The sequence below is a fragment of the Micromonospora sp. II genome (assembly GCF_001709195.1).
Classification (GTDB): domain Bacteria; phylum Actinomycetota; class Actinomycetes; order Mycobacteriales; family Micromonosporaceae; genus Micromonospora; species Micromonospora chalcea.
On sequence record NZ_LYXF01000028.1, the window covers coordinates 1 to 51970 of the forward strand.

A 51970-nucleotide genomic window follows, 5' to 3' on the forward strand; every position below is an offset into this window, starting at 1 on the left:
TTCTGACCTTCGACAAGCCAGAACCTAGGCAGGACAACGGCGTGCGCCATCAACGACGCGCCCAACCACCCACAGACACGTCACAAGACCCATAATTATGACTCTCAGGTATATCGCTTTTGCGTACGTCTCTTGAGCCATGGCGTCACGCAGAGTGTCGGCACCTCCGTGGCCGTATCGGCCCAGGTGGCCGGGGACGGGGGCGTCACGGCAGTACGCAGGGGTCCCGCCAGGCGTCCAGTTGCCGGTCCTTGCGGATCGAGGCGAAGCCGTAGCCGACCGAGGTGACGCAGAAGTCCGCCGGCTCACCCGTGTACTCGACGTGGAAGACCGGCTTGCCGGCATCGACGAACGGCAGCAGCTTCGCGCACTCGCGGCGGCGTACGCACTCCTGGTTGACAGCGAAGTCGAAATCGGGCGCCAGCGCGGCCACCTGCGCCACGTCGTCGACCAGGCCGGGGGAGAGGTCGAGCTTGCGGGCCAGCCCGGCCAGCCGCCGGTTGAACAGCAACTGGTCGTCGAAGCCCAGCGGGAAACCGGAGCGGTACCGGTAGCCGTCCGCGTCGGCCAGCGCCACCGCGCCGAAGCCCTTGCCCCGGCACAGCCGGAGCCGGTCGGCCAGCACCGGTGACAGCGCGTCCCAGCGCCGTACGTCCAGGAAGTGGCTGCCCGGCCGCCCGGGCACGGCAGCGCCGCGTACGGCGGCGGGGAAGCGGGTGGCGTCCGGATCGTCGGCGGCGTACGTGCCGACCCGGACGTGGCAGACCAGCCTGCGGCCCCGCTCGCGCAGCGCGGCGGTCTCGGTCGAGGTGGTCGCCACCGGGTCGAGGAGGAAGACGTCGGCGTCGACGGTGACGTCCACCGGGGTGGTGAGCTGCCACTGCCACCGCCACCTGTCGGCCTGCGCGACCGGCCAGGGCGTGGGCGCGCCGGGCGGGGTGATCGGCCGCCGGCAGGCCGGCGCCGGGACGAGCAGCGCCGCGGTCAGCGCGAGCGCCACGCCCCGGCGCGGGCCACGTCGGCGGACGCGGGCCGGCCGGGCGCGCGGCACGGCCCACCCCGGCCGGATCCGCATCGACGACTCCCCGGACGCGGGCGGCCCGACGCCGCCCCCGACCGGTCAACGAGCGCCGGGCCGGTCACGACGCGCGGTCAGCGCGGCGTGCCGAAGACCTGCGTCCAGTACGGCCCGTTGCTGCGCGCCAGACCCATTCCGATCTGGGTGTACCCGCAGTTGAGGATGTTCTTCCGGTGCCCCTCGGATTTCATCCAGCCGTCCATCACCTCGGCCGCGCTCTGGTAGCCCCAGGCGACGTTCTCGCCCACCATGCTCCAGCTGTAGCCGGCGCGCTCCACCCGGTCCTTGGGCTCGCTGCCGTCGCTGCCGTTGTGGTCCATCTTCTTGTGGTCCGCCTGGTCCTGGCTGTGCCGCTGGGCGGCCAGGTTCAGCTTGGCGTTCACGGTCAGCGCCTTGCAGCCGGCCTTCGCCCGCTCCTGGTTCACCAGCGTGACGACCTTCTGGAGTTCCGCGCTCAGCGCGGTCGTGGCGGTGGCCTTGGTGGCCGCGGTGCCGCCGCCGCTCGGGGCGCTGCTGCGCTCCTGCTGCCGCGACGGCGCGGTGCTGCGGCTCGGCTTCGGGGTGGCCTTCTTGGACGGGCTCGGCGCGGCGGTGGTCGGTACGGCCGACGGGCTGGCCGACTCAGCAGCGAGCGTGTCCGCCGGGGTGTCCCCGGCGTCCTCTGGCGCCTGCGGCGCGGCGGCCACCGGAGCGTCGGCGGAGGTGCGCTTCGTGCCCTGCTCGTCGCCGGGCAGCAGGACGGCGCCCACGCCGAGACTCACCACGAGTGTCGCCGCGGCGGCGGCCCCGCCGATCACGAGCGGCCGGGACAGGCGCCGCTTGCGGCGTCGCGGCTCGTCGGCCGGGATGTCGTCCGCCGGCTGCCAGGTCGCCGCGGGCTGCTCCCAGCCACCGGCCGGCTGCTCCTGGCCGTGCCACGCCTGCTCCTGGCCGTGCCAGGCGGCGGTGGGCTGTTCCTCGCCGTTCCACCGGTCGCGGGGCGGCGGGTAGGAGCCGGCCGGCTCGGCGCCGTAACCGGCGGGGCCGTAACCGGCGGGGCCGTAGCCGGCGGGGCCGTAGCCGGCGGGGCCGTAGCCGGCGGGGCCGTAGCCGGCGGGGCCGTAGCCGGCGGGCTGCTGCTGCTGCCCTCCGTCGCCGAAGAGGTACGACGACCGCGGCTCGGGCCGGTCGCTGAGCCACGCCGGACCCTCGTCGGTCGACGGCTCGGGACGCCGGCGGGCGCCCTCCGGTTCGATCGGGTCGTTCCAGCGGTACACGCCTGTCCCCTCCACGGGTTGGTTACGGGCCGGGGTGACGCTACGGGCGCGCTCGGAGCTGCGGCAACGTGGCTAAGAAAGAGTTAAGGCGAAGCAGCCGCCGGGGGTGAGGCGTTCACACATTTCCGGCGTACAGTAAAGGCGTCCGGACAGAGCGTGTCCGCGCCTTGTGGCAGCCCCCCGGCGAGTGGCCCGGCCGACGTGGAGATGATCTACGGCCTTGGTCAACTTGACGAAGGAGGGGGTTTCGGCTCAATATAGTGGTGTCGCCAGTCGCGCCCAGCCATGCCCCGATACAGCGGGAATGGTAGCCGCGAACATCATGGGCGCGCGTTGGCCGGCCTTTCCGGCAGCGCACATCAAGGAGTTCAGCATGGCGAAGGCCCTCTACGGCCACGTAAGCGCAGCGCCCGACCGGCGCCTGCTCGACGAGGTCACCCGTCTGCGTGCCAGGGTTCAGGCACTGGAGTTCGAGATCACGCGTCTGCGTGCCGACAACGATCGGCTCGCGGCGGCAGCGGCGGAGGCCGACGACCTCCTCCGTCTGGCCGAGCCCGCGCTGACCTGATCTCCAGTCGCCGGAAAACTGAATCGCACCACACCGAAAAGCGCGCCGACACTCAAGTGCCGGCGCGCAGCCATGTGCGTACCCCTTTTCGCCGTTCCCGCCGTGATTCTCGATCTTGCGAAACCGCCCGGAATTGCGTCCGGTAATTGTGATCATGCATTTCCGTTCCCACCGCGACGGCCGGGCGGAAAGCGGACACCGCAGGTGCCGGGTGGGTCGCGTGGCGGCGACGTCGCGGTCCCGGGTTAGTCTGCGGGTTCACCAGGTCCGCGCAGCCGGCGACGGTACGGCGGCCACCGGACGAGGATCGAGAAGGTGCATCTCAAGAGCCTGACGGTGAAGGGGTTCAAGTCCTTCGCCTCCGCCACGACGTTGAAGCTGGAGCCCGGGATCACCTGCGTGGTGGGCCCGAACGGCTCCGGCAAGTCCAACGTCGTCGACGCCATCGCCTGGGTGCTCGGCGAGCAGGGCGCCAAGGCGCTGCGCGGCGGCAAGATGGAGGACGTCATCTTCGCCGGCACCGCCGGACGCGCGCCGCTGGGCCGGGCCGAGGTCACCCTCACCATCGACAACACCGACGGCGCGCTGCCGATCGAGTACACCGAGGTCTCCATCACCCGCCGGATGTTCCGCTCCGGCGAGAGCGAGTACGAGATCAACGGCGACTCCTGCCGCCTGCTCGACATCCAGGAGCTGCTCTCCGACTCGGGCATCGGCCGCGAGATGCACATCATCGTCGGGCAGGGCCGGCTCGACGGCATGCTGCACGCCAAGCCGGAGGACCGACGGGCGTTCATCGAGGAGGCGGCCGGCGTCCTCAAGCACCGCAAGCGCAAGGAGAAGGCGCTGCGGAAGCTCGACGCGATGCAGACCAACCTCAACCGCCTGACCGACCTCACCGCCGAGCTGCGCCGCCAGCTCAAGCCGCTGGGCCGGCAGGCCGAGGTGGCCCGCCGCGCCGCCGCGATCCAGGCCAACCTGCGCGACGCCCGGCTGCGGCTGCTCGCCGACGACCTGCACACGCTGCGGACCACACTGGACAAGGAGATCGCCGACGAGACCGCGCTGCGCGAGCGGCGCGAGCTGATCGAGGCAGAGCACGGCGAGGTGCAGGGCCGCCTCGGCGAGCTGGAGGCGGCGCTGGCCGAGGACGCCCCGCTGCTCGCGGCGGCGCAGGACACCTGGTACCGCCTCTCCGCGCTCCAGGAACGGTTCCGCTCGATCGAGCAACTGGCCCGGGAACGGCTGCGTCACCTCAGCGCCGCCGGTGACGACGAGCGCCCCGGCCGCGACCCGGAACAGCTGGAGGCGGAGTCGCGGCGCGTCCGCGAGCAGGAGGAGGAGCTGCGCGCCGCGCTCACCGAGGACCAGATCCGGCTGGCCGAGGCGGTCGAGCACCGCCAGGAGCTGGAACGCCAGCTCGCCGCCGCCGAGCGGGAACTGGTCGCCGCCGCCAAGGCGATCGCCGACCGGCGCGAGGGACTGGCCCGCCTCACCGGCCAGGTGAACTCCGCCCGGGCCCGGACCACGAGCGCCGGCGAGGAGATCGAACGGCTCGCCGCCGCGCACACCGACGCGATGGGCCGGGCCGAGAAGGCTCAGGCCGACCTGGACGCGGTCGCCGAGCAGTCGACCGAGGCGGACCGGGACAACGCCGACCTGGACGCCCGGCACGACGAGGCGGTGGCCGTACACGAGCGGGCCCAGGCGGCGGTGCGCAGCCTGACCGACGGGGAGCGCGCCGCGGAGAAGGACGCCGCCACCTGGAAGGCCCGCGAGGAGGCGCTCGCGATGGGCCTGCGCCGCAAGGACGGCGCCGGCGAGCTGCTGGCCCGCGCCGACCAGGTTCCCGGCCTGCTCGGCAGCCTCGCCGGGCTGCTCACCGTCGCGCCCGGTGACGAGGCGGCGCTCGCCGCCGCGCTGGGCGGGCTCGCCGACGCGGTGGCGGTCAGCGGCGTGGACGAAGCGGTCGAGGCGATGCGGCTGCTCAAGATCTCCGACGCCGGCCGGGCCGGGCTGCTCGTCGGCAGCCCCGCCGGGCCGGGCATGGACGGCTCCGCGGACGCGCTGCGCCCGAAGCTGCCCGAGGGCGCCCGCTGGGCGCCCGACCTGGTGGAGTGCTCGGCCGAGATCCGGCCGGCCGTGCACCGGGCGCTGCGCGACGTCGCGCTCGTCGACGACCTGGCCGCCGCGTCCGCGCTCGTCGTTGCGAACCCGGAGCTGCGCGCGGTCACCCCCGACGGCGACGTGGTCGGGGCGTACGCGGCGGCGGGCGGGTCGGCCAAGGCGCCCAGCTTCATCGAGGTGCAGGCCGCCGTCGAGGAGGCGCGGGCCAACCGCGCCACCGCCGAACGGACCGCCGCCGAGCTGCGTGAACAGCTCGCCGAGGCGCGCGCCGAGGTGGCCGCCGCCAAGGAGGCCGTGCAGCACGCCGCCGCCGCCAAGCGGGAGGCGGAGAGCCACCGCAACGCCGCCGCGCGCCGCCTCGCCGAACTGGGCGCGGCCGCCCGGTCGGCGAAGGCGGAGACCGACCGGCTCGGCGAGTCCCGGGCACGCGCCGAGGCGGCCCGGGAACGGGACCTCGCGGCGCTGTCTGAGCTGGAGGAACGGCTGCGGCTGGCCGAGGCGACCCCGATCGACGCCGAACCGTCCACCGAGGAACGCGACCAGCTCGCCGCCATGGTGCCGCAGGCACGGCAGAACGAGATGGAGGTCCGGCTCGCGGTGCGTACCGCCGAGGAGCGGGTGGCCTCGATCGCCGGGCGGGCCGACTCGCTGGCCCGGCAGGCCACCGCCGAACGCGCGGCGCGGGAGCGCGCCGCGGCCCGGCGCGCGGCCCGCGCCCGCGGCGCCCAGATCGCCCGGGCCGTGGTCGGCGGCGCCCGCGAGGCGCTCACCCGGCTCACCGTCTCGATCGCCCGGGCCGAGGAGCACCGCGACGCCGTCGCCCGCGAACGCGCCGCCCGCGAGGCCGAGCTGTCCGAGGTACGCGGCGCGGCCAAGCGCCTCGCCGCCGAGCTGGAACGGCTCACCAGCCAGGTGCACCGCGACGAGGTGGCCCGCGCCGAGCAGCGGATGCGCATCGAGCAGCTGGAGGCCAAGGCGGCCGAGGACTTCGGCCTGGACGTGGCCACGCTCGTCGCCGAGTACGGCCCGGACCGGCTCGTCCCGCCCACCGACGCGGACGTGGCGCTGGCCACCAACGACGGCCGGCCGGTGCCGGAGCCGGTCCGCTACGAGCGGCCGGTGCAGGAGAAGCGGGCCGCCAAGGCGGAACGGGAACTGGCCCTGCTGGGCAAGGTGAACCCGCTCGCGCTGGAGGAGTTCGCCGCGCTGGAGGAGCGCTTCAAGTTCCTCTCCGAGCAGCTGGAGGACCTCAAGGCCACCCGGCGCGACCTGCTCACCGTGGTCAAGGACGTGGACGACCGGATCCTGGAGGTCTTCGCCAGCGCGTTCGAAGACACCGCGCGGGAGTTCGAGCAGGTCTTCACGGTGCTGTTCCCCGGCGGCGAGGGCCGGCTCGTACTCACCGACCCGGAGGACCTGCTCACCACAGGCGTCGAGGTCGAGGCCCGGCCGCCGGGCAAGAAGATCAAGCGGCTGTCGCTGCTCTCCGGCGGGGAGCGGTCGCTGACCGCCGTGGCGATGCTCGTGGCGATCTTCCGCGCCCGGCCCAGCCCGTTCTACATCATGGACGAGGTGGAGGCGGCGCTCGACGACGTGAACCTGGGCCGCCTGATCACGCTGCTGGCACAGTTGCGGGAGAAGAGCCAGCTGATCGTGATCACGCACCAGAAGCGGACCATGGAGATCGCCGACGCGCTGTACGGCGTGACCATGCGCGCCGGTGTGACCCAGGTGATCAGCCAGCGGCTCAACCGGGCCGACGACGAGGAACAGGTGACGAGCGAGTGAGTCGGGAACGCGCCACGGCGCTCCTGGTGGACTTCGACGGCGTACTGCGCCGCTGGGATCCGGCGGTGGCCGCCGGCGTCGAGCGGGAGTACGGGCTGACCGAGGGCGTCCTCGGTGAGATCGCGATGTCCTGGGGTCTGCTCCAGCCGGTGCTGACCGGCCAGGTCAGCCACGCCCAGTGGATGGTGAGCGTGGCCGACGCGCTGACCCCCGCGGTCGGCGCGGACCGGGCCCGCGCGGCGGTCCAGGAGTGGCAGAGCTACCGCGGCGAGGTGGACCCGGAGGTGCTGGCGTTCGTCCGCGAGGTGCGGGCCGCGGGCATCCGGGTGGGTCTGGGCACGAACGCCACCGACCTGCTCGACGCCGACCTGGCCGCGCTCGACCTGACCGACGAGCTGGACGTGATCGTCAACTCCTCTGTCGTCGGCGTGCACAAGCCGGCGAAGGAGTACTTCCAGGCCGCCTGCGAGGCGCTGGAGACGCCACCGGGGCGGGTGCTGTTCGTCGACGACGAGGACCGCTCGGTGGCCGGCGCCCGGGTGGCCGGGCTGTCCGCCCACCGCTGGAGCGGCCCGGCCGACCTGCGCTACCTGCGGGCGGCGCTGGCGTACTGACCCGGCTCAGGCGCCGGTGACGCCGTCGATGCGTTCCCGGATCAGGTCGGCGTGGCCGTTGTGCCGGGCGTACTCCTCGATCATGTGGACGTACACCCAGCGGAGGCTGACGTCGTTGACGGTGTCGCCCCGGCGATGGCGGAAGGTGTGTTCCAGCGGCAGGCCGGCGACCGCCTCCCGGGCCGCCTCGATCTCCGCGCGCAGCGTGGCGAACGCCTCGGCCGGGTCGGCGTCGGCGACGTCGTTGTGGTCGGCGTCCGGGTCCACGCTGTAGTCGTAGAGCGTCGGCACGTCCTGGCCGGCGGCGCGGATGCGGAACCACCACCGCTCCACGTCGGCCATGTGCCGGACCAGGCCGAGCAGCGTCAGCCCGGAGGGCTCGACACTGCGGGTACGCAGTTGCTCGGCGGTGAGTCCGGCGCACTTGTGCACCAGGGTGTCGCGATGGTGGTCGAGCCAGCCTTCGAGCATGGTGCGCTCGTCGGCGACGTAGGGCTCGTGGCGGCGGTCGATCTCAGGCACGGTCCAGGTCATGGGCGCAGATGTTAAGAGGGGCCCCCTGCACAACGCGAGGCGTTAACAGGGGGCCCTTCCTTTCAGGGCACCACGACGACGGGCCACCGGCCGGTACGGACCAGCCGGGTGGCGACCGAGCCGACCAGCTTGTGCCCGGCCTGCTCGGACGAGCCGACCACCACCATGTCGGCGCGGTGCTCGTCGGCGGCCCGGCACAGCTCGGTGTAGGCGTCGCCGCGCCGGCACAGGAACGTCACCGGCAGGTCCAGTTCCTCGGCCCCGCGCCGGCACTCCGCGCGCAGTTCGGCGGCCAGCTCGTCGTGGGTCTGCTGGACCGCGCCGGCCACCACGCCGGAGAGCATCGCGCTGTACGAGGCCGGCGAGCTGACGAACACCGCCACCAGCGTGGCGCCCTGCCGCCGGGCCAGTCCGGCGGCGTACGCGGCGGCACGCATCGAGGTGCGGCTGCCGTCCACGCCGACGAGCACCACCCGCGGCCCGTCCGTACCCCGCTCGTAGGGCGACGGCCGGGTCCGCGGGCCGTACCGTTCACGTTCCGCGGCGTCCATGGTCAGTCCCGCGTTCCGGCCGGGATCGCCGCGGCCTTCTCGGGCCCGGCGGGGACCGGCTCGGCGTTGGAGCGGCGCAGCGGGACCTCCCGGATGAGGACCACCGCGATCAGGGCGAGCAGCCCGAACGGGGCGGCGGCCAGGAAGATGTCACCGGCGGCGTGCCCGTACGCGGCCTCGACCACGTCCCGGATCGGCCCGGGCAGCGTGTGCACGTCGGGCAGGCCGCCGCCACCCGAGCCGGAGGCGGGGACGCCGAGGCGGCTCAGACCGTCGGCCAGGTAGCCGGTGACCCGGTGCCCGAGGATCGCGCCGAGCGCGCTCACGCCGATCGCGCCGCCGAGGCTGCGGAAGAAGGACACCACCGAGCTGGCCGCGCCGAGTTCGTCCGGGCGGACCGTGTTCTGCACGGCGAGCACCAGGTTCTGCATGCTCATGCCGACGCCGAGACCGATCAGCGCCATGAACACGGCCAGGCGCCAGTACGGCGTGTCGGCCCGCATGGTGCCCATCAGCGCGAAGCCGGCGGTGAGCAGCACCGAGCCGATGACCAGCCAGCTCTTCCAGCGGCCGGTGCTGGTGATGATCCGGCCGACCACCGTCGAGGAGACCAGCAGGCCGCCGATCATGGGCAGCGTCATCAGGCCGGACATGGTGGGGCTGGCGCCGCGGCTGATCTGGAAGTACTGCCCGAGGAACACCGAGGCGCCGAACATGCCGACGCCGACGGCGATGCTGGCGATCACGGCGAGCGTGATGGTGCGGTTGCGGAACAGCCGCGGCGGGATCATCGGGTCTGCGGCGCGCTTCTCGACCCGGACGGCGAGCGCGCCGAGCAGCGCGGCGCCGGCCACCATGGCGCCGCTGGTCCAGGAGATCCAGTCGTACTTGTCGCCGGCCAGGGTGATCCAGACCAGCAGCAGCGAGACGGCGGCGGTGATGAGGGTGGCGCCCCACCAGTCGATCTTCACGTCGCGCTTGACCACCGGCAGGCGCAGCGTCCGCTGGAGCACGATCAGGGCGAGTACGGCGAACGGCACGCCGACGTAGAAGCACCAGCGCCAGCCGAGCCAGGAGGTGTCCACGATCACGCCGCCGATCAGCGGGCCGCCGATGGTGCCGACTGCCATCACTGCGCCGAGGTAACCGCTGTACCGGCCGCGCTCGCGCGGGGCGATCATCGTCGCCATGATCACCTGGGCGAGGGCGGTGAGGCCGCCCGCGCCGACGCCCTGCACCACCCGGCAGGCGATCAGCTCGCCGGTGGTCTGGGCCTGCCCGGCGAGCACCGAGCCCAGCACGAAGACCACCAGGGAGATCTGGACCAGCAGCTTCTTGCTGAACAGGTCGGACAGCTTGCCCCAGATGGGCGTGGTCGCGGTGGTCGCCAGCAGCGTCGAGGTGACCACCCAGGTGTACGCGGACTGGCCGCCGCGCAGGTCCGTGATGATCCGCGGCAGCGCGTTGGAGACGACCGTGGAGGAGAGGATCGCGACGAACATGCCCAGCAGCAGGCCGGAGAGCGCCTCCAGGATCTGGCGGTGGGACATGTCGACGGCGGTCGCCCGCGCGGGCGCAGTCGCCTGGGTCATCGTGGATTGCCTCCGGAGCGGGGGAGAAAGGTTGCCTTGGGCAACCGTAGAAGCCGTTGCCTTGAGCAACAACTCTTGCCGGGTCGGGTTTGTTCCCCCTCGCCGGAAGATCAGAACGACTCGTTGAAGCGGTGCATCAGCCGGGCGAGGTCCGCCACGTCCTCTTTCGGCCAGCTCTCCAGCGAACGCCTGATCTGTCCGAGTCGCGCCGCCCGGGCCGCGTCGAACCGCCGGGTGCCCTCCTCGGTCAGGCTCAGCTGGGCCGCCCGGCGGTCGGTGGGGTCCGGGTCGCGGCGTACCAGGCCCAGCGCCTCCAGCCCGCCGATCTGCCGGCTCAGCGTGCCCTTGCCGATGCCCAGCTTGACGGCCAGGTCGGTGAGCCGGATCGACCCCGACCGCCGCAGCCAGAGCAGCAGGCCGTACGCGTTGGGCTCCAGGTTCGGGTGGACCTCGCGGGCGATCTCCCAGGACAGCGCCCGGCCCCTGCGCAGCAACGCGGTCAACTCGTGCTCCACGGCGCGCAGCGTCTCGTCCACGCTCAGAGGGTACTCAGTCCCCGTCGCTGAGTTGCTGTTGCGCCACCGGGCGCAGCTCGCCGTCGCTGGTCGTGCCCTCGATCACCACGGCGGCCTCACGGCCCCGGTGGGTGAGCGTGGCCACCGCGTTGCCGAAGTAGGGCCCGGCCAGCTTCCGCCAGCGCACCGGGGGGCGGCGTACCCCGGCCGCACGGGCCAGCGCCCGGGTCGCCCCGGCCGGGCCGGGATTCCAGCCCAGCGTCATCAGCGGGCGCATGCCGGCGGGCACCTGGTTGTGGATCGGTGAACAGGTGAGCTGGTGCACCGGCGTGCGGACGTCACGGTCGGCGAACCGGGCCCGCGCCACGTACGAGTGGTGCACGTCCCCGGAGAGCACGCTGATCGACGCCGGTCGGGCGTACGCCGGCCCGGCGCCCACCCGCGCACCGGTGCGCGGCGCGGTGCCGCTGCCCAGCCGCGCGAACAGCTCGCCCAGCGCCTCGAACGAGCGCCGGAACGCCGCCCAGTGCTCCAGGTCCAGGGCCCGGCGGATCTGCTCGGAGATCCGGGCCACCCAGGGCCGGCCGGAGTCGGCCAGGCGCTCGTTCCACGCCTCGACGTGGTGGATGCCCGGTGGCAGCAGCCACGGCAGCGAGCTGCCCACCACCAGGTGGTCGTACTCGCCGTGCGCCTGGTCGAGGAACCACGACCACTCGCCCGGCGGCAGCATCGCCCGGCTGCCCGGCAGGAGCACCCGGCTGGACCGGTTGTCCAGCATCACCAGGCGGGTGCGGCCCAGGTCCAGCGCGTAGCTCCACTGGTACTGCACGGCCCGCCAGCGCTCGGTGTCGTGCGCCAGGTCGGCCTCCTTGTCGACCCGCTCGCCGAACTCGTGCAGCACGCCGGTGGCGTCCTCGGCGGCGATGACCTTCGCGTACACCGGGTCGGCGGCGATCTCGTCCGGGCTCAGGTTGCCCAGGTGCTGGTAGACCCAGTAGGAGGCGAGGCCGCTGCGGATCCGCTCGGCCCACCACGGCTGCTCGCGCATGTCCGCGCGCCACGACTGCGAGGTGTTCCAGTCGTCGATCACCTCGTGGTCGTCGAAGATCATCACGCTCGGCACGGTGGAGAGCAGCCAGCGGATCTCCGGGTCACGCCACGACTCCAGGTAGAGCTTCGTGTACTCGTCGAAGCTCACCACCTGCGTCGCCGGGGCGTCCTTCGGCCGCTTGCGGCGGCGCTTGAGCAGCCGCCGCACGGTCGGCGAGGTCTCGTCCGCGTACACCTGGTCGCCGAGCAGCACCAGCAGGTCGGGCAGCACGGCCTGCTCGGGCGCGGCCATCACCCGCCGGGCGTACGCGTCGAGCGCGTCCGGCGGCAGCTTGCGCGCGGTGGAGTGCTGGGTGGTCTCCCGGCAGGAGCCGAACAGCAGCCGCACCGGCTGGTCGGCGTCGTCGAGCGCGCGGGTCCGGATCACGCTGGGCGGGAACGACGAGTCCGGCAGCGGCCACGCCACCTCGTCGTCGATCAGCACCTCGTAGGTGGTGGCGCTGTCCGGGGTGAGCCCGGTCACCACCACGATCGCGTAGTGGTGGTCGTACGCGGAGAAGGTGGGCGCGCTGCCGGTGGCGCCGTCGGCCGTGCGGACGGTGACCACGGCGGGCGAGCTGGTCTCCACCCAGACGGTCGCCCGCGTGTCGACGACCCGGCGCAGCAACGGGCCGATGAGCAGGCGGGAACCGGGCACGACATCCACCTCCGACAAGATCGTTTCGGCTGTTCCCTACCCGGCCGGCGGTTGCGGTACGCCTTCCGGTGTGAGCGTACCCGCAGGTTGTTCGCGTGCCGAGGCGGTGAGTGGGACGCCGTCGCCGGCATCTGACAGGATTTCGGGCATGACGGAATACCTCCTCGTCGCTCTCGCCCTGCTCGGCGTGCTGATCATCGGCGGCCTGAGCCTCGTGGTGCCCCGGCTGCGCCGGCGGCCGGAGCCTCCGCTGCCGCGCACGGAGGTCGACACCCGGGCCGAGGAGGATCTGGCCGGCCCGCCGGTCGAGGCCCCGGAGGCGGACCTCACCACCGGCGTGGTGGTCGAGGCGCCCCCGGTGGAGGCGCCCCCGGTCGAGGTGCCGGAGCCGACCGCCGGCCGGCTGGTCCGGCTGCGCTCCCGGCTGTCCCGCTCGCAGAACGTCTTCGGCAAGGGCCTGCTCGGCCTGCTCAGCCGCGACCGGCTGGACGAGGACACCTGGGAGGAAATCGAGGACAGCCTGATCACCGCGGACGTCGGCATCGACTCCACCCGGGAGATCGTCGACCGGCTGCGCGAGCGGACCCGGGTGCTCGGCACCCGCACCGGGGAGGAACTGCGCGCGCTGCTCGCCGCCGAGCTGGTGAACGCGCTCGACCCGAGCCTGGACCGCTCGCTGCGGACCGCCCCGAAGGAGGGCGTCCCGGCGGTCGTGCTGGTGGTCGGCGTGAACGGCGCCGGCAAGACCACCACCTGCGGCAAGATCGCCCGGGTGCTGGTCGCGGACGGCCGCAGCGTGCTGCTCGGCGCGGCCGACACGTTCCGGGCCGCCGCCGCCGACCAGCTGGAGACCTGGGGCGGCCGGGTGGGCGCCGAGACGGTCCGCGGGCCCGAGGCCGCCGACCCGGCCAGCGTCGCGTTCGACGCCGTCAAGCGCGGCATCGACACCGGCGTGGACACCGTGCTCATCGACACCGCCGGCCGGCTGCAGAACAAGATCGGCCTGATGGACGAGCTGGGCAAGGTCAAGCGCGTCGTGGAGAAGCACGGCCCGATCGACGAGACGCTGCTGATCCTCGACGCCACCACCGGCCAGAACGGGCTGGAGCAGGCGCGGGTCTTCACCGAGGTGGTCAACGTGACGGGCGTGGTGCTGACCAAGCTCGACGGGACGGCCAAGGGTGGCATCGTGATCTCCGTGCAGCGCAAGCTCGGCATCCCGGTCAAGCTGGTCGGCCTCGGCGAGGGCAAGGACGACCTGGCCCCGTTCGACCCGGCCCAGTTCGTCGACGCGCTGCTCGGCACCGAGCCGCTCGCCCGGGACGCGTAACCTCTCCCGTGACGACTGACGATCGCGCCTACGCGGGGTGGCGCGACCCCAGCCACCCGTCGCCACGCCTCGGGAGACCGTACGTGACTTCGCAGGAGATCCCGCTGCACGGCGGGAACGTGAGCACAGTGGTCCGTGTCGGAGACACGGTCCGGCGCAACGCCGGCCCGTGGACGCCCTCCGTGCACGCGCTGTTGCGCCACCTGGAATACGTCGGCTTCACCGGCGCGCCCCGCGCGCTCGGCATGGACGAGCGCAACCGCGAGGTCCTGTCGTACCTGGAGGGGGAGTGCGGGGAGTACCCGCTGGCCCCGCACTGGGTCACCGACGAGGCCCTGGTCACGGTGGCCACCATGCTGCGGATGTTCCACGACGCGCAGTACGGCTTCACCCCGCCGCCCGGCGCGGTCTGGCGCTCGTTCGGGCCGCCCCCGCCGGACACCGAGGTGATCTGTCACCACGACGCCGCGCCGCACAACGTGATCTGGCGCCCGGACGGCACGCTCGGGCTGATCGACTTCGACCTCGCCTCGCCCGGCGCCCGCATCTACGACGTGGCGTACGCGGCCTGGACCTGGGTGCCGATCTTCTCCGACCGCGACTCGGTGACGCTGGGTTGGAAGCGCCCCGACCGGCCGCGCCGGCTGCGCCTGTTCGCCGACGCGTACGGGCTGATCCCGCGCGACCGGCACCGGCTCATCCGCACCATCCGCAAGCGCATCGTCGACCACGTCGAGGGCATCCGGCGGATGGCCGCCGCCGGTGAGCCGGCCTTCGTCCGGATCGTCCACAAGGGCCACCTGCGTCGCCCCATGCGCGACCTGCGGCTGCTCGACTACGAGCGGCACCAGTTGGAGTACGCGCTCCGCTGAGCAAGATCGGCGTTCTTCACACGCCGGAAACAACCCGTCACGTGTCGGAAATCGCGGGGTGTCGCTGAAGGAAACAGCCGGCGACAAAGCTTCCGCGCAACCGGCTGACGGGCGATGCTGCCAGGTCTTCAGTCGGAGGGAGGAATACGACAACGAGAGGAGGCAGCGTGGAGATCGACACCGGGAACACTGCCTGGTTGCTTGTCTCGACTGCCCTCGTGCTGCTCATGACCCCCGGTCTCGCGCTGTTCTACGGCGGCCTGAACCGGTCCAAGGGCGTTCTGAACATGATGATGATGAGCTTCTCGTCCATCGGGCTCGTCAGCATCCTGTGGCTTTTCTACGGCTTCACCGTCGCCTTCGGCGAGGGCGGCAAGTTCTGGGGTGACCTCGGTCAGTACCTGGGCACCAAGACGTTCGTCGGCGAGAACGACCTGTGGGGCGAGACCGGAATCCCGATCTACGTCTTCATCGCCTTCCAGATGATGTTCGCGGTCATCACCGTGGCGCTGATCAGCGGCGCGCTCTCCGACCGGGTGAAGTTCGCCGGCTGGCTGCTGTTCGCGTTCGGCTGGGCGACCCTGGTCTACTTCCCGGTCGCCCACATGGTCTGGGGCGGCGGGCTGATCGGCGGCGACATCGGCGCGCTGGACTTCGCCGGTGGTACCGCCGTGCACATCAACGCCGGCGCCGCGGCGCTCGCGCTGGTGCTCGTGCTCGGCAAGCGGGTCGGCTGGCCGCGCGAGAGCATGAAGCCGCACAACGTCCCGATGGTCGCCCTCGGCGCCGCGCTGCTGTGGTTCGGCTGGTTCGGCTTCAACGCCGGCTCCGAGCTGACCGCCGACGGGGTCACCGCGCTGGCGTTCATCAACACCCAGGTCGCCACCGCCGCGGCGCTGCTCGGCTGGATCGTGGTGGAGTGGGTGCGTGACGGCAAGCCGACCCTGGTCGGCGCCTCGTCCGGCGCCATCGCCGGTCTGGTCGCCATCACCCCGGCCTGTGCCTTCATCACCCCGGCCGCAGCGGTGCTGCTGGGCGTGGTGGCCGGCGCGGTCTGCGCCCTCGCGGTCGGTCTGAAGTACCGGCTCGGCTACGACGACTCCCTCGACGTGGTCGGCGTGCACTTCGTCGGCGGCTGGATCGGCTGCCTCTGGATCGGCCTGTTCGGCACCGCCTCGGTGAGCTCGCTGGTGGAGACCGACGGCCTGTTCGTCGGCGGCGACGCCAGCCTGCTCGGCAAGCAGGCGATCAGCGCGCTGATCGTCAGCGTCTACTCCTTCGTCGTCGCCTACGCTCTCGGCTTCGTGATCGACAAGACGATCGGCCTCCGGGTCTCCGCCGAGGCCGAGGTCGACGGCATCGACATCGCCGAGCACGCGGAGAGCGGCTACGACCTGTCGCCCACCACGGGCAGCGGCGGTGGCGCGTTCGCGATGGCCGGGATCGGAGCCGGCAAGCCCGGCGCGGAGCCCGCCGCCGAGTCGGACGAGTCCGCGCCGGTCAGCGAGAAGGTCGCCGGTTAACGTTCCTGGGATGGAGGGGTTGGACATGAAGCTGGTGACCGCGGTCATCAAGCCGTACCAGCTGGACGCGGTGAAGGAGGCTCTGCACGCCCTCGGCGTGGCCGGGCTGACGGTCAGCGAGGTCCAGGGCTACGGCCGGCAGAAGGGGCACACCGAGGTCTACCGGGGTGCCGAGTACACGGTCGAGTTCCTGCCCAAGATCCGGGTCGAGGTACTCACCGACGAGATCGACGTCGACAAGATCGTGGACGCGATCGTCGGCGCCGCCCGGACCGGCAAGATCGGCGACGGCAAGGTCTGGGTGACCGGCGTCGAAGAGGTCGTCCGGGTGCGTACCGGCGAGCGCGGGCTCGACGCCCTCTGACGGCCGGACCTGCCGACGTGACCTCGTTGACCACGGCTGCCACCCCCACCGGGGACGGCGTGCCCGTGGTCAACGAGGTCGTCGGCGTACCCGGGGGCATCGGTGAGCCGGCCCGGAACGCGCGGGCCGAGGCGCTCGACGCCTGGCTGCGCCGGGCCTTCCCGGACCGGGACGGGGTGGCGCTCGTCGCGGTGGGCGGACTGGGCCGCCGCCAGTGCGCCCCCTACGGCGACCTCGACCTGGTGCTGCTGCACGCCGGGGTGCCCGGCATCGACGAGCTGGCCGCGTCGCTCTGGTACCCGATCTGGGACGCCGGACTGCGGCTCGACCACTCGGTACGCACCGTCGCCGAGGCGCTGTCGGTGGCCCAGGACGACGTCAAGGTCGCCCTCGGCCTGCTCGACGCCCGGCACGTGGCCGGCGACCCGGCGCTCACCGACCAGCTCGCGCGTACCGCCACCGACCACTGGCGGCGGACCGCGATCCGCCAGCTCCCCGGCCTGCGCGAGATCACCGCCGCCCGCTGGGAGGCGCACGGCGAACTGGCGTTCCTGCTCGAAGGGGACCTCAAGGAGGCGGCCGGCGGGCTGCGCGACGTGGGCATCCTGCGGGCCATCGCCACCGCCGGGGTCACCGACGCGCTCCGCCCGGCCGTGTACGCGGCGCACCGGCGGCTGCTGGACACCCGCGACGCGCTGCACCAGCAGGTGGGCCGCCGGGTCGACCGCCTGGTCGCCCAGGAACGCGACGGCGTGGCGCGGCTGCTCGGCGCCGAGGACGGCGACGCGCTGCTGCGGCTCGTGGCCGGCGACGCCCGCACCGTCAGCCACGCCCTGGACGACGCCTGGCGGGCCGCCGACCGGCTCCGCTCCGGCCGCCACCGGGCCGCCCCCGGCCGGCCGCTGCGCCGCCCGGTCGCGCGGGACGTGGTCGAGCAGGACGGGGAACTGGTGCTCGCCCGTACCGCCATCGGGGCCCGCCCCGACCCGAGCCTGTCGCTGCGGGTGGCCGCCGCGGCCGCCACCACCCGGCTGCCCATCGCGCGGGCCACCTGCGAGTGGCTGGCCGCGTACTGCCCGCCGCTGCCCGCGCCCTGGCCGCCGGCGGCACGGGCCGCGCTGATCACGCTGCTCGGCGCCGGTCCCGGCCTGGTGCCCGCCTGGGAGACCTGCGACCGGTACGGGCTGATCGACCGCTGGCTGCCCGAGTGGACCCGGATGCGCAGCCTGCCCCAGCACAACCCGGTGCACCGGTTCACGCTCGACCGGCACCTGGTGCAGACCGCGTACGAGGCGAGCCGGCACACCCGCGACGTGGAACGCCCCGACCTGCTGCTGCTCGGCGCGTTCCTGCACGACATCGGCAAAGGGCTGGAAGGAGACCACTCGACCGTCGGCGCGCCGCTGGCCGAGGCGGTGGCCACCCGGGTCGGGCTGCCACCGGCCGAGGCGGAGCTGATCGGCACGCTGGTCCGGCTGCATCTGCTGCTACCCGACGTGGCGACCCGCCGCGACCTGTCCGACCCGAAGACGGTCGCCGGTGTCGCCGAACGGGTCGGCGACACCGCCACGCTGGAACTGCTGCACGCCCTGGTGCGCGCCGACGCCGCCGCCACCGGCCCGGCCGCCTGGTCCGCCTGGAAGGGCCGGCTGATCGCCGAGCTGGTGGCCCGGGTACGCACCACCCTGGACACCGGCGTGGTGCCCGCCCCGCCGGCCCCCGACCCGGCGCTCGTGGCCGGGCCGCTGCCTGTCGTACACCTGGGGGAGGACCGGGTGTCGGTGGCCGCGGCGGACCGGCGCGGACTGCTCGCCACGGTCGCCGGTTGCCTGGCCCTGCACCGCCTCGAGGTGATCTCCGCGGACGCCGCCACCGTGGACGGCCGCGCCCTGGTGCAGTGCCGCGTGCAGCCGCGCTACGGGCTGGCGCCGAACCCCATCGCGCTCAGCGCCGACCTGCGCCGCGCGGTCGGCGGCGACGTCTCGGTGATCCAGCGGCTGCGTGGCCGGGCGCTCGCCGCCCGCAGCCAGGGCGCCGCGCCCCGGGTGGTCTGGCACCGGGAGGCGGCCACCGACGCGGTGCTGCTGGAACTGCGCGCCGCGGACGCGGCCGGGCTGCTCTACCGGGTCACCTGCGCGCTCGACGAGGCCGGCGCCCAGGTGCGGGCGGCCCGGATCTCCACGCTGGGCGGCGACGTGGTGGACGCCTTCTACCTGGTCGGCGGCTGGCCCTCGGACGAGGAACGAGCGCGCATCGAGGCCGCCGTGCTCGCCGCCGTGTAAGGAAGGGCCCCTTGTTAACGCCTCCGGTAGAGGAAGGGACCCCTGTTAACACCCGGCCGACGAGCGGCGCGGGCCCGTGGACGGCCGGGCCGGAGCGAGGGTGCGGGCGGCGGGCTACCCTAACGGTGGGCTGGACCATCGGCCCGCCAGCATGTGCCCGCCGAAAACGACAAACGGGATGTTCGCGTGTTTGACACCTTGAGTGACCGCCTGTCCGGGATCTTCACCAAGCTCCGCGGCAAGGGCCGGCTCACCGACGCCGACATCGACGCCACCGCGCGCGAGATCCGGATGGCGTTGCTGGAGGCCGACGTCGCCCTGCCGGTGGTCAAGGGCTTCATCGCGAACGTCAAGGAGCGGGCGCGCAGCGCCGAGGTCTCCCAGGCGCTGAACCCGGCCCAGCAGATCATCAAGATCGTCAACGAGGAGCTGATCAACGTCCTCGGCGGCGAGGGGCGGCGGCTCCAGTTCGCCAAGCACCCGCCGACCGTGATCATGCTGGCCGGCCTCCAGGGCTCCGGTAAGACGACCCTCGCCGGCAAGCTGGCCCGCTGGCTCAAGAGCCAGGGCCACCAGCCGCTGCTGGTCGCCGCCGACCTCCAGCGTCCCAACGCCGTCGGGCAGCTCCAGGTGCTCGGTGGCCGGGCCGGCGTCGAGGTGTACGCCCCGGCGCCCGGCAACGGCGTCGGCGACCCGGTGCAGGTGGCCCGCGACTCGATCGAGCACGCCCGCCGCGCCGCCCGCGACATCGTCATCGTCGACACCGCCGGCCGGCTCGGTATCGACGCCGAGATGATGCAGCAGGCCGCGAACATCCGCGACGCGGTCCAGCCCGACGAGGTCATCTTCGTCATCGACGCGATGGTCGGCCAGGACGCGGTCCGTACCGCAGAGGCGTTCCGCGACGGCGTGGGCATCACCGGCGTGGTGCTGTCCAAGCTCGACGGCGACGCCCGCGGCGGCGCCGCGCTCTCCGTCCGCGAGGTCACCGGCCAGCCCATCCTGTTCGCCTCCACCGGCGAGAAGCTGGAGGACTTCGACGTCTTCCACCCCGACCGGATGGCCAGCCGGATCCTCGGCATGGGCGACGTCCTCACTCTGATCGAGCAGGCCGAGGCGGCCTTCGACTCCGATCAGAAGGACAAGATGACCGCCAAGCTGATGGGCGGGGAGACCTTCACGCTGGAGGACTTCCTCGATCAGCTCATCGCGGTCCGGCGGATGGGCCCGATCGCCAACGTGCTGGCCATGATGCCGGGCATGGGCCAGATGAAGGACCAGCTCGCCGAGTTGGACGACAAGCACTTCGACCGGGTGACCGCGATCATCAGGTCGATGACCCCGGCCGAGCGCACCAACCCGAAGATCATCAACGGCTCCCGCCGGGCCCGGATCGCCAACGGCTCCGGCGTCACCGTCATGGACGTCAACCAGCTGCTCAACCGCTTCACCGACGCGCAGAAGATGATGAAGCAGATGGGCGGCATGATGGGCCTGCCCGGCGGTGGCCGGCGCAAGGCGACCAAGTCGCCGAAGAACAAGCGCAAGGGCACCAAGGGCGGCGGGCGGCCGCGTACCGGCGCCGGGATGCCGGGTGGCTTCCCGGGCGGGATGCCGCAGCTGCCGCCGGGCCTGGACCCGGGTGACCTGGCGGGTGGGCAGGGCCTGCCGCCGGGCTTCAAGCTTCCGAAGATCGACTTCAACAAGCTGGGCAAGGGCGGCGACAAGGGCCCCCGCTAGCGTGTCGGTGACGGTGGGCGATGTGATCATCACCTAGGGTCGGTTCGCCCCCTGGAAGGAGATGTCATGACCGCGGCGCCGATCCTGCCCGAGCGGCACGAGTGGACGGTCGACGACCTGGGCGACCTGCCCAAGGACCTTCCGTACGAACTGATCAACGGAAGGTTGATCGTGCCGTCGCCCACCGCCCTGCACCAGGATCTGTGTGTCCGTCTCCTACTCGCGCTTGAGGTCAACTGCCCGCCTGAGTTCCTGGTGAGCATCGACCTGTCCATGCGGGTGGACCGCCGCAACGAGCCGCGCCCGGATGTGGTGGTGATCCGGCGCAAGCACGCCGGCCRGTCGCCGGTCCCGGTCGAGGACGCGCTGCTCGCCGTCGAGGTCGTCTCGCCGACGTCGCACTTCCGCGACCTGTACGACAAGGCGAAGGTCTACGCCCGCTCCGGGGTCCGCTCCTACTGGGTGGTGGATCCGCAGCACGAGCGGATCGCGCTGACCGAGTACACGCTCGACGGCGCCGCCCGCGAGTACGAGCAACTGGCACACACCGAGGACCTGTTCGTCACCGAACGGCCCTGGAAGGTCTCGGTCGATCTGCCGGCGCTGACCGCGCGGCGCAACGACCTGCTCGCCGTCGAGGAGGACTGATCGGGTAGGACTGTGCACATGGCTCTGCACGTGCGCGGTGTGTTCCTTCCCGACGACGAGGTCCGGGACGTCTGGCTGGTCGGCGACCGGGTCACCTTCGAACCGGTGCCCGGCGCCGAGACGGTGGCCGACGGCGGCTTCGTGCTGCCCGGCTTGACCGACGCGCACTGCCACATCGGCATCGCCCGCGGCGGCAGCCCGATCACCTCGCTCGACCAGGCGCGGGAACTGGCCCGGATCGACCGGGACGCGGGCGTGCTGGCGATCCGCGACGCCGGGTCGCCGTACCCGTACCCCGAACTGGAGGACGAGCCGGACCTGCCGCGACTGGCCCGCGCGGGCCGGCACGTCGCGCCGCCCAAGCGGTACCTGCGCGACATCGGCGTGGAGGTCGGCGCGGCGGAGGTCGCCGAGACGGTGGCCGCGCAGGCCGCGGCCGGCAACGGCTGGGTCAAGCTGGTCGGCGACTGGATCGAGCGGGGAGTGGGCGACCTGGCGCCGGCCTGGGACGCCGACACCATGACCGCGGCGGTCGCCGCCGCGCACGCCGCCGGGGTACGCGCGGCGGTGCACACGTTCTCCGAGTCGGCGGTGGAGATCATGGTGCGGGCCGGGGTGGACTCGGTGGAGCACGGCACCGGGCTGAGCCTCGACCTGATCGACCTGATGGCCCGGCAGGGCACCGCGCTGGTCCCCACGATGATCAACATCCGGACCTTCGGCCACATCGCGGAGCAGGCCCGGCCCAAGTTCCCCGGGTACGCCGACCACATGCTCGCCCTGCGCGACCGCTTCCCCGAGGTGGTGCGCGCCGCGCACGAGGCCGGTGTGCCGATCTACGTCGGCACCGACGCGGGCGGCGGCATCGACCACGGGCTCGTGGCCGAGGAGATGCTCCTGCTGCACGAGCAGGCCGGCATGTCCGCGCCGGACGTGCTGGCCGCCGCCTCCTGGCGGGCCCGGGAGTGGCTCGGCTTCCCCGGGCTGGTCGAGGGCGGCCTCGCCGACCTGGTGGTCTACCCCGAAGATCCGCGCCGTGACCTGCGCGTGGTCCGGACGCCCAGCCGGATCGTCCTGCGCGGCCGGGTCGTCCGCTGACGGGCCGTGACCGGCCGCCGTCGTCGCTAGCGCGCCGTCGCCGCCATCAGGAACAGGCGCACCGCCAGGTCGGCCAGCCGGTCGGCGGTCTCGTCGACCGGGCCGCCGGGCAGCACGATGTGGCTCACCACCAGGCGTACGACGCTGTCCGCCGCGAACGCCAGGGCCGCCGGATCGGCGTCGGGCAGGCGGTCACCCGTCCACTCCAGCAGCGCCGCCGCGGCCTCGGCGAGCACCAGCTCGGACCGGGTGGTCAGGTACGGCAGCAACTCCTCCGAGCCGCCCCGCGTGCTGGTCAGCACCGCCCGGACCAGCGGGTTCTCGGCGGCTGAGGCGAGCGTGCGATGGATCGCCGCGTACGCCGCCGCCCGCACGTCGGAGTCGTGCTCGCCGAGCGCGGACCGGACCTGGCCGACGAACCGGTCCACCTCGTGCCGGGCCAGCGCCTCGCCCAGGCCCGCCTTGGTGCCGAACTCGTTGTAGACCGTCTGCCGGCTCACCCCGGCGGCGGCGGCCACCGCGCCCATCCGGACACGGTCCCACCCGAGGGCCACGGTCTGCGCCCGGGCGGCCTCCACGATCGCGTCCCGTGTCTCACCCATCGCCGTCGAAGTCTACGGCCGCGCCGGGCGACACGGCGCGGCCCGGCTCCCCGGCGAACCCCCGCCCCGCACGGCGCATAGGATGTGCGGTCATGGCACGCGTGCTCACTCCCCGTGCGGAGGACTTTCCCCGCTGGTACCAGGACCTGATCGCCAAGGCGAAGCTGGCCGACAACGGCCCGGTCCGGGGGACCATGGTGATCCGACCGGCCGGCTACGCCATCTGGGAGCGGATGCAGGCCGAGATGGACGCCCGGATCAAGGCGGCCGGCGCGGAGAACGCATACTTCCCGCTGTTCATCCCGGAGAGCTACCTCAAGCGGGAGGCCGAGCACGTCGAGGGCTTCTCGCCGGAGCTGGCGGTGGTCACGCACGGCGGCGGCAAGCAGCTCGCCGAGCCGGTGGTGGTGCGCCCCACCAGCGAGACGGTCATCGGCGAGTTCATGGCCAAGTGGATCGACTCGTACCGCGACCTGCCGCTGCTGCTCAACCAGTGGGCGAACGTGGTCCGGTGGGAGCTGCGCCCGCGGATCTTCCTCCGCACCAGCGAGTTCCTCTGGCAGGAGGGGCACACCGCGCACGCGACCCGTGAGGACGCCCGGGCCTACGCGCGGCGGATCCTGCACGAGGCGTACGAGGACCTGATGGTCAACGTGCTAGGCATCCCGGTCGTGGTCGGCCTGAAGACCGCCCGGGAGCGCTTCGCCGGCGCCACCGCCACGTACACGTGCGAGGGCATGATGGGCGACGGCAAGGCGCTGCAGCTGGGCACCAGCCACGAGCTGGGCCAGAACTTCGCCAAGGCGTTCGACATCAGCTACTCCTCGGCCGAGGGTGGCCGGGAGCACGCGTGGACCACCTCCTGGGGCACGTCCACCCGGATGCTCGGCGGCCTGATCATGTGCCACGGCGACGACAACGGGCTGCGGGTGCCGCCGAAGCTGGCGCCGGTCCAGGCGTACGTGATGGTCGTCAAGGACGGCGACGGCGTGAGCCAGGCGGCGGCCAAGCTGTGCGACGCGCTGCGCGACGCCGGGGTGCGGGTGGCGCTCGACGACCGGACCGACACCGCGTTCGGCCGCCGCGCCGTCGACGCCGAGCTGCGCGGCTACCCGGTACGCGTCGAGGTCGGCCCGCGTGACCTGGCCGCCGGCAACGCGGTGGTGGTCCGGCGTACGGACGGGTCGAAGGCCCCGACCCCGGTGGCCGACGTGGTCGGCGCGGTCCTCGCCGCGCTGGAGGCCGACCAGCGGGCGCTGCACGACCAGGCGCTGGAGTTCCGCCGGTCCCGCACCGTCGAGGTGTCGACGCTGGCCGAGGCGATCGAGGCGTCCGCCACCGGCTGGGCGCGGGTGCCGTGGTCGGCGGTCGGCGTCGAGGGCGAGGCCGAGGCGAACGGGCAGGGCGTGACGGTTCGCTGCCTGGTGCGCGCCGACGGCTCGGTGCCGGACTCGGAGGACGAGCCCGACCTGGTGGCGATCCTCGCCCGCGCCTACTGAGGGTGTAAGGAAGGGCCCCTTCTTAACGCATTCTGCATAGGCGGGGGCCCTTGTTAACACGACGGCGGGGGTGAGCGTGCGGTTCGAGCCGGGGCGGCTGATCATGCACCGGAACGTGCGGCATGGCCGGATCGGGTGGGTCCGGTCGGCCCGCGTGGTCTCCGACGACGAGCGCGGCCTGCTGCTCTGGGTGGCGCGGACGGCGCCCGTCGCGCACGAGGTGAACGCCGCCGGCCTGGGCATGCGGGCCGTGCCGTTCGCCGAGTGGGTGACGTCGTCCTACCGGCTCGCGCAGGGCCGGTGGAACGGTCCGCCGGTGCTGAAGTTCCTGCCCACCGGCGCGGCCCACTCGGTCTGGTGGTTCCGCGACGCGCACGGGCGCTTCCAGAACTGGTACGTCAACCTGGAGGAGCCCGGCGTCCGCTGGGACGACGGCGCGGTGGCCGGTGTCGACATGGTCGACCAGGACCTCGACGTGGTGGTGTACCCGGACCTGAGCTGGGAGTGGAAGGACGAGGACGAGTTCGCCGAGCGGCTGGCGTTCCCGGAGCACTACTGGGTGACAGACGAGAAGGCGGTACGCGCCGAGGGTGAGCGGGTGATCCGGATCGCCGAGGCGGGCGCGTTCCCGTTCGACGGCACCTGGTGCGACTTCACCCCGCCCACGGAATGGGATGTACCGGACGAACTTCCGCCGGGGTGGGACCGCCCGCCGGTGCGCTGAGCGGGTGTCGTCCGTCACGGCCCGACCCGCCGCGGGCGTGGTGTCCGGGTCCGGTGTGAGAGTTCCGGGGCGGATCTGGCAGAATGGTTCGCTGGTATCCGGCGCGCGTCCGGCGCCCTCTAACCCGGGCGCGTCGCCAGTTCACCGAGCAGTCTCCGGCCCAAACCCCACTGTGCCGGTCGGCGCTCACCCGCCACACCGCCCCGTACGGGCCGGTGAGATCGCAACAGGAGCGAAACAACTGTGGCCGTAAAGATCCGGCTCCTGCGGATGGGCAAGATCCGCAACCCGCAGTACCGCATCGTCATCGCCGACTCGCGTACCAAGCGTGACGGTCGCGCGATCGAGTTCGTCGGTGTGTACCAGCCGAAGGAAGACCCTTCGGTGATCGAGGTCAAGTCGGAGCGGGTCCAGTACTGGCTGTCGGTCGGCGCTCAGCCGAGCGAGGCCGTGCAGCGCCTGCTGGAGCTGACCGGTGACTGGCAGAAGTTCAAGGGCCTGCCGGCCCCGCCGCCGCTGAAGGTCGCCCCCGAGCGGGCCGACCGCAAGGCGGCGTACGAGGCCGAGGCGAAGGCCGCCGCCGGCGTGGCGGACACCCCGGCCAAGCCGGCCAAGAAGGCCGCCGCCAAGGCGGAGGAGCCGAAGGCCGAGGCCAAGGCCGAGGAGCAGACCGGTGCCGAGTCCGGCGAGCAGGCCTGACATGCCGCTGCGTCCCGCTCTGGAGCACCTGGTCAAGGGCATCGTCGACCACCCGGACGACGTCCGGGTGCGGATGGTCGACTCCCGTCGGGGCAAGCGCCTCGAAGTCCGCGTGCACCCCGAGGACCTCGGCACGGTGATCGGGCGGTCCGGCCGGACCGCCAAGGCGCTGCGCCAGGTGATCGGGTCCATCGGCGGGCGTGGGGTACGCGTCGACATCGTCGACTCGTACTGATGCTTCTCGTCGTCGGCCGGATCGGTAAGCCGCACGGCATCCGCGGTGAGGTCACCGTGGAGGTGCGTACCGACGAGCCCGAAGCACGGTTCGCCCCCGGTTCGGTGTTGACCACCGAGCCGGGGGTCACCCCGTCGGAGCCCGGCGCCTGGCGGGTGCCGCCGACGCTCACCGTCGAGTCGGCCCGCTGGCACCAGGGGCGGCTGCTCGTCGCGTTCGAGGGCGTGCTGGAGCGCAACGTCGCCGAGGCGCTGCGCAACACGCTGCTCGGCGTGGACAGCGCCGACGTCGCCCCGCCCGAGGACCCGGAGGAGTTCCACGACCACCAGCTGGTCGGCCTCGCCGTGGTCACCCGCGACGGCGAGCACGTGGGCGAGGTGGCCCGCATCGACCACGCGCCCGCGTCCGACATGCTGGTGCTGCGGCGGCCCGAGGGGCGTACCGCGCTGGTCCCGTTCGTCAAGGCGATAGTGCCCGAGGTGGATCTGGCCGGCGGTCGCGTCGTCGTCGACCTGCCCGACGGCCTGCTCGATCTCTAGCTCTCGACCTCCGGCTGGAGCCACCGCATGCGCGTCGACATCGTGTCGATCTTCCCTGAGTACTTCGCCCCGCTGGACCTGTCGCTGATCGGCAAGGCCCGCGCGAACGGCACGCTGCGGCTGGCCGTACACGATCTGCGGACCTGGACCCACGACGTGCACCGCACCGTCGACGACACGCCCTACGGCGGCGGTCCCGGCATGGTGATGCGGCCGGAGCCGTGGGGTGAGGCGCTGGACGCGCTGGCGCCGGGCGAGCTGAGTCCGGACGGGCACACGCTGCCCCGGCTGATCGTGCCGTCCCCGGCCGGCGTCCCGTTCACCCAGGCCCTGGCGCACGAGCTGGCCGCCGAGTCGCACCTGCTGTTCGCCTGCGGCCGGTACGAGGGCATCGACCAGCGGGTGCTGGACCACGCGGCGACCCGGATGCCGGTGACCGAGGTCTCCCTGGGTGACTACGTGCTCTTCGGCGGCGAGGTGGCAGTGCTGGTGATCCTGGAGGCGGTCACCCGGCTGCTGCCCGGGGTGCTGGGCAACGCCGGCTCGCTGGACGAGGAGTCACACGCGCACGGGCTGCTGGAGGCCCCGCTCTACACGAAGCCGGCGACCTGGCGCGGGCTGGACGTGCCGGAGGTGCTGCGCTCCGGCGACCACGGCCGGATCGCCCGCTGGCGACGGGACGAGGCGCTGCTGCGCACGGCCGGGCGCCGCCCCGACATGATCGGCGCGCTGGCCCCGGAGACGCTCGACAAGCGGGACCGGGCGACGCTGGACCGGGGCGGATTTTCCCCGCCACCGGGGCATGTGGCAAAGTAGAGGGGTTGCCGCATCCGTCCACGCCGTGGGCGGCTGCGAGGACCCTCGACCGGGGCCGGTCTCGCCGGTCACCACCCGGGGGTCAGAATCACCCATCCGCGCATCGACTGACGATGCGCCGTGAGCCTCACGAGGACGCAGCGATGAACATCCTGGACGCCCTTGACGCCCAGTCGAAGCGTACCGACCTGCCCGACTTCCGTGCCGGTGACACCGTCAAGGTGCACGCGCGGGTCGTCGAGGGCAACCGCTCCCGGGTCCAGATCTTCCAGGGCGTCGTCATCCGCCGCCAGGGTGACGGCCTGCGTGAGACCTTCTCGGTCCGCAAGGTCAGCTTCGGTGTCGGCGTGGAGCGGACCTACCCGCTCAACGGTCCGGGCATCGACCGGATCGAGGTCGTGACCCGCGGTGACGTGCGTCGCGCCAAGCTCTACTACCTGCGCGAGCTGCGGGGCAAGAAGGCCAAGATCAAGGAGCTGCGGGAGAAGCAGCCGGCGAACTGATTCGCGTTCGCCACGCCGCCCGGCCTGCGCGGATGTCGTATCGACCAGACCGCATTACCCTGGTCGGTACGGGCGCAGCCGGACGGTGCGAAACGGTCCACTACCGCCCGTGGGGTCTCGAAGGAGACTCCCGGGCGGTAGTGTCGTTTCCGCGGACCGGAGAGTGGCATGGTGCAGATGGTTGACGAGGACGGCGCCGTCGATCCCTGGCGCCGGCGGGCCCGGCGCGGGCGTCGCCAGATGCCGCTCTGGCAGGAGCTTCCGCTGCTGCTCATCGTGGCGTTCTGCCTGGCGGTGCTGATCCGCACGTTCCTGCTCCAGGCGTTCTTCATCCCCTCCGGGTCGATGGAGAACACGCTGCTCGTCGGCGACCGGGTGCTCGTCAACAAGGTCGTCTACGACGTCCGCGACCCCGTCCGCGGCGAGGTGGTGGTGTTCCGCGGCACCGACCGCTGGGTCGCCCAGGAGGCGCCCGCGCCGCCCACCAACTTCGCCGGCCAGGTCAGCCGCACGCTCGGTGACCTGGTGGGCGTCAGCCGCCCCGGCGAGAAGGACTTCATCAAGCGGGTCATCGGCGTGCCGGGCGACAAGATCTGGTGCTGCGACGACGGCCGCGTGGTGGTCAACGGGGTGCCGCTGGACGAGCAGGCGTACGTCTCCGAGGACTCCCCGCTCGAGCTTCCGCCCAATCCGAAGGAATGCCGGTCCCGGCAGTTCACCGAGGTGGTGGTGCCGCCGGGGCAGATCTTCGTGATGGGTGACCACCGGCTGGTCTCGCAGGACGCCCGATGTCAGGGGCCGGTGCCGATCGAGAACGTGATCGGTCGCGCCTTCATGATCGTCTGGCCGTCGCAGCGGTGGACCACCCTGCCCGTACCGGAGACGTTCGCGGACGTGCCGCGCGCGGACGCCGCGGCCGCCTCCGGCCCGGTCCCGGTGGATCCCGACCCGGTGGGCGGAGTCGTCCTGATCGTGCCGGTCGTGGCGACGCTCACGGTTCTCGCGGGTTCGGGGCGACTGCGCCGCACCGGGGGACGTAGGCTCCTCCCGTGATCGACGAGCAGACCGAGAAGCCGCGCAACTCCTTCTGGAAGGAGCTGCCCATCCTCCTGGGTGTGGCGATCCTGGTCGCAGTGCTGGTTCGCGCCTTCGTGCTGCAGACCTTCTTCATCCCGTCGCCGTCCATGGAGAACACCCTCAAGATCGACGATCGGGTGCTGGTCAACAAGCTGGTCTACGACTTCCGCTCGCCGCACCGGGGCGAGGTGATCGTCTTCAAGGCGCCCACCGAGTGGAGCGGCAACCCCGACGGTGAGGACTTCATCAAGCGGGTGATCGGCGTCGGCGGCGATCACGTGGTCTGCTGCGACCGTACGGGCGGGCAGGACCGGCTGGTCATCAACGGCAAGCCGGTCGACGAGCCGTTCATCTTCCCCGGCAACAAGCCCGCCGACCAGGACTTCGACATCACCGTGCCGAAGGGCCGGCTGTGGGTCATGGGTGACCACCGGGAGGCCTCCGGCGACTCGCTGGAGCACTGGCAGCAGTCCGGCGAGGACATCACCGTCGCCACCATCCCGGAGGGCGAGGTCGTCGGGCGGGCTTTCACCATCTTCTGGCCGGTCAGCCGCGCCACCTGGCTCAGCGTGCCGAAGCAGTTCGAGGGGATCCCCAATCCCTGACCCGACGGCTTCCGCGCGCCCCCACGCCCACCCCCGGCCGCCGGCGGGAGGGCGTGGTCGTTCGTCGCAGCCGTCTGGCAGGCTGGTGCGGTGACCGTCTACACCCCTCGTCGCGCGGCCCGGGTGCTGCTGGTCGACGCGTCCGACCGGGTGCTGCTCTTCGAGGGCAGTGATCCGGCCCGGCCGGGTCACCGCTACTGGTTCACTCCCGGCGGCGGGCTGGACCCGGGGGAGGCCCCGGCCGACGGTGCGGCCCGTGAGCTGGCCGAGGAGACCGGCCTGCGGCTGGCACCGGCCGAGCTGGGCGCGCCGGTCTGGTCGGAGACCGTCGAGTTCCCGTTCGACGGCGTCTGGTACCGCCAGGAGCAGCAGTTCTACCTGGTCCGGGTAGCGGGCTGGGAGGTCGACACCACCGGCTTCAACGACGTCGAGCGCGCGAGCGTGCACGGGCACCGCTGGTGGACGGTGACCGACCTGGCCGCCTCCGCCGAGCGCTACTACCCGCCGGACCTGCCGGGCCGGCTCGGCGCCGCGCTGGTGGGAGGCGGCGCATGCTGACCCCGCCGCGCACGGTGGTGCGCCGCGACGGCGGCCTCTACGCGCTGGAGCGGGCCCTGCAACGGCGGGGCTTCCGCTACGTCGCGGGCGCCGACGAGGCGGGCCGGGGCGCCTGCGCCGGGCCGCTGGTGGCCGCCGCCGCGATCCTGCCCGAGGGCCGTCGCGGCGAGATCGACGAGCTGGCCGACTCCAAGCTGCTCACCCCGGCCGCCCGGGAGCGCGTCCACGACGAGGTGGTGGCGCGGGCCCTGGCGTACGCCGTGGTGGTCATCCCGGCCGAGGAGGTGGACGCCCGCGGGTTGCACGTGTGCAACCTCGCCGCGATGCGCCGGGCGCTCGCCTCGCTGACCACCCGCCCGGAGTACGTGCTGACCGACGGCTTCGGCGTCGACGGGCTCGACGTGCCGGGGCTGGCGGTCTGGAAGGGCGACCGGGTGGCCGCCTGCGTGGCTGCGGCCAGTGTGCTCGCCAAGGTCACCCGGGACCGGATCATGGTGGAACTGGACGGGCGGTTCCCCGGCTACGGCTTCGCCGAACACAAGGGCTACATCACCGCCGAGCACAGCGCCGCGCTGCGCGCGCTCGGGCCCTGCCGGGAGCACCGCTTCTCGTACGTGAACGTGGCCGCCGTCTCCGGACGGGACGGCCGGCCTCCCCGCGCCCGCCGCCCGGCGGGCGCCGACGTGGTGTCGCCCGAGCCCGTGGCCGGGCTGCCGGGACTCGGGGCCGGCGCGTTCGCCGGGCGCCCGGACGAGCCGATGGGGCGCTCCGGCGCGCCAGGGGGTACCGTCGGCGTGGCGTTGGGCGAGCAGCCGCGACCTCCGGCGTCGGTGGGGGAAGATGTGGTCATGGAAGGCGGAGTGCGATGAGCGCGGAAGATCTCGAGAAGTACGAGACCGAGATGGAGCTGCAGCTCTACCGGGAGTACCGCGACATTGTCCGCCAGTTCTCCTACGTGGTGGAGACCGAGCGCCGTTTCTATCTGGCGAACCAGGTCGACCTGCACGTCCGCAACTCGGACGGTGAGGTCTACTTCGAGGTCGAGATGCACGACGCCTGGGTGTGGGACATGTACCGGCCTGCCCGTTTCGTCAAGAACGTCCGAGTAATGACGTTCAAGGACGTCAATGTGGAAGAGCTCGAAAAGCCCGACATCTCGCTTCCCGCAGATTCCGGATTCGGGAGCTGATCCCCGGGCGGCCCGCCGCCCGGATCACCGCTCCGGCACGACCACTTCGACCCGCTGCACCAGGTTGTTCGCGAACCCGCCCCGGTTCCACGGCTGCTCGACCGGCTGAGTGCGCCCCGAGGCGTCGGTCGCCCGGGCGCCCAGCACGTACCGCCCCGGGGTCGCCGTCCAGTTCACCGACCATCGACGCCACGCCCACTCGCCGCCGGCCGGCTCGTCCAGGACCGCCGGCGTCCACGTGCCGCCACCGTCCATCGTCACCTCGACCGACGTCACCGGCGCGTGCCCGGACCAGGCCCGGCCGTCCACCGTGCACGGCCCCGGCCGCACCACCCGGGTCCGGGACATGAAGTCCGGGAACCCGGGCGGGCGCACCAGGGCACGCGGTTCGATCCGGGTCACCGGCACGCCCGGGTCGTCGGCGTCGCGCCGCAACCGGTAGGCCACCGCGTTCTGGTAGCCGTCGAACGGCTCGGTCGTCACCGTGATGTCGCGCAGCCACTTCACGTGCGCCATGCCGTACCAGCCGGGCACGATCAGCCGCAGCGGCGCGCCGTGCTGCGGCAGCAGGGGAGCGCCGTTCATCTCGTACGCCAGCAGCACCTCCTCGCGCAGCGCGTCGGCCACCGGCAGCGCCCGCTGGTAGTCCTGCTCGACGCCGCGCTCGATCCCGTGGTCCGCCCCGGTGAACACCACGTCCACCGCGTCGCCGGACAGCCCGGCCTCGCGCAGCAGCGGCGCCAGCGGGGTACCGGTCCACTCGGCGTTGCCCACCGCCTCCACCAGCCAGGGCTGGCTCACCGGGCGGGGCCGCAGCAGCGCCCGGCCGTTGCCCGCGCACTCCAGCGTGACCCGGTGGGTCACCCGGGGCCGGTCACGCAGCGCCGCCAGGTCCAGCCGCAGTGGACGCTGCACCGCGCCGGACACGCTCAGCGCGTACGCGGCCGGGTCGACGTCCGGGATGTCGTAGTGGATGAGCAGGTAGTGCAGGCCCGCCGGGGTCACGTCGTAGCGCAGCGCCTCCAGCGGGATGCCGTGGTTGCGCGCGGCGAGCTGGAGCTCCTCGGCGCTGATCGCCTCGTCCGGTCCGGCGACCCGGGCGGGCCGGCTCGCGTCGTCCACTGTGGTCATGCCTGCTCCGTCCGCTCCAGCACGTCGTAGCCCACGAACGTGAACATCCGTGCACCCGGCACCAGCGGGCGCGGGGTGCCGGTGAAGCGGTGCGCGCCGACCCCCACACCGTCGGCCGGGCTGCCCACCGCGACCGGCTCGAAGCCCTCCTCGGCGAACCACTCGCAGATCACCGGCACCAGATCCGGCTCGCGCCGGTGCCGCGTCCACAGCACCATGCCGTCGGTGGCGCAGAGCGAGGCGCAGTGCCGCACCGTCGCCCGAATGTCGTCGTCGGTGATGTTGCCGAAGATGCCGCAGACCAGCACCAGATCGGCCGGGGCCAGATCGGCGTAGCCGTCGGTCAGCGCGGCGTCCCCGGTCACCACCTGCACGCCGGTGAGCCCCGCCTCGGCGGTGGCGCGGCGGGCCAGATCGGCGTTGCGCGGGTCCAGCTCGACCAGGCGGGCGGTCACGTCGGCGCCCCGGGGGTGGGCGGCCAGCACCGGGATCAGGTCACGGCCCTGACCGGCGCAGAGACTCAGCGCGCGCAGCGGACCGGGCGGCGCGGCGTCGAGGGCGTCGGCGACACGCCGCCGCACCTCGGCGAGCCGCCGGGCCAGTGCGGACTCGGGCTGGTCGTAGTCGCGGTGCCAGGCGTACCAGTCCTTCGTCACCCGGCCAGCATAGGCGTCCCGGCCGTAGCAGATCCGCCCCGATTTCGGCGCTCGTCCACAGTGGGGGCGCCGTCCACAGGGCGACCGCGCGGTGCGCGCGGGGGAGCACGGGACAGGTCAGGGTACGCGGTGTGCGTATCCCCATCGGTCGGGCCGGCAGGGGCCTGCTGCTTGTGCTCGTGCTCGCCTTCTGGTTGCCGGGCGTCCCCGCGGCGAGCCTTGACAGGCCGGTGGCAGCGGGCGGCTCGGCGGCGGTCCTTGACGGGCCGGACGTCACGACGGGATACCGGGGCGCGCCCGGCGGGCCGGCGACCGCCGGACGGTTCCGGTGGCCGCTGCCCGGTCCACCCCGCGTGGCACGCGGGTTCGACCCGCCGCCGCAGCCGTGGATGTCCGGGCACCGGGGCGTGGACCTGGCAGACGCGCCCGGCGCGCAGGTCCGCTCGGCCGGCGCCGGGACCGTCCTGTTCGCCGGCTCGGTCGCCGGCCGGCCGGTCCTCACCGTCGGCCACCACGACGGGCTGCGCACCACCTACGAGCCGGTCCGGTCCCGGGTCACCGCCGGCACCCGGGTCGACGCCGGCACCCCGATCGGTGACCTGCTCGCCGGGCATCCCGGCTGCGCCGAGGCGGCCTGCCTGCACTGGGGGCTGCGACGCGGCGCCGAGTACCTGGATCCGCTGGCGCTGCTCGGGCTCGGCCGGGTCCGGCTGCTGCCGCTCGACCCAGGAGCCGACGCCGGTCCCCTGAGTCGTGGCGCCGCCGCCGGCTCTCGCCGCTCAGCGCTGGGCGAGCAGCGTGGGCAGCCGGACGGCCAGCCGGTCGTACTCGTCGGGGGTGTTGTAGACCTGGCCGCACAGCCGCAGGTAGCCGCGCCCGTTCCAGCCGGCCACCGACACCTCGGCGGAGAGCCGGTCGGCGATCCGGGCCCGCAGCTCCCGGGCCGCGTCCAGTGTCGTCGCGACGCCCGGCGGCAGCGGCACCAGACGCATGGCGACCGCCGGTCCGCCGGGCTCCGGCAGCCGCTCGGGCGCCACCCCCAGCGCGTCCCCGACGACCCGTTGCCCGTACGCGGCCAGCGCCGCGTTGTGCGCCCGTACCCGGTCGATGCCGAGGCTGCGCAGTGTGAACAGGCCCACCGGGGCGGCCAGCCAGCCGGTGTAGTCGAGCGTCGCCTGCCATTCCACCCGGGTCGGGAAGCCGCTGTCCTGCTCCCACGAGACGACGAGCGGCTGGATCTTCTCCCGCCACGACGGCGCCACCACGAGCGCGGCGGTGCCGCGCGGCGCGTACGCCCACTTGTGCAGGTTGCCCACCCAGAAGTCGGCGCCGATCGACGCGACGGTAGCCGGCAGCATGCCCGGCGCGTGCGCGGCGTCCACCAGCACCGGCACGCCCTGCTCCCGGGCCACCGCGACGAGCGCGGCGGCCGGAAACAGCCGGGCGGTCGGCGAGGTCAGCTGGTCGACGATGAGCAGCCGGGTACGCCCGGGGCGCAACCCGGCGCGGACGATCTCGACCACCTCCTCGTCGGTGGCGGTCAACGGCACCGGCAGGGTGCGCGACACCGCCCCGGTGCGGGCGCACTCCCGCGCGATCGAGAGGGCCACCGCCCCGTACCCGTGGTCGGTGGTCAGGATCTCGTCGCCGGGGCGCAGCGCCAGCGACTGCAACACGACCGCCGCGCCGGCGGTGACGTTGCCGACCAGCGCGGTGCCGTCCGGGTCCGCGCCGAGGAACGCGGCCAGGTGTCGGCGGGCGTGGGCGATCCGGTCGACCAGGCCCTGGGTGAAGAACCGCAGCGGGTCGGCCTCCATCTCGTCGCGCAGGCGCTGCTGGGCGCGCTGCACGGCGATCGGCACGGCGCCGAACGAGCCGTGGTTGAGGTGGCTGACGGAGGGATCGAGGGAGAAGAGCAGCCGAGCACCGGGAATCGGCTCGGGCGGCTGCGGCACCGTCATCCGTCGATCCTAGCCCGAGATGGATCATCACCCGGCCGGATTCCGCCGGTCAGGCGCGGGGGTGCGCCTGCCGGTACGCCGCGCGCAGCCGCTCCACCGACACGTGCGTGTAGATCTGCGTGCTCGCCAGCGACGAGTGCCCGAGCAACTCCTGCACCGCCCGCAGGTCCGCGCCGCCTTCGAGCAGGTGGGTGGCGGCCGAGTGACGCAGCCCGTGCGGCGTCACCCGGGGCACCCCGGCGGCCTCGGTCCAGTCGGCCACGATCCGCCGCGCGGTGGTCGGGTTGAGCCGCCCGCCCCGCGCCCCGAGCAGCAGCGCCCGGCCCGAGCCGGGCGTCGCCAGCGTCGGCCGCCCGACGCTCAGCCACGCATCGAGCGCCCGCTGCGCCGGCACCCCGTAGGGCACCGACCGCTCCCGGCCGCCCTTGCCGAGTACGCGCACCACCCGGCGGCCCTGGTCGACGTCGGTCACGTCCAGGCCGCACGCCTCGCTGATCCGTACCCCGGTGCCGTAGAGCAGTTCGAGCAGCAGCCGGTCACGCAGCAGCACGGCCTCGGGCGTATCCGCGCCCGGTGCTTCCCCGGGTTGCGGGGCGTCGGCGGGCCGGGCCGCCTCCATCAGGGCGGCGGCCTGGTCGGCCCGCAGCACGGTGGGCAGTTCCCGCCGGGCCCGAGGGCTCGCCAGCGGCGCGGCGATGTCGTCGGCGAGCAGGCCGGCGCGGTGCGCCCAGGCGCTGAACGTCCGGGCCGCGGCGGCGCGGCGGGCCATCGTCGTCCGGGCCGCGCCCATGGTCCGCTGCTTCGCCAGCCAGCTGCGCAGCACGGCGAGGTCCAGCTCCGGCAGCTCGGCGCAGCCCATCCGGACCGCGTGGTCGAGCAGCGACACGAGATCCGTGACGTACGCGCGAACGGTGTGGACGGACCGGTTGCGCACCCGCGACAGGTGGTCGGCGAAGTCGTCCACCGCCTCACGCATCGACGCGGGCAGCTCCTCGTGCGCGTCCCGGGTGCCGCGCTGCCGCTTGCTCACCGCGGCACCCCGACCTGGCGCACGCGGTCGTAACAGAGGCGGACAGCGATCACCGGTCCAGCGTACGGCCGGAGCGCCGCCGCGCGCTGAGCCGCCGCACGCCTTCACCGCGCCGGCCGGGCCGTCGGCGCCGCCGTGGCCGCGGTGTGCCGTGCGCCGCCGCGCCAGTGCCTTCCGGCGTGACGATCGCGCCGCGCCGAGCAGGGTGGCTAAACCGGGCCTGGACAGAGGAAACTCATGCTGCGGCCAGGCACAGGGCGGCAACCGGACGGCAGCGTGGCTGAGCCGGCGCGCCCCACGGGTGGCCGATCCGGCCGCGATCGGACAGCCGCGTCCCGCGACGGTGACGCCCGGTACGAAAAGGGGCCGACAGTGGGAGTGGACGCGGTCCTCTACCGACAGATATCGGCGGGCAGCAGTCGTCGCCGGCCCGCGTACGTCTCGATCGAGGTCGTCGCGGATCCGCAGGACGTGCTGCTCGGTCTGCTGGCGCGGGTCCGCGGCGGCGGCCGGACGCCGCTGCTGGATCGCGTCGATCCCCTCGGCGAGCTGACCGTCGACACCGATCGGATGTCGCAGCTGCTCGCCGACCTGCGGTGTTTGGCCGAGGTGGCCGGGACGCCGGCGGAGGCCGACCACATCCGCCGGCTGGCCCGGCTGGCCCGCCGCTGCGCGGAGCGCCGAGACACCGAGATCCGGTTCGAGGGCGACTGACGATCGCGCGTCCCGTCGCCGTGCCGTGCCGGCTCAGGCTTCGGCCGGCTGCCGCGTGGCCCGGATCCGGCGCGTGCCCCACACGATCAGCAGGACTCCGGCCACGAACAGCGCCGGACCGGCGACGAAGCCGATGTCCCGGATCATCAGGTCGATGTCGTGCTGCTTCTCCGCCTCGGCCTTCTGCGCCTCGTAGGAGCCGTCGCCCGCGCCGAACATGCACCGGTCCCGGGGCGTCATCACATCCTCGCCGCACATCGTCGGGCCGTTCGGGTCGTAGTCGCCGATGTCGCGGTGGGACAGGATCGCGAAGAACACCACGAAGAGGCTGACCACGACCAGCATGCCGCCGAACGCACGACGCCCCGACCCGGGTGGGCCGGCCGCCGGGTTGCGGCGCGAGGTCTCCTGCGTGCTCATCGGCCGCCTCCGCGCGTCGGCGGGATGGCCGACGCCGGCCCGGCGAGCCGCACCTCGGCGCCGGACTCCGACCATTGTGGACATGTGCGACGGTTCGCTGCCCCAGTCATCCTTCTCCCCGTGACGGCGCCCGGCGTCCGGCCGGGGCGCGATCGTTCCCGCAACGGCTTCCGCCGCGCGCGAAATGGTGATCCTAGAAGACCGGGGCCGGTCCCACGGCCCCGTCGCCGGGCGGTTGCGAGGGGGTACGCGCCGCCTGTCACGTCGGGCCGGCCGCCGGCGGGGCGAGCGCGTAGCCGCCGTCGCGGCGCACCACCATCGCCAGTTCCTCCAGCAGGGACAGCTTGCGCATCGCGGTACGCAGGTCCACGCCGGCCCGGGCGGCCACGCTCTCCAGGTCGAGCGCCCGGCGACGCTGCAACGCCTCCAGCACCTGGGTGGCCTCCTCGTCGAGCCGGTCCCGTGGGCGCTCGGGCGCTCGGGCCGGCGGGGCCAGGTCGTAGCCGATCCGCCCCACCTCCTCCAGCACGTGCGCGAGGCCGGTGACCAGCCGCGCGTCCGGCCGCTCGCGCAGCACCTCGTGCCCGCCGACCGACATCGCGGAGGTGACCGGCCCGGGAACCACCATCGCGTGGCGGCGGAGGCCGAGCGCCCGGTTGAGCGTCTGGGTGGCGCCGCTGCGCGCCGCCGCCTCCACCAACACCGTGCCGCGTGTCGCCGCCGCTATCACCCGGTTGCGGATGAGGAACCGGGGCCGCAGCGGCTCCGCGCCCGGCATCCACTCGCTCACCAGCAGGCCGGTCTCGGCGATCCGGTCGAACAACGCGGCGTTGCCCATCGGGTACGGGCGGTCCACCCCGCACGCCAGCACGGCGACGGTGCGCCCGCCCGCTGTCAACGCGCCGCGATGGGCGGCGGAGTCGATGCCGAACGCCCCGCCCGACACCACAGTCCACTCCCGGTCGGCCAGGCCGTAGCCCAGCTCGGTGGCGATGTGTGAGCCGTAGGGGGTGGCCGCCCGGGCGCCGACCACCGCCACCGAGTGCGCCAGCGTCTCGCCGAGCGGCCACGCCCCGCGTACCCAGAAGCAGAGCGGCGGGTCGGTCTCCACATCGACCCGGCGGGTGGCGCCGGGCAGCGCGAGTCGCCGGAGGTCACGGACCTGGACCGGCCACTCGTCGTCGTCCGGGGTGACCAGCCGGGCGCCCAGCCGCTCGCCACGGGCCAGCGCCTCGGCCGCGACCGCCCGGGCGTCACCTGCAGCGGCCCGCGCCGCCACGGCCGAGCGCAGGGTCCGCTCCGGCGCGCCACCGGACAGCAGCAGGTCGAGCGCGGCGACCGGGCCGATCCGCTGCACCAGGGCGTACACGGATCGGGTGCCGGGCTCGGCGAGCCAGGTGAGCGCGACCCGCGCCAGCTTGGTCTCTTCGGTGCTCACGCGGCCTCTCCCGTCCGCAGTTGGATGGCCTCCGCGACGTCGTCGTGGCCGGGGCGGTCCCGCCCGTCCAGGTCCGCGATGGTCCAGGCGAGCCGCAGTACGCGGTCGTAGCCGCGCGCGGACAGCGAACCGGTGTCGAGCCGGTGCCGCAGGTCCGTCGTGACCCGGGCGGGCAGGTGCCACGGCGGACGGCGCAGGTACGGGCCGGGGACGTCGGCGTTGACCCGGTGCCCGGTGGCCGCCCAGCGGTCGGCGGCGGCTCGTCGTGCGGCGGCGACGCGGGCGGCGACGGTGGCCGAGGACTCGTGCGCGGCGTCGGTCCGCAACAGTTCCGCCGCGCGTACCGCCTGCAGCCGGACCTGCACGTCCACCCGGTCGAGCAGCGGCCCCGACAACCGGCCCAGGTAGCGCCGCCGGGCCAGCGGCGTGCACTCGCAGTCGACGTCGCCGGACGGCTTCGCGCACGGGCAGGGGTTGGCGGCCAGCACCAGTTGCGTGCGGGCCGGGTACTCGGTCGCGCCGCGCGTGCGCGCCACACGTACCCGGCCGCTCTCCAGCGGCTGCCGCAACGCCTCCAGCGCGCCCTTGCCGAACTCGGGCGCCTCGTCGAGGAACAGCACCCCGCGGTGGGCCAGCGACACCGCGCCGGGACGGGCCAGCCCGGAGCCGCCACCGACGAGGGCGGGCACCGTGGCGGTGTGGTGCGGCGCCTGGAACGGAGGACGGCGCAGCAGCCCGCCGCCGGGCGGCAGCAGGCCGGCGATCGAGTGCAGCGCGGTCACCTCCAGGGCGGCCTCGTCGTCCAGCTCGGGCAGCACCGACGGCAGCCGCTCGGCGAGCATGGTCTTGCCGGCGCCGGGCGGGCCGAGCAGCGCAAGGTGATGACCGCCGGCGGCGGCGATCTCCAGCGCGCGCCGCCCGAGCGGCTGGCCGGCCACGTCGGCGAGATCCGGCCCGGGTGGGGTCCCGGCCGGGGCCGGAGCGGGCGGGGCGAGCAGTGGCGCGCCGGTGCGGACGTGTGCGACGAGCCGGTGCAGCGTGTCGACGGCGTGCACTCGTACGCCGGGGATGACCGCCGCCTCGGCGGCGTTGCCGGCGGGTACGACGACCCGGGTGTGCCCGGCGCGGGCTGCGGCGGCGACCATGGGCAGCGTGCCGCGCACCGGGCGCACCGCGCCGTCGAGGCCGAGTTCGCCGAGCACGACAGTGGCGTCCAGGGCGACGGGCGGCAGCTCACCCGAGCCGGCGAGCACGGCGACCGCGATGGCCAGGTCGAACGCCGAGCCGTACTTGGGCAGGGTGGCGGGCAGCAGGTTGAGGGTGATCCGCCGGTTCGGCCACTTCTGGCCGGAGTTGACGATCGCGGCACGGACCCGGTCGCGCGCCTCGTGCAGCGCGGTGTCGGGCAGCCCGGAGATGATCACGGCGGGCAGGCCAGGGGCGAGGTCGGCCTCGACCTCGACGAGGTGCCCGGCGACTCCGGCCAGGCCCACGCTCAGCACTTTCGCGTACCCCATGTCAGAACGCGCCGCGCAGGTGCTCGACCCGGGCGGGGCCGGTGAGCGGGAGCCGGACGGACAGCACGTCGAAGCGGACCTCGTCGGCGGTGGTGCCGGTCTCGGCGAGCCACCGGGCGGCCAGGCCGCGCAGCCGGCGGGCCTTGGCCGGGACGACGGCCTCGGCGGGGGAGCCGAACTGCTCGCTGCGGCGGGTCTTGACCTCGCAGATGGCCAGGACCGGGCCCTCCCAGGCGATGATGTCGATCTCGCCCTCGGGGCAGCGCCAGTTGCGGGCGACCGGGCGCAGGCCCGTCTCGATCAGGTGCCGCAGCGCGCACCGCTCGCCGTACGCGCCGACGGCTCGGTTCCGGTTCGTCATGCCGGCCAGGATGCGTGCGGCGGGTCCGGCGGAGGGGGCGCGCGGGGTCGGCCTGTGGACGAGGAGCGTCCTGTGGACGACGGGACGATCATGGGTCAGATCTGCTAGGAAGCCGACGGCAGAGGCGGCACAAGCGGCCGCATGAAGCGCGCATACGAAGTCGCGGGATTGGCCGTACCCGCGGCGCGGGCGCCGTCCACTACGCTCCATCCGGATTTCGCGCTGCCGGAAGAGTGGGTCGGATGAAGTGGTTGCGTTGGCCGGGACTGCTCGCCCCGGCGTCGGTGCTAGTGCTGGCGCTGATCGGCGCGCTGCTGTGGTTGACGTGGCCCGATGAGAAGGAGCTGCCGCCCCGCGAACGACGGTACGAGGCGTTCACCGCCTGTCTGCTGACCGATGACGAGGGCTTGGCGGGCACGGAGGCGAAGGCGGCGTGGGCCGGCATGCAGGCGGTCTCCACCGCGCAGCTGATAAAGGTCCAGTACCTTGCGGTCGATGGACCGCAGACGACCGCCAACGCCCTGGCCTACTTCAACACCATGGCTCTGGAGGGCTGTGGTGTCGTGGTGGCAGTGGGACAAGCACCGGTCGCCGCGGTGGAGGAAGGGAAGGGCCGCTTTCCGGAAATCCGTTACGTGACGGTGGGCGCGGAGCGACCGATCCACGGTGTGTACGCCGTTTCGGCTGGCAATGCCGAGGAGATCCGGGCGGGAGTCGAGTCGGCGGTGGCCCGCTCCCGAGCAAAATAATCTTACCTACATGGATGCTTGTGCTTACAGGAAACGTCCAGGAAGCTCTCCTCACGTATTCGTGATCGCGGGGGAGGGCTGCCATGGGCGGTCAGCGGCAGCATGCGCAGGCGATGGCTCCGGGCCGCCCGCGCCGTCGAGGTCGGGTCGCTCGACGCATGGCGGCGGTACTCGTCCTGACGATGCTGATCACCACGGGGGCACCCTCCGCACCCTTGAACCATCCAGGCCGCAGTGGCTTTCCCCTGTCCTGGCTGTCCGATCTGTTCGCGGTGCGCTGGTCGTGGGCTGACCCACCCACGCCGAAGCAGCAGATGGGCCGCTCGCCTGACCGCGGCCACTATGTCGACTCGCCCAGGGCGCAGGACAACGCGCCGGTCCGGCCCGCGAAGGGCGAGCTGAAGCTGCGGAAGTCGTACCGGCCTGAGACCGGCAACCGGACGACACGGGCAGCGCAGGGCTTCCAGTCAGGCGTCAGCAAGCATCTCCCGGAAGCCTCGACCAGCACCTCCGACGTCTTCCAGAACGCGGATGGCTCCTACACCCGCCGGGTCCACGCGTCCGCCGTCAACTTCAAGGACGGTCAGGGACGCTGGCAACGGATCGACAACGGGCTGGTGGGGAAGGGCGGGCGACTGCGAGCACGAGCGGTACCGATCGACGTCACCCTGAATCCCACGCTGGAGGCCGCGGACGGCCCGCTGGTGCGGATGAACCTCGGCGGGGGTCGGATACTCGGCTATGACCTGGCGGGAGGCACGATCAGTGCCGCGGTCATCGAGGGCAGTGCCGCGACCTACCGAAGTGTCTTTCCCGGCGTCGACCTGACGCTCCGCCTCAACGGCAGCGAGGTCAAGGAGACGCTCACCTTTCACTCGGCGGACGTGGCCACCGAGTACCTCTATCCCCTGCACTTGTCCGGCTTGACCGTCCGATTGGACGACGACGGTCAGGTCGTGTTCGTCGACCCCGCCGGCAAGACCGCGGCGGTCATGCCGGCCGGCTGGATGCAGGACTCGAAGGTCGACCAGACAGGCGCGAGGACAACTTCACACGGGGTGCGGTACGACATTGTCGACCACGGCGACGGGCAGGCGCTGAAGGTAACGATCGACGGGGCCTGGCTCAGGGACCCGGCACGGACGTTCCCGGTCGAGCTCGATCCCACCACGGGAACCATCGCGACGACCACCGGTGACACGTACGTCCAGTCGGGCAGCACTGCTGTCCGCTCCACCGAGGACAACGTCGCCGTTGGAACCTTCGGAAGCGGCAAGGCCAAGGCTTTGCTGCCGTTCCCCACCTTCGGCACCACGTACGCGGGCAGGCGACTCAGCGCCGCAGACCTCAATCTCTTCATGAGCTATCAGGGCATCGGCAACGGCACCTGCGCCGCCCGACGTTTCGATGTCCACCGGGTGACGCAGAACTGGTGGGCGTCGTCGGTCACCTACGACACGTTCCCCACCTACAGCGCGTCGATCGGAAACGCGTCCCCGAGCAGCACCGCAGCCTGTGGGAACAACGGCAACCCTCCCAATCGCACGGTTGGCACTTGGGTGTCGGTGCCGCTGAACCCAGCCGAGGTCAACGAATGGGTGACCGGCGCCAGCAACTACGGCCTCGCCCTGACCGCGTCTGAGACCGACACCGCGGCGTGGAAGCGGTTCACTTCTACCGATGCGGGTGTGAAGTGCAATAACAGCGTCTACGGCCTGATCAGCTGTGGCCCCTTCATCGACGTCACCTACACCGACAACGTCGCCCCTCAGGTCGACACCCGGTACCCGTCGAACAACGCCACGCTCGACACCCTGACGCCAGAACTGATCGCCCAGGGCCACGACTCGGACAACTGGCCGGCGAAGGGACTGCGCTACAACTTCATCGTCTACAACGAGCAGGGAACGCAAATCACCAGTTCGGGCTGGGTCGCTGGTGGGGTGTGGAAGGTTCCGGCCGGCGTGCTGGCGTGGAAGAAGTCGTACCTGTACGCGGTCCAGGCCAACGACTTCTCCTCCACCGGTCCCACCACCCCGATGTACGCCTTCACCACCCAGGTGCCGCAGCCCGTGGTGTCCTCGGCGCTCGCGCAGAACGGCGACCGGGGGTACGACGGCAACGTCGGCAACTACACCACGTCCGACACTGATGCCCAGATCGCCTCCGTCGGTCCGGCCCTGACCGTCAACCGCGACTACAACAGCCTCGACACTCGGCTGGACAACGCGTTCGGACGGGGATGGTCGTCGATCGTGGATATGCGGGCGTCAGAAATCCGGGACGCGTCGGGCAACCTCCAGACCGTCGCCGTGCGTTACCCGACCGGTCAAGAGGTGGCGTTCGGCCGCAACAACGACGGGACGTGGGTCGCGCCGCTGGGCCGGCAGTCGGTCTTCAAGCCGATCACGGGTGGCTATTCTCTGACCGACAAGGACGTCACCTCCTACGAGTTCACCCAGGCGGCCGGATCGGGGCACTACCGGATCACGAAGATCACGGATGCTTCCGGGCGCGCCTTGGTCTTCCGGTACGACGCCGATGGCCAGGTGGACCGGATGACGTCAAACGCCTCCGGACGGGCGCTGTCGATATCCTGGTCCACGCCGGCGGGCGCCACGGTGCCCCACGTCGCGAGCGTCACCACCGACCCGGTCGTGGTCTCCGATCCGGCGTCGAAGCAGACCTGGACCTACACGTACGACGGCGACCTGCTGACCTCGGTCTGCGAGCCCGGGGCGGGCAGTGGATGCGCCACCTACCGCTACACGTCGGTCTCGCAGCATGCCAACACGGTGCTCAACAGCGATCCGTACGCATTCTGGCGCCTCAACGACGCCGCGGGTGCGACTGCGGCGACCAGCGCGGTGATCTCCGCGGACGGCGCCAATACCGGCTCGTACACCGATGTGACACTTGGCGAGGCACCACCACTGCCCGATTCGACGTCCACCTCCGCGTCCTTCAACGGCACGTCCTCTCTGGTATCGCTGCCGGACAAGGCGGTGGCGGAGAGTTCGTACCAGTCGATCGGCATGTGGTTTCGCACCAGCACGCCCAGCGGAGTGCTGTTCAGCTATCAGAAGGACCAGGTGACGCCGGGCGCTACGACCGCCGCATCCTATTCACCCGTCCTCTACGTGGGTGCCGACGGAAAGCTCTACGGCGAATTCGGCACGGCCGACCCGGCCAATGCGATGTCGTCGCCGAACGCGGTCAACGACGGCCAATGGCATCACGTCGCGCTCGTCGGGAACGGCACGAGCCAGCAACTGTTCCTCGATGGTGGGCGGATCGGCAGCCTGAATGCCGGGGTGAACCTTTACAGTTTGGACGCCAGCAAGGCGTACCTCGGTGCCGGCTTCCTCGGCGGGTCCTGGCCCAGCCGACCGAACAGTACGCCGACCGCCACGTTCTTCAGCGGTTCGATCGCCGATGTCGCTTACTACAACCGCGCTCTGAGCGACCGCGACATCACCTCGATGTACGCCTCCGGCCGCGCCGGCACGCCGCAGATGTCGCGCGTCACCAGCTCGGGCGGGCGGGTGCAGGCGCAGGTGGCCTATCACAGCGTGACGGGCCGGGTCAGTGAGATCACTGACGAGAACGGCGGCGTGTGGCAGGTCGGCGCGCCGAAGGCCTCCGGCTCGAGCCTGGTCTACGTGTCGTCGGTCCTCGGATCTCAGCCGACCGACTATTGGCGCCTCGGGGACACCGAAGCGCCGGCCGACGCGGTGAACGTCGTGCACAGCAACGAGGCCCGCTACAACGCGGTCACCTTCAACACCGGCCAAGCCGACACGAGCCCTTTCTCGGACACCTACGGCGCGATCTTCAACGGCACGTCCTCCTACGTCAAACCGTACGATCCCACCAACCAGCTGTATCCCGGCACGGACTTCCCGGGTGTCGAAGACGCCACGGTCGAGATGTGGTTCAAGACGCCGGTCAACCACGCGGCAAGTGGGGTCCTCTACTCCTACCAGCTGAACGAGCTGAACAACTCGCCGACCACGCCGAGCTGGACGCCCGCCCTGTACGTCGGCGCCGACGGGCTGTTGCGGGGAGAGTTCTACAACGGCACCTGGAACGCGCCGATCACCTCGAGTACGAAGGTGAACGACGGCAAGTGGCATCACGTCGTGCTGTCGGCATCCCCCACGCGGCAGACCCTCTACCTCGACAACAAGATGGTCGGGAACTTGGGTGCGATGGTCGCCACCAACGCATTGGTGTCGTACATCGGTGCGGGGACCACCAAGTCGTGGCCGAGTTCATCGGCCGACGTCAGCTACTTCAAGGGCAACATCGCGGAGTTCGCCTACTACGAGCGGGAACTGCCGCCGTGGGAGGTGGATGCCCACTACCGTGCCGCGAAGAGCGCCGCGCAGACAGGCCCAACAGCGACCCTGACGCCCGTTACGACCGTGAGCACCATTGATCCGACCAACAAGACGGCTACGGACACCTTCGACCTGGTCAACGGGAACCGCCTCATCGCCTCGACCGACGCGCTGGGTCGGACGACCTCCTACGGCTACGACGTGGGCGGCTTCGAGTCGGTGGAGTTCGACCCACTCGGTATGAAGACGGTGTCCGCACGCGACGTCCGGGGAAACGTCGTCCGCTCGACCGTCTGCCGGGATCAAACCTGGTGTGACAACACGTATTACAAGTACTGGCCGGACGCGACGACGGCCAACCTCGCCCCGGACCCGCGTAACGACCAGTTGATCGAGGTACGTGACGCTCGCTCGCAGGACGGGGCCGACAACACCTACCTGACCAAGTTGGGCTACGACACCTCGGGCAACCGAGTTAGTGTCACCTCGCCGCCGGTCGCCGGACACACGGCGGGGCGAACCACCACGATGACCTACTCCACCACATCGACCCCCGCGGTCGGCGGTGGCAGCGTGCCGCCCGGCCTGCCGCTCACCACGGTGTCCGCCAAGGGCGCAACGCAACGGACGGACTACAACTCCGCCGGTGACGCTGTCAAAATCACCGACCCTGCTGGACTGGTCACGGAGTTCACCTATGACGGGCTCGGACGCACCCTCACAAAGACCGTCAAGGCCGAGGCGCCACTGGGTGACCTGACCACCACCTACGTCTACGACGCCGCAGGGCAGGTCGTGGAGCAAACCGATCCGCCGGTCCTCAACCAGGTGACCGGCGCGGTTCACACCGCGAGGACCATCACCACCTACGACGCCGACGGAAATGTCACCTACCGCAAGGTCGAGGACACCACCGGCGGCGACTCCCCACGCGCTACCCGCAGCGACTACGACGAGCACGGCCAGATGGTCAAGACCGTCGACCCGGACGGCACTGTCACCCTGTTCGAGTACGACGACTACGGGAACCGCACCAGAACCGTGGCGTGCGGCAGCGAACCGTCAGCCGGGGAAACCTGCCCGCAGGACGACGTGCTGCGGATCAAGACTGAGACTTTCGACGCCGTAGGGCAGCAACTGACCACCACCATCACGGGGGCTGATGGCGTCAGCACCCGCGTGTCGTCGAAGGCGTACTACGCCAACGGAAACCTCGCCTCGGACACCGACGCGATGAACTGGGTCACCGAGTACGAGTACGACTTCAACGACAACGTCACGAAGGTGACCCGTACCGACGGTGTCAAGCGGTTCGTGCGGGAGGAGAACAGCTACGACGCCCTCGGCAACCTGGGCATGCAGCGCGCCGACAACGGCGCCAACTGGAGCCTCTACGACTACGATGCGGCCGGCCGACTCGTGTCCTCCACCGAGCAACCCTACGACCTGGAACGGGTGACGAAGTACTCCTACGATGCGGACGACCACATCGTCACCACCCAGAGCCTCGTCGGTCAGATGCAGACCCCGATGAAGACCGTCGAGAACACCTACGACCCGATGGGGCGCATCACCTCCGAGAGCGTCACCGTCAAGAGCGGCGCGCTGCCGACGGGTTGGTGGCGGATGGACGAGGCCGCCGGTTGGGAGGCGCAGGACTCCTCGCCGTCGCAGCGGACGATGTATTCCGAGTACAACCCGATCGGCCGCTCCGACGGCGCGGCGGTGTTCAACCGAACCGCCATGTACCGCACGGCCCAGCCGGCGCTGAACACGACCCAGTCGTACTCGGTGTCGGCCTGGGTGAAGCTCAGCGACCTCAACCAGGACCAGGCAATCGTCGGTGAGGGCGGCTACAACAACGGCGCGTTCTTCCTGAAGTACAGCAAGCACTTCAACCGGTGGGAGTTCATCTCCGCGCTCGCCGACACCGCGTCGACGAGCTGGACCGCCGTCGCCCGGTCCAGCGCTGTTCCCGCCGTCAACACCTGGGTCCACCTGGTCGGTGTCTTCGACTCCGGCACGAAGGACATGAGCCTCTACGTCAACGGCTCGCTCAACGGCAGTGGCACGAATCCGAGCCCTTGGAACGGCATCACCCCGCTCTCCGTTGGCGGCATCCTGATCGGCCCCAACGACTTGCAGATGGTCAACGGCGCCATCGACAACGTGCAGATCTTCCAGGAGGCGCTGTCGGCCGACGAGGTCTCCAGCCTCTACGGATCGGGCAACGGCCGTAAGGCGACAACGACGGTGACGCCGAAGAAGCTCACCACCGACTACACCGTCGACAAGCGCGGGCTGATCACCGCCATGACCGATCCGATGGGCAACCGGACCAGCTTCGAGTACGACTCGGCCGGAAACCTCGCCAAGGCCGTCGCACCGTCGGTGTCCACCGAGACGTTCGGCGGCGGTGCCCCTGTGCCAGCAGTACCGGTCTCCCGCACCGGCTACAACACGTTCGGCGAGGCGACCGAGACCCAGGACCCGCTGACCAACGTCCTCACCACCCGCTACGACGCCATGGGCCGGCCGGTCAAGACGATCAGGCCTTCCTACACGCCACCGGGCGGTGATCCGATCCCCGCCGCCGAGACAACCACAACCTACGACCGCCTCGGCCAGGCCACGTCGAGCACTGACGCACTCGGCAGGACCACCACCTACGAGTACGACTCCATGGGCAACACCGTCAAGGTGACGAACCCGGCCGGCAAGGTCACCACCTCTGCCTACGACAAGGTCGGCGACCTCATCGAGACCGTCGACCCCACCGGCGCCAAGACCACCGCCACCTACGACTACCTCGGGCGGGTCCTGACCAGCAGCCAGGTCGTGCGGCAGCCGACGCCGGCGACCAACACCACGGTCTACGACTACGGCACCGGTGCGTACGGCACAACGGCGGCGGCCGGGCCCTGGTTGCGCAAGGTCACCACGCCGGAGGGAGTCTCCTCCACCACCACCTACAACTGGGTCGGCGAGCCGATCAGCGTCACCGACAACGCAGGTAACACGACCACCACCGAATACGACGGCCTCGGACGACCGGTCCGGACGGTCCTGCCCGACGGCACGAAGAAGACCGTCGCATACGACGGCGTCGGCCGCGCCACCATGAGGCAGAACCTCGACGCGGGGAACGTCGTCCAGACCACCGAGCGGATGGGCTACGACGACAACGACAATCTGATCTGGATAAAGGACGCCCGCGGCACCACCACCAACTTCGGTTACGACGCCCGGGGCAACCTGACCAGCGAGACGCAGCCGGTCACCGGCACGAGCGCGATCGGCACATCGTTCGGCTACGACCTCGCCGGCAACCGAACCCGCTTCACCGACGGCCGGGGCAACGCGTTCTGGACCACCTACAACTCGTGGGGGCTGCCCGAGTCGCGCATCGAGCCGGCCACCTTCGCGTACTCGAATCTGCCTGACCGCACCTTCACGGTCAGCTACGACGCCGTGGGCCGGCCCGTTCGCCAGGACTCTCCCGGCGGTGTCAGCGTCACCAATGCCTATGACGAACTCGGCCAGTTGAGACGTGTCACCGGCGAGGGTGCCGAGGCGGCCACCGCAGACCGGGTGTTCGACTACGACGACGCGGGGCGCGTCACCGCCCTGTCCGTGCCGTCCGGCACCAACACCATCACGTACGACGACCGAGGGCTGCCGCTGAGCATCAGCGGGCCGGCCGACACGAACTCGTTCACGTACGACCGCGACGGTCGCATGGCGGCGCGTACCGACGCTGCCGGGACCACCGGTTACACCTACGACACCGCCGGCCGACTGAAGACCGTGGCCAACGCCACCACGGGCATCAACATTTCCGTCGGCTACAACAAGACCTCGCAGCCGGCAACCATCACCTACGGCGCCAGCAACAACGTCCGTACCCTCACGTACGACCCGCTGCACCGGTTGAAGACCGACACGCTGAAGAACTCCGCCGGCACTGTCACCCTCGGCTCCATCGCTTACGGGTACGACAACAACGGCAACGAAACCTCGAAGGTCACCAGCGGATTCGCCGGTGCGGCGAGCAACACCTACACCTACGACCTCGCCAACCGTCTGACGTCGTGGAGCAACGGGACGACGAGCACGACCTACGCCTACGACGATTCCGGAAACCGCACCCAGAACGGGTCGAAGACCTTCACCTACGACGCTCGTAACCAACTGCTCACTCAGAACGACGGGACGTCGTACACATACACGCCGCGCGGGACGCTCAGGCGCGCCGCCACGGGTTCGGGCACCTACACCACCGACGCCGACGCCTTCGGTCAGGTCATTGCGCAGCAGGCGGCGGGGGCCACCGTCACCTACACCTATGACGCCCTCGGTCGAGCGGTCAAGCCCGGATTCACCTACGCCGGTCTCGGTAACGACCTGGCCGGCGACGGCAGCACGATCTATACGCGCGGCCCCGACGGCGAGCTTCTCGGCGCCGGCGGCGGCAGCGGTGCCGGCTCCCGCTACACCTGGACCGACCAGCACACCGACGTGGTGGCACAGTTCACCGCGACCGGAACCGCGCTCGCCGGATCGACCGCCTACGATCCGCTCGGCAAGGTGCTCGGGACGACCGGCATGGTCGGCAACCTCGGTTACCAGTCCGAGTGGACCGAGTCGCTCACGGGCCGAGTCAACATGCACGCGCGTTGGTACAACACGGCGACCGGCCAGTTCGACACCCGCGACACGGTCGACGTCGGCGCGGTGCCCGATTCCATCGACGCAAACCGCTTCCAGTACGGTGACGGCAATCCGCTCACCACTGTCGACCCCACCGGGCACTTCGGCTGGTCGTCCTTCAAGCGTGGGGTCAGCAGCGTCGCGCGAGCGGTCACCAACCCTGTCTCCACCTTCCGGGCGGCGACCAGCTACACCAGTTCGGCGTTCACGTACGTCTCCTCTGGCCGTGCCTGGAACGACGCCAAGAAGGCAACCAAGAAGGTGACCACCAAGGCCAAAAAGGCCTGGAACGTCACCAAGACCTCGTTCGAACGCTGGAGTAAGAAGAAGGTCCAGCAGCTCAAGGACTCCTACCACGCGGCCCGGAGCTGTCTGTCCAAGGGCGTCGGCAAATGCGTCAAGGAAACAGCCAAGAAGACGGTCAAGAAGGCAGTCAACAGCGCCAAGGCCACAGTTGCGGCCATCAAGAAAGATCCATGGCGCTTCGCCGCGACCGCCGCGGCGGGACTGATCGCCACCGTCGCCGTCGGCGCGCTCTGTGCCACCGGGGTCGGCTGCCTCATCCTGGCCGGGGTTGCCGCCGGCGCGCTGTCCGCCGGCAGCGGCTACATGGTGGACGTGTCCCGGGGCGACTCGGAGTTCTCCTGGAGCGGCCTGGCCGGCACGATGATCGAGGGGGGCCTCGACGGTGGGCTCTCCGCCGGTCTCAGCCGCTTCACCGGTGGGTTGGGCACCAAGGCGCTTGGCGGGGGCGCCAGCCGGCTGCCGAGTCTCAGCAGCCGGATGCCCGGCGGCGGCGCGGTCCGTGCCGGTGGTGGCTCCGTCCGGGCCGCAACGGCAAAGGGGGGTGGCGCGGGTGCGTCCGCTCCCCGCAGTGCTGGTCGCGCGTCGGGCGGAGATTCGCCCGACTACGCTCGCCGGGCCCGGCAGGAGAATGCGGGCTGCCACAGTTTCGACCCGTCGACCCGGGTCCTGCTCGCTGACGGCAGCAGCCGGCCCATCTCCGACCTCAAGCTCGGCGACCGGGTCCTGGCGACGGATCCGAAGACGGGAAGGACGGCTGGCAAGCCGGTCACTCGCCTCCACCTCAACCGGGACAGTGACCTGACTGACGTCACGGTCAGCGACGGCAAGTCGGGCAAGCAGACGGTCCTCAAGACGACCCAGAACCATCCGTTCTGGGATGCCACCGACCGGCGTTGGGTGGACGCCGGGCAGTTGCAGCCCGACCACCGGCTTCTCGTCCACGACGCCAAGCGCCTCGAAGGCGACGGCAGCGGCGCGGGTATGGGTGGTGGTGGACCTGGACGCGCGGTCACCGTCGTCGCGGTCAGGAACCACAGCGGCGACAAGGAGATGCACGACCTCACGGTCGCCGACATCCACACGTACTATGTAGTCGCCGACAATGATCCAGTCCTGGTGCACAATTGCGGTGGCTCTCGCCCTCGGCATGATGCGACATGCGCATGCGCAGATACCGGCATTGTCACCGGATACCACCCGCAGGTGGGAGACACGGTTGTTCTCGGTAGAGCGGAGGTGGGAGTCCCGCTCGCCGAGAAGTTGAACGGAGTCCATTTCAATGGCAAGGCATACGCCAACATCGGGGAGAACGGTAATCCGCAATGGGTGAACGAAGTTCAGAATGCACTCGGTAATGATGG

General features: G+C 71.9%; 42 protein-coding genes and 1 pseudogene. 27 read left to right on the plus strand and 16 right to left on the minus strand.

Annotation, left to right across the window (positions count from 1 at the left end; translation table 11 throughout):
* Window positions 1-205: 205 nt before the first annotated feature.
* Together A8711_RS16610 and A8711_RS16615 are read right to left on the minus strand one after the other, a co-directional pair.
* Window positions 206-1075: an endo alpha-1,4 polygalactosaminidase gene (locus A8711_RS16610; protein ID WP_069088750.1), complete on the minus strand. Its 870-nt coding sequence runs from the start codon at window positions 1073-1075 to the stop codon at window positions 206-208.
* A gap of 77 nt (window positions 1076-1152) precedes the next feature.
* Window positions 1153-2334, minus strand: coding sequence for a CAP domain-containing protein (locus tag A8711_RS16615; protein WP_069088751.1), 1182 nt, complete (start codon window positions 2332-2334; stop codon window positions 1153-1155).
* Between the two features lie 373 nt (window positions 2335-2707).
* Between A8711_RS16615 and A8711_RS16620 the strand changes: the two genes are divergently transcribed.
* The 3 genes from A8711_RS16620 to A8711_RS16630 all read left to right on the plus strand — a co-directional run bounded on the left by A8711_RS16620 (window position 2708) and on the right by A8711_RS16630 (window position 7431).
* Window positions 2708-2902 carry a hypothetical protein gene (locus A8711_RS16620; RefSeq protein WP_013284566.1) on the plus strand — a complete coding sequence of 65 codons (195 nt, stop codon included), beginning with the start codon at window positions 2708-2710 and terminating at the stop codon, window positions 2900-2902.
* A gap of 315 nt (window positions 2903-3217) precedes the next feature.
* On the plus strand, window positions 3218-6817 hold the full coding sequence (gene smc, locus A8711_RS16625; protein WP_069088752.1) for a chromosome segregation protein SMC: 3600 nt from the start codon (window positions 3218-3220) through the stop codon (window positions 6815-6817).
* A complete protein-coding gene (locus tag A8711_RS16630) occupies window positions 6814-7431 on the plus strand; it encodes an HAD-IA family hydrolase (RefSeq protein WP_043325934.1) in 618 nt (205 codons plus the stop codon). The genes smc and A8711_RS16630 overlap by 4 nt, the downstream gene beginning before the upstream one ends.
* Before the next feature lie 6 nt (window positions 7432-7437).
* Here A8711_RS16630 and A8711_RS16635 read toward each other — a convergent pair whose 3' ends face one another.
* From A8711_RS16635 to A8711_RS16655, 5 genes are all read right to left on the minus strand, one after another.
* A complete protein-coding gene (locus A8711_RS16635; RefSeq protein WP_064447034.1) occupies window positions 7438-7965 on the minus strand; it encodes a DinB family protein in 528 nt (175 codons plus the stop codon).
* Between the two features lie 62 nt (window positions 7966-8027).
* Window positions 8028-8516, minus strand: a complete 489-nt coding sequence (locus A8711_RS16640; protein WP_043325931.1) for a universal stress protein — start codon at window positions 8514-8516, stop codon at window positions 8028-8030.
* 2 nt (window positions 8517-8518) lie between these two features.
* Entirely contained in the window at window positions 8519-10108 is a 1590-nt protein-coding gene (locus tag A8711_RS16645; protein WP_069088753.1) for an MDR family MFS transporter, read from the minus strand.
* Between the two features lie 110 nt (window positions 10109-10218).
* The gene (locus A8711_RS16650) at window positions 10219-10644 is read right to left on the minus strand and encodes a MarR family winged helix-turn-helix transcriptional regulator (protein ID WP_043325928.1); all 426 of its coding nucleotides are present in this window, start codon (window positions 10642-10644) and stop codon (window positions 10219-10221) included.
* A 13-nt stretch (window positions 10645-10657) separates the two neighbouring features.
* Window positions 10658-12370 (minus strand): alkaline phosphatase D family protein, encoded by a 1713-nt coding sequence (locus A8711_RS16655; protein WP_069088767.1) that lies wholly within the window; start codon window positions 12368-12370, stop codon window positions 10658-10660.
* Between the two features lie 148 nt (window positions 12371-12518).
* Between A8711_RS16655 and ftsY the strand changes: the two genes are divergently transcribed.
* The 8 genes from ftsY (at window position 12519) to A8711_RS16695 (ending at window position 22227) form a co-directional block, all read left to right on the plus strand.
* A complete protein-coding gene (gene ftsY / locus A8711_RS16660; protein WP_043325927.1) occupies window positions 12519-13700 on the plus strand; it encodes a signal recognition particle-docking protein FtsY in 1182 nt (393 codons plus the stop codon).
* 8 nt (window positions 13701-13708) lie between these two features.
* Window positions 13709-14572: an aminoglycoside phosphotransferase family protein gene (locus A8711_RS16665; protein WP_174537508.1), complete on the plus strand. Its 864-nt coding sequence runs from the start codon at window positions 13709-13711 to the stop codon at window positions 14570-14572.
* Window positions 14573-14799: 227 nt separating this feature from the next.
* Window positions 14800-16095 (plus strand): ammonium transporter, encoded by a 1296-nt coding sequence (locus A8711_RS16670; protein WP_231915538.1) that lies wholly within the window; start codon window positions 14800-14802, stop codon window positions 16093-16095.
* 25 nt (window positions 16096-16120) lie between these two features.
* Entirely contained in the window at window positions 16121-16459 is a 339-nt protein-coding gene (locus A8711_RS16675; RefSeq protein ID WP_174537509.1) for a P-II family nitrogen regulator, read from the plus strand.
* A gap of 17 nt (window positions 16460-16476) precedes the next feature.
* On the plus strand, window positions 16477-18741 hold the full coding sequence (locus A8711_RS16680; protein ID WP_069088754.1) for a [protein-PII] uridylyltransferase: 2265 nt from the start codon (window positions 16477-16479) through the stop codon (window positions 18739-18741).
* Window positions 18742-18927: 186 nt separating this feature from the next.
* Entirely contained in the window at window positions 18928-20481 is a 1554-nt protein-coding gene (gene ffh, locus A8711_RS16685) for a signal recognition particle protein (protein WP_043325921.1), read from the plus strand.
* Between the two features lie 66 nt (window positions 20482-20547).
* Window positions 20548-21129, plus strand: a complete 582-nt coding sequence (locus A8711_RS16690; protein WP_069088755.1) for a Uma2 family endonuclease — start codon at window positions 20548-20550, stop codon at window positions 21127-21129.
* An 18-nt stretch (window positions 21130-21147) separates the two neighbouring features.
* Window positions 21148-22227 carry an amidohydrolase family protein gene (locus A8711_RS16695; protein WP_069088756.1) on the plus strand — a complete coding sequence of 360 codons (1080 nt, stop codon included), beginning with the start codon at window positions 21148-21150 and terminating at the stop codon, window positions 22225-22227.
* A gap of 26 nt (window positions 22228-22253) precedes the next feature.
* On the opposite strand, the gene A8711_RS16700 is transcribed toward A8711_RS16695, so the two are convergent.
* The gene (locus tag A8711_RS16700) at window positions 22254-22829 is read right to left on the minus strand and encodes a TetR/AcrR family transcriptional regulator (protein ID WP_064447041.1); all 576 of its coding nucleotides are present in this window, start codon (window positions 22827-22829) and stop codon (window positions 22254-22256) included.
* Between the two features lie 92 nt (window positions 22830-22921).
* Between A8711_RS16700 and proS the strand changes: the two genes are divergently transcribed.
* The 12 genes from proS (at window position 22922) to A8711_RS16760 (ending at window position 31273) form a co-directional block, all read left to right on the plus strand.
* The gene (gene proS, locus A8711_RS16705; protein WP_069088757.1) at window positions 22922-24328 is read left to right on the plus strand and encodes a proline--tRNA ligase; all 1407 of its coding nucleotides are present in this window, start codon (window positions 22922-22924) and stop codon (window positions 24326-24328) included.
* Window positions 24329-24404: 76 nt separating this feature from the next.
* Window positions 24405-25052, plus strand: a complete 648-nt coding sequence (locus A8711_RS16710) for a DUF402 domain-containing protein (protein ID WP_069088768.1) — start codon at window positions 24405-24407, stop codon at window positions 25050-25052.
* 243 nt (window positions 25053-25295) lie between these two features.
* Window positions 25296-25751 (plus strand): 30S ribosomal protein S16, encoded by a 456-nt coding sequence (gene rpsP / locus A8711_RS16715; RefSeq protein ID WP_013284587.1) that lies wholly within the window; start codon window positions 25296-25298, stop codon window positions 25749-25751.
* Complete coding sequence (locus tag A8711_RS16720; protein WP_026268109.1) at window positions 25726-25986, plus strand: RNA-binding protein; 261 nt, start codon at window positions 25726-25728, stop codon at window positions 25984-25986. Before rpsP ends, A8711_RS16720 begins: the two co-directional genes overlap by 26 nt.
* Window positions 25986-26525, plus strand: a complete 540-nt coding sequence (gene rimM, locus A8711_RS16725) for a ribosome maturation factor RimM (protein WP_043325915.1) — start codon at window positions 25986-25988, stop codon at window positions 26523-26525. Before A8711_RS16720 ends, rimM begins: the two co-directional genes overlap by 1 nt.
* A 27-nt stretch (window positions 26526-26552) precedes the next feature.
* On the plus strand, window positions 26553-27341 hold the full coding sequence (gene trmD, locus A8711_RS16730) for a tRNA (guanosine(37)-N1)-methyltransferase TrmD (RefSeq protein WP_043325913.1): 789 nt from the start codon (window positions 26553-26555) through the stop codon (window positions 27339-27341).
* A gap of 143 nt (window positions 27342-27484) precedes the next feature.
* Window positions 27485-27844 carry a 50S ribosomal protein L19 gene (gene rplS, locus A8711_RS16735; RefSeq protein ID WP_013284591.1) on the plus strand — a complete coding sequence of 120 codons (360 nt, stop codon included), beginning with the start codon at window positions 27485-27487 and terminating at the stop codon, window positions 27842-27844.
* A 168-nt stretch (window positions 27845-28012) separates the two neighbouring features.
* Entirely contained in the window at window positions 28013-28897 is an 885-nt protein-coding gene (lepB, locus tag A8711_RS16740) for a signal peptidase I (protein WP_069088758.1), read from the plus strand.
* The gene (lepB, locus tag A8711_RS16745; protein ID WP_043325910.1) at window positions 28894-29526 is read left to right on the plus strand and encodes a signal peptidase I; all 633 of its coding nucleotides are present in this window, start codon (window positions 28894-28896) and stop codon (window positions 29524-29526) included. The genes lepB (A8711_RS16740) and lepB (A8711_RS16745) overlap by 4 nt, the downstream gene beginning before the upstream one ends.
* A 90-nt stretch (window positions 29527-29616) precedes the next feature.
* Complete coding sequence (locus A8711_RS16750; protein ID WP_069088759.1) at window positions 29617-30084, plus strand: NUDIX hydrolase; 468 nt, start codon at window positions 29617-29619, stop codon at window positions 30082-30084.
* On the plus strand, window positions 30078-30953 hold the full coding sequence (locus tag A8711_RS16755) for a ribonuclease HII (RefSeq protein WP_064447045.1): 876 nt from the start codon (window positions 30078-30080) through the stop codon (window positions 30951-30953). Before A8711_RS16750 ends, A8711_RS16755 begins: the two co-directional genes overlap by 7 nt.
* A complete protein-coding gene (locus A8711_RS16760) occupies window positions 30950-31273 on the plus strand; it encodes a DUF2469 domain-containing protein (RefSeq protein WP_011905215.1) in 324 nt (107 codons plus the stop codon). The genes A8711_RS16755 and A8711_RS16760 overlap by 4 nt, the downstream gene beginning before the upstream one ends.
* Before the next feature lie 24 nt (window positions 31274-31297).
* Here A8711_RS16760 and A8711_RS16765 read toward each other — a convergent pair whose 3' ends face one another.
* On the minus strand, window positions 31298-32404 hold the full coding sequence (locus A8711_RS16765; protein WP_069088760.1) for a sulfite oxidase: 1107 nt from the start codon (window positions 32402-32404) through the stop codon (window positions 31298-31300).
* Window positions 32401-33060 carry a bifunctional 2-polyprenyl-6-hydroxyphenol methylase/3-demethylubiquinol 3-O-methyltransferase UbiG gene (locus A8711_RS16770; protein WP_069088761.1) on the minus strand — a complete coding sequence of 220 codons (660 nt, stop codon included), beginning with the start codon at window positions 33058-33060 and terminating at the stop codon, window positions 32401-32403. Before A8711_RS16770 ends, A8711_RS16765 begins: the two co-directional genes overlap by 4 nt.
* A gap of 194 nt (window positions 33061-33254) precedes the next feature.
* On the opposite strand from A8711_RS16770, the pseudogene A8711_RS32035 reads away from it, so the two are divergent.
* Window positions 33255-33791, plus strand: a pseudogene (locus A8711_RS32035) (murein hydrolase activator EnvC); the annotation flags it as partial.
* A gap of 48 nt (window positions 33792-33839) precedes the next feature.
* Here the strand turns inward: A8711_RS32035 and A8711_RS16775 are convergent.
* A complete protein-coding gene (locus A8711_RS16775; RefSeq protein WP_069088762.1) occupies window positions 33840-35021 on the minus strand; it encodes an aminotransferase class V-fold PLP-dependent enzyme in 1182 nt (393 codons plus the stop codon).
* A 49-nt stretch (window positions 35022-35070) separates the two neighbouring features.
* The gene (locus A8711_RS16780) at window positions 35071-35997 is read right to left on the minus strand and encodes a tyrosine recombinase XerC (protein ID WP_069088769.1); all 927 of its coding nucleotides are present in this window, start codon (window positions 35995-35997) and stop codon (window positions 35071-35073) included.
* A 426-nt stretch (window positions 35998-36423) separates the two neighbouring features.
* Here A8711_RS16780 and A8711_RS16785 point away from each other — a divergent pair, with 426 nt between their 5' ends.
* On the plus strand, window positions 36424-36765 hold the full coding sequence (locus tag A8711_RS16785; protein ID WP_069088763.1) for a hypothetical protein: 342 nt from the start codon (window positions 36424-36426) through the stop codon (window positions 36763-36765).
* A gap of 33 nt (window positions 36766-36798) precedes the next feature.
* On the opposite strand, the gene A8711_RS16790 is transcribed toward A8711_RS16785, so the two are convergent.
* The 4 genes from A8711_RS16790 to A8711_RS16805 all read right to left on the minus strand — a co-directional run bounded on the left by A8711_RS16790 (window position 36799) and on the right by A8711_RS16805 (window position 40501).
* Window positions 36799-37185 carry a hypothetical protein gene (locus A8711_RS16790; RefSeq protein ID WP_064447049.1) on the minus strand — a complete coding sequence of 129 codons (387 nt, stop codon included), beginning with the start codon at window positions 37183-37185 and terminating at the stop codon, window positions 36799-36801.
* A 259-nt stretch (window positions 37186-37444) separates the two neighbouring features.
* Window positions 37445-38623: a DNA-processing protein DprA gene (locus A8711_RS16795; protein WP_083297032.1), complete on the minus strand. Its 1179-nt coding sequence runs from the start codon at window positions 38621-38623 to the stop codon at window positions 37445-37447.
* Window positions 38620-40140, minus strand: coding sequence for a YifB family Mg chelatase-like AAA ATPase (locus tag A8711_RS16800; RefSeq protein WP_064447050.1), 1521 nt, complete (start codon window positions 40138-40140; stop codon window positions 38620-38622). The genes A8711_RS16795 and A8711_RS16800 overlap by 4 nt, the downstream gene beginning before the upstream one ends.
* Window position 40141: 1 nt before the next feature.
* Window positions 40142-40501, minus strand: a complete 360-nt coding sequence (locus A8711_RS16805) for a YraN family protein (protein WP_069088764.1) — start codon at window positions 40499-40501, stop codon at window positions 40142-40144.
* 242 nt (window positions 40502-40743) lie between these two features.
* On the opposite strand from A8711_RS16805, the gene A8711_RS16810 reads away from it, so the two are divergent.
* Together A8711_RS16810 and A8711_RS16815 are read left to right on the plus strand one after the other, a co-directional pair.
* Entirely contained in the window at window positions 40744-41250 is a 507-nt protein-coding gene (locus A8711_RS16810) for a hypothetical protein (RefSeq protein WP_069088765.1), read from the plus strand.
* A gap of 83 nt (window positions 41251-41333) precedes the next feature.
* The coding region (locus tag A8711_RS16815) for a LamG-like jellyroll fold domain-containing protein (RefSeq protein ID WP_141707669.1) at window positions 41334-51970 on the plus strand (10637 nt) is incomplete at its 3' end.

Bases quoted from the DNA above. Each gene is read 5' to 3' on its own strand.
- A8711_RS16640 (WP_043325931.1), bottom strand. From the start codon at position 8,516: ATGGACGCCGCGGAACGTGAACGGTACGGCCCGCGGACCCGGCCGTCG.
- lepB (WP_069088758.1), top strand. From the start codon at position 28,013: ATGGTGCAGATGGTTGACGAGGACGGCGCCGTCGATCCCTGGCGCCGG.
- rimM (WP_043325915.1), top strand. From the start codon at position 25,986: ATGCTTCTCGTCGTCGGCCGGATCGGTAAGCCGCACGGCATCCGCGGT.
- A8711_RS16645 (WP_069088753.1), bottom strand. From the start codon at position 10,108: ATGACCCAGGCGACTGCGCCCGCGCGGGCGACCGCCGTCGACATGTCC.
- A8711_RS16675 (WP_174537509.1), top strand. From the start codon at position 16,121: ATGAAGCTGGTGACCGCGGTCATCAAGCCGTACCAGCTGGACGCGGTG.
- A8711_RS16800 (WP_064447050.1), bottom strand. From the start codon at position 40,140: ATGGGGTACGCGAAAGTGCTGAGCGTGGGCCTGGCCGGAGTCGCCGGG.
- A8711_RS16610 (WP_069088750.1), bottom strand. From the start codon at position 1,075: ATGCGGATCCGGCCGGGGTGGGCCGTGCCGCGCGCCCGGCCGGCCCGC.
- A8711_RS16635 (WP_064447034.1), bottom strand. From the start codon at position 7,965: ATGACCTGGACCGTGCCTGAGATCGACCGCCGCCACGAGCCCTACGTC.
- ftsY (WP_043325927.1), top strand. From the start codon at position 12,519: ATGACGGAATACCTCCTCGTCGCTCTCGCCCTGCTCGGCGTGCTGATC.
- A8711_RS16765 (WP_069088760.1), bottom strand. From the start codon at position 32,404: ATGACCACAGTGGACGACGCGAGCCGGCCCGCCCGGGTCGCCGGACCG.
- A8711_RS16755 (WP_064447045.1), top strand. From the start codon at position 30,078: ATGCTGACCCCGCCGCGCACGGTGGTGCGCCGCGACGGCGGCCTCTAC.
- A8711_RS16780 (WP_069088769.1), bottom strand. From the start codon at position 35,997: ATGCGTGAGGCGGTGGACGACTTCGCCGACCACCTGTCGCGGGTGCGC.
- A8711_RS16805 (WP_069088764.1), bottom strand. From the start codon at position 40,501: ATGACGAACCGGAACCGAGCCGTCGGCGCGTACGGCGAGCGGTGCGCG.
- A8711_RS16775 (WP_069088762.1), bottom strand. From the start codon at position 35,021: ATGACGGTGCCGCAGCCGCCCGAGCCGATTCCCGGTGCTCGGCTGCTC.
- A8711_RS16695 (WP_069088756.1), top strand. From the start codon at position 21,148: ATGGCTCTGCACGTGCGCGGTGTGTTCCTTCCCGACGACGAGGTCCGG.
- A8711_RS16810 (WP_069088765.1), top strand. From the start codon at position 40,744: ATGAAGTGGTTGCGTTGGCCGGGACTGCTCGCCCCGGCGTCGGTGCTA.
- A8711_RS16620 (WP_013284566.1), top strand. From the start codon at position 2,708: ATGGCGAAGGCCCTCTACGGCCACGTAAGCGCAGCGCCCGACCGGCGC.
- A8711_RS16760 (WP_011905215.1), top strand. From the start codon at position 30,950: ATGAGCGCGGAAGATCTCGAGAAGTACGAGACCGAGATGGAGCTGCAG.
- rplS (WP_013284591.1), top strand. From the start codon at position 27,485: ATGAACATCCTGGACGCCCTTGACGCCCAGTCGAAGCGTACCGACCTG.
- proS (WP_069088757.1), top strand. From the start codon at position 22,922: ATGGCACGCGTGCTCACTCCCCGTGCGGAGGACTTTCCCCGCTGGTAC.
- A8711_RS16700 (WP_064447041.1), bottom strand. From the start codon at position 22,829: ATGGGTGAGACACGGGACGCGATCGTGGAGGCCGCCCGGGCGCAGACC.
- trmD (WP_043325913.1), top strand. From the start codon at position 26,553: ATGCGCGTCGACATCGTGTCGATCTTCCCTGAGTACTTCGCCCCGCTG.
- A8711_RS16790 (WP_064447049.1), bottom strand. From the start codon at position 37,185: ATGAGCACGCAGGAGACCTCGCGCCGCAACCCGGCGGCCGGCCCACCC.
- A8711_RS16670 (WP_231915538.1), top strand. From the start codon at position 14,800: ATGACCCCCGGTCTCGCGCTGTTCTACGGCGGCCTGAACCGGTCCAAG.